The following is a 40459-nucleotide window of genomic DNA, read 5'->3' as shown; positions in this document are numbered from 1 at the left end:
GCTGCGATTCGCAGAGCGGGGGACGACCGCCTAGATCGATCCGCTCACCCGCGGATCGATCTAGGCGGTCGTCCCCCGCTCTGCGAATCGCAGCCGCCCTGGAAAGCCGACTGCGCCGAGCCCGGCAGGGACGGGCTCGGGGACGAGCACCGCGACCGCGCCGAGCCCGGCGGGGACGGGCTCGGTGTGAAACACCCCCGAGCCGAACGATCGATCCGCGTGCCAGCGGATCGATCTAGGCGATCGCTCCCCGCTCTGCGAAACGTGGCCACCCTCTCCGGCCGACCGCGCCGAGCCCGGCGGGGACGGGCTCGAAGGAAGATCAGCCGAGGCTCGCGACCCACTCCGAGCTGCCGTCGACGAAGGACTGCTCCTTCCAGATCGGCACCGACGCCTTGATGTCGTCGACCAGTGCCGCGCAGGCTTCGAAGGCCGCCGCTCGGTGGGCCGAGGCCACGGCGCAGGCGAGGGCGAGGTCGCCGACCACGAGGTCGCCGACCCGGTGCACGGCGGCGATCCGGACGTCGGGCCAGCGCTCGGCGATGCGGCGGGCGGAGGCGAGGAGTGCGGCGGGGGCGTCCGGGTGCGCCTCGTAGGACAGCCGGAGCACGCCGCGGCCCTCGTCGTGGTCGCGGACGACGCCCGCGAAGGTCACGACGGCGCCGTGCGTCGGGGAGTCGACCGCCTGCTCGCACTCGTCGACGGTGATGGCCTCGGCCGCGAGCCGGGCGAGGGCGACCGGCTCAGCGGGCATGGTCGCCGCCTCCGAGCTGGTCGAGCAGGTGCCCGATCACCGGGTCGAGCACGTCGATCCCGTCGCGGACGCCGCCGGGGGAACCGGGGAGGTTCACCACGACGGTGCGGCCGCTGACGCCGGCGAGCCCGCGGCTGAGCACGGCGGTCGGGACGTGGGCGGCGCCCTTGGCGCGCACCGCCTCGGCGAGGCCGGGCAGGGGCCGCTCCAGGAGGGGGGCGGTCTGCTCCGGGGTGACGTCGCTCGGGGCGACGCCCGTCCCGCCGGTGGTCACGACCACGTCGACTCCGCTGCCGATCGCGTCGGCGATCGCCTCGCCCACCGCGTCGCCGTCGGCCACGACGACCACCCGCGACTCCCAGCCGCGGGTGGTGAACCAGGCCTCCAGCGCCGGTCCCGTCCGGTCCTCGTACACGCCGGAGGCGGCACGGGTGGAGGCGACGACCGCCACCGCTCGCCGCGTCACGGGGTTCCTCCGCTCGTCCACGAGCCGCTCCTCCCGCCCGCCTTCGCGAGCACACGGATACCGGTGATCGCGGCACCGCGATCGACCGCCTTGATCATGTCGTAGACCGTGAGAGCGGCCACGCTGACCGCGGTCAGCGCCTCCATCTCGACCCCGGTGCGCCCGGTCGTGCGCACGCGTGCCTCGATCCGGACGCGGCCGTCCTGCGGCTCGAGGTTCACGTCGACGCCGTCCAGCGCCAGCGGGTGGCAGAGCGGGATGAGGGTCGAGGTCGCCTTCGCGCCGAGGATCCCGGCGATCCGCGCCACGCCGAGCGCTTCGCCCTTGGGCAGCTCGCCCTGCTCGAGGAGCCGCACCACCTCGGGTGAGGTCTCGACGTAGCCCTCGGCGACGGCGGTGCGCGCCGTGGCCTCCTTCGCGCTCACATCGACCATGTGCACGGCTCCGTCGACGCGCACATGGGTGAGCCGATCGCTCTCAGTCATCGATCCTCCAGATCTCGACCGTGTCGCCGGTCGCTGCGTGGTCCGTCCCGACGGGGACGTGGATGAGCACGGTGGAGCGGGCGTAGGACGCCAGCAGGTGCGAGCCGGGCCCGCCCACCGGGTGCACGAAGCCCTCGTCGTCGAGGACTCCGCGGCGGATCTGGTGCAGGTGCGCGGGCGAGTCGAGCGCCGTGCCGAGGCGCGCACGGAGCCGCGGCCGCTCGGCGGGCGTCCGTCCCGCGAGCGAGCGCAGCACGGGCCGGAGGAACACCTCGAACGAGACCAGGGCGCTCACCGGGTTCCCGGGAAGCGAGACGACCGGCAGGTGCAGCCCCTCGGCCACGCGCACGAGACCGAGGCCCTGCGGGCCGCCCGGCTGCATCTCGACGTGGCCGAACTCCGAGCCCGCCGGGCCGAGCGCGTCGCGGACGACCTCGTAGGCGCCCGCGCTGACACCGCCGACCGTGATCACCAGGTCGGCCGCGCCCGCGTGCGCCTCGAGCAGCGCCAGGAGGTCCTCGGCCCGATCGCTCGTGCAGGCGGCGACGACGGGCAGCGCGCCCGCCTCGCGGACGGCCTCGGCCAGCAGGGCGCCGTTCGCGTCGTGGATCTGCGCCTCCTCGAGGACGGCGCCTGCGGGACGGATCTCGTTGCCGGTGGGGACGACGAGCACCCGGAGTCGCGGCAGCACCTCCGCCTCGGTCAGCCCGAGGGAGGCGAGGAGTCCGTAGTGGGCCGCGCGGAGGACCGTGCCGGCCGGAAGGGCGAGCTCGCCGCGGCGGGCGTCGCTGCCCCGGGCTCGGACGAAGGTCGCCGGCACCACCGGGTGCGCGAAGGCGACGCTGCCCTCCGCGGGGAAGCGCGGAGGATCGACGCGCTCGACCGGGACGACGGCGTCGGCCCCCACCGGCAGCGGCGAGCCGGTCATGATCGGTGTCGCCGTGCCGGGCGCGTGCCGCGGCGCCCGGTCGCCCGCGGGGATCGGCGCCGAGACGGGCAGGGCGACGGGTTGCTCTGGCGCCGCCGCGTCGAGGTCGGCCGCCCGCACCGCGAAGCCGTCCATCTGCGAGTTGTCGAAGCGCGGCAGGTCGAGCGGGGAGTCGACGGAGCGGGCGAGGACCCGCCGGTCGTACGCGCCCGGATCGGCGGCGACGGCGGCCGGCTCCAGGCTCAGCGTCTCGCGGGCGCCCCGCGTGGCCAGCGGCGCGAGCAGCGCCCGCACCCGGGCGGCGTGCAGGTCGATCGAGGTCATCGTGTCCTCTCGCGAGCGGCGGAGCCCGACCGGCGGCGGGACCGAGTCCATCTTGCCGGGTCGCGCCCGGTTCCGCGGCGTAGTGTGAGCGGATGAGCACAGCACTGGGGATCCCGGGCTTCCGGCCCCGACAGCGCAGCGCGGTCCTCCCGGCCGACCGCCCCGCCACCCCGCTCCTCCTGGACACCTACGGGCGCGTCGCGGACGATCTGCGGATCTCGCTGACGGACAAGTGCAATCTGCGCTGCACCTACTGCATGCCGGCGGAGGGCCTGCCGTTCCAGCCGCCCGCGTCCCTGCTGAGCCGTGAGGAGATCCTCCGCCTCGCGCGCATCGCCGTGGAGCAGTTCGGCGTCCGCCAGATCCGCTTCACCGGCGGCGAGCCGCTCCTGCGCAAGGACCTCGTCGACATCATCCGCGACGTCGCCTCCCTCGACCCGCGCCCCGAGATCTCGCTCACCACGAACGCGATCGGCCTGTCGGGTCGGGCAGCGGCGCTCGCCGACGCCGGCCTGAACCGCGTCAACGTCTCGCTCGACTCGATCTGCGCCGAGACCTTCGCGAAGGTCACCCGTCGCCCGTTCCTCGACCGCGTGCTCGCGGGCATCGACGCGCTCGGTCCCGCCGGCCTGGACCAGACCAAGATCAACGCGGTGCTCCTGCCCGGGATCAACGACCACGAGGCCCCGGAGCTGCTCGCCTGGGCCCTCGCGGGAGGCCACCAGCTCCGCTTCATCGAGCAGATGGCGCTCGACGCCGACCACGGCTGGGACCGCGCGACCATGATCACCGCCGCGGACATCCGGGCGCTGCTCTCGGAGCGCTTCTCGCTCAGCCCGCACGCGGCCCCCCGTGACGGCGCCCCCGCCGAGCTCTTCGACGTCCGCGAGGCCGGGGGGTCCGAGGTGCTCGGCCAGGTGGGGATCATCGCGTCCGTCACCGAGAACTTCTGCGACGACTGCCGCCGCACCCGGCTCACGGCCGAGGGAGGTGTCCGCAGCTGCCTCTTCTCGAACGAGGAGACGGACCTGCTCGGCCCGATGCGCGCGGGCGCGGACGACCACGAGGTCGCCCAGCTCTGGCGCGGGGCGATGTGGGCCAAGCCCGCGGGACACGAGATGAACAGGGCGGGCTTCGTGCAGCCCGAGCGCACGATGAGCGCGATCGGCGGATGAGCATGCGGGTCCGCTACTTCGCGGCGGCCAAGGCCGCCCTCGGCCGTGGTTCCGACGAGCTCGACGAGGTGCCCGACCTGGGCGCTCTCGAGGAGAGACTCGTCGCCTCCGCGCCCTCGGCCGCCGACGTGCTCGCACGGTGCACCTACCTGGTCGACGGCGTGTCGACCGCGGACAGGGCCACGCCGCTGCGTCCCGATGCCGCGGTCGACGTCCTGCCGCCGTTCGCCGGCGGCTGACCCCGAAGAGCCCTCCGTGACGAGCCGTCCTCGACCGGACCGGTGCGTCCGCTCCGGGCGGTCCGCAGCAGGTGCGTCCGCGCTTCTGGAGGACGCTGCATCCCGAGGACGGACTGGTTCCTGTCCCGCCGCACAGGGACCCGTGGGACGCCTCCTCGGACCCGCGCGCGGCGGGGCAGGACCGGATCAGCGGCCGATTCCGTGCGTCACGGGCACAGGACGTTGGTCATCGTGTCGAGCACGTTGCGGTTCTGCACGTCGAGGAATCCGAACGCCGAGGAGACTCCGGTGGCGACCAGCACGCCGCTGACGAAGGCCCGGCCGTCCCGGGTCACGTAGGCGTCCGGCGCGAAGATGGTGGCGTCGGAGGGCACACCGGAGGCGACGCGGATCTGCGGCTGCGTCCTGTCCGCGAACGCGCCGTACCGGACGAGAGCGCCGTTCTGGATCACGTCCACGACGTCACGGTTCTGTCGATCGCGGTAGGCGTCGGCACTGGTCACCCCGGTGGCGACCAGGATGCTGCTGTTGAAGAGGCGCCCGTCCGGCGTCAGGTGGTACGAGGGCGCCAAGGCCGTCGATCCTGCCGGAACGTTCCTGGCGTAGACCTGGTTCTTCGTGGAGGAGATGTAGCGGACGAGCTCCGAGCCGACGATCACGTCGATGACGTCGTTGTTGCTCTGGTCGCGGAAGGAGTCCGCGCTCGTCACTCCGGTGGTCACGAGGGCTCCGCCGGCGCGCCGCAGCTCGCCGTTCGGTGTGACGTAGAAGGCGGGCGCATGGACCGTCGATCCGGCCGGCACGCCGCTCCCGATGGCCTTCGGCGCGGCCTCTCCGGTGACGAAGCGGTAGAAGACGCCGTCGACGACGAAGTCGGCGACGTCGCGGTTCTGCTCGTCGCGGAAGCCCTGGACGCTGGTGACGCCGCGCGCGATCCGCCCCCCGCCGTGATAGAGCTCGCCCGACTCCGTCAGGTAGTACCGGGGTCCGACGGTCTTGGCTCCCGAGGGCACGTTGCCGTTCGACTCCGTCGTCGTCCGTCCGCCGTCGGTGACGTACCGGACGGCGGTCCCCGTGGTCGCGGTGGTGCTCGCGGTCGCCGTCGCGCCCGCGGCGCCGGAGACGGCGGAGAGGGTGATGCCGTTCTGCGCCACGTTCCCGGCCGTGACCGGGATGCTCACGCGTCCGTCCGCGCCGGTCGTCGCCCTGACGGTCTGCGCGCCGCCGCTGGTCAGGCCGGCGGGGAGAGTGATGGTGACCGTGTCGCCGGCAGCGGGAGCGCCGTTGGTCGTGGCGAGGACGGAGACCGTTCTCGTGGTGCAGGCGGGGAAGGAGTACGCCGGGGCGTCGAAGGCGAGGGTGAGGCCGGTGGACGCGGCGGCCGCGGGGGTCGCGACCGCCGCGGCGACGACGGGGACGGACCAGGCCGCACCCGACATGATCGTCCGCCGGGCGGGCCCCCCGCCGGTCGAGTCGATCCGCGGTGGGAGGGAGCGCGAGTGCGCTGCCGTCGGGTCCAGGGCGTTGGTGTCCGTCATGGTGTTCCTTTTCTTTCTTTCGTGCGAGGGGTGGTGGACGCGCCGATCCTGCCGAACGTCCGGCCTCCGGTCGACGCGGAACGGGCCGCGACGAGGTTCCATGCCCGACCGTGGACGTTCCGTCGCGCCGCCGGACCGGGGGAGCCACTCAGGGCGCCTCCTCGCCGGGAGCCCGTCCGGCGCGGGGGACGCGGCGGCGCACGTCAGCCCGCGTCGTCGATCCGGCGGAGGGTCCGCTGCATGTGGATCCGCGAGCTGAAGCCGGCCGACCGCGCCACGCGGTCCAGGTCCGTCGCCGCCCGCGGGCCGAGCTCGTCGAGGAGGCGCTGCGCCTCGAAGGCCCGCGCGCGCTCGATCCGCTGACGAGGGGTGGTGCCGGCGGCCGAGAACGCCCGGTGCAGGTGGCTGACCGACACGCCGAGACTCTCCGCGAGCGTCTCCACCGTGAAGGAGCGGTCGCGGTAGTGCCGCTCGATCAGGCGCGTGCCGTTCGCATACACGGCGGCGGGGGACCGGTCCTCCCGGTCGGAGGAGGGCAGCAGCGCCGAGAAGGCCGAGGCCAGGAGGTGCTCGCTCGCGATCTCGAAGTGCTCGAAGGCCGCGTCCGAGGGCTCGACGCCGAAAGTGAGGACGGTGTTCGCCGCACCGGTGAGTGCGCGCCAGTAGGCCTCGGGGAGGGCGAGGACCCGGTCCGTGAGCGAGGCGAACTCGCTCGCGCGGAGCACCGAGGGGCGCAGCTGCCACTCGAAGCGCGCCCACGGACTGAGCGCCGCCGCGTACTGCACCGTCGAGGCGCGGGTCACGAGAGCGCTGCCGGCCGGGAGCCGGTGGTCGCGGCCCCGGGCGGAGAGGCGGCCGGTCCCGTCGAGGCTGAAGAGCACGCGGAGCCTTCCGGGATGGGGGAGGACCTCGAACTCCCCGGTCTGCAGCCAGGCGCGGCTGAGGCTGAGGCGCGGCGAGACGATCGCGTCGCAGACGGCACCTCGCGGCAGGGGGCGCCGCGGAATCCAGCCGAGCCGACGCAGCCGCCTCTCGGCGGGACTCCAGACCTCGGGCATCACGCCTCCGCGCCGGGGTCGAGCGGGTCGGGAGGATCGAGCAGCGCCGCCTGCCGCGCGGAGTGCGGTGAAGGCGTCGGCATGGGTGCTCTCCTCGGAACGGTGGCCGCGAGCACGCCACCGCCGATCAGCTTCGGACACTGCTCCGCCCTGATCCGCGGAGAAGGACGGATCCTCTCCGCTGCGAGCACCGAACATCCCGGGTCGCCGATCGGCAGGGCGCTGGGTGCGCCTCACCCCACCCGTTCCGCGGCGCACGCGGCCGCGGCACGGGTCACCGCTCCCGCCACGACGCCATCCCGCCGTCGAGCGAGTCGGACGCCACGCCCGCCGCCGCCGCGCGCTCCGCCGCGAGACGCGATCGGACCCCGGAGGCGCAGTGCAGCACGAGCGGACCGGCCGGCAGAGCGACGGGGTCGAAGCGCGACATCGGCATCCGCACGGCACCGGGCACCGCGACGGTCCGGTCCTCGTCGTCCTCGCGGAGATCGACGACGGTCGGGGGCGTCGGCCCGGCCAGCCGCTCCCGCAGCTCGGCCGCCGTGATCGAGCCCGCCGCGGCCCGCCGCTCCGGGACCGGCGGCACCCGCCGCTCGAGAGGGAGCTCGGCCCAGGAGGAGTCGAGGGCGTCGTGCACGAGGACGCGACCGAACAGCGGCTCGCCCGCCCCGGTCACGAGCTTCACGACCTCGGCCGCCATGGCCGAGCCGATCAGCGCGCAGAGCGCGCCCAGCACGCCCACCGTCGAGCAGCTGTCGCCCGCGTCCTCGGCCTCGGGGTGCAGCGCGCGCAGGGTCACCCCTCCGCCCGGAGCGCCGGCCCAGAAGGTCGAGAGCTGCCCGTCGAAGCCGAGCGCCGACCCCCACACGTGCGGGATCCCGGCGCGCGTCGTCGCGTCCGAGGCGAGGTAGCGCGCGCCGAAGGTGTCGAAGCCGTCGACCACGACGTCCCAGCCCGCCACCAGGGCGTCGACGTTGGCCGAGGTCAGCGACACCGGGAAGGCCCGTGCGTCGATGCCGGGGGAGAGCCGCCGCGCGGTCGCCGCCGCCGACTCCGCCTTCGACCGGCCCACCGAGGAGTCGTCGTGCGCCGTCTGCCGCGCCAGGTTCGAGAGCTCGACGACGTCGCCGTCCACGATGCCGAGCCGCCCGATCCCGGCCGCGGCGAGCGCCGTGATCACCGGCGAGCCGATGCCGCCCGCGCCGAGGATCAGCACGCGCGCGTTCCGGAGGCGCCGCTGTCCGAGCTCCCCGAGGGGCGCCAGGCGGATCTGCCGGGCGAACCGCTCGCGCTCGGCGGCGGTCAGCGGCGGTCCGGGCTCGACGAGCGGGGTCATGAGAGCTCCTTCCTCCACTGGCCCTCGTGGGCGACGGGGGTGAAGCCGACGGCCTCGTTCACGGCGAGCATCGGTCGGTTCTCCTCGGCGTTCCAGGTGTAGACGGCCCGGCAGTCCGGGGCAGTCCCCACCGCATCGCCGATCGTGGTCAGGGCGAGGAAGTCGCTCCAGCCGTCGGCGCCCACGGCCTCGGGGATCGCGAGCTCGCGGATCCGGAGCGCCGGGTCGGAGGTGCGGTTCACCACCCCAGTGTGCACGTCCCAGCGCCCGCGGCGGCCTCCTGCGCCTGTTCCGGTGCGGGATCGCGGTGGTCCGTCGGCCGGTCGGGGCTCCGCCTCCCGGCCCGGCCGCGGCCGTCGGCTACCGTGGAGGCGTTGTGGACGGGAGCGAGGCGGCCGGGTGTACCTGAAGAGCCTGACCCTCAAGGGCTTCAAGTCCTTCGCTCAGCCGACCACGTTCGCCTTCGAGCCGGGGGTCACCTGCGTCGTCGGCCCCAACGGCTCGGGCAAGAGCAACGTCGTCGACGCGCTCGCCTGGGTGATGGGGGAGCAGGGGGCGAAGACGCTCCGCGGCGGCAAGATGGAGGACGTCATCTTCGCGGGCACCTCCACCCGCGGACCCCTCGGCCGCGCCGAGGTCGCGCTCACCATCGACAACTCGGACGGCGCCCTGCCGATCGAGTACACCGAGGTGACGATCACCCGGACCCTCTTCCGCAACGGCGGCAGCGAGTACGCGATCAACGGACGCGGCTGCCGGCTGCTCGACGTGCAGGAGCTGCTGAGCGACTCCGGTCTCGGGCGCGAGATGCACGTCATCGTGGGGCAGGGACAGCTCGACGCCGTGCTGCACGCGACCCCCGAGGAGCGGCGCGGGTTCATCGAGGAGGCCGCCGGGATCCTCAAGCACCGCCGCCGCAAGGAGAAGACGCTCCGCAAGCTCGAGGCGATGCAGGCGAACCTGACCCGCCTCTCCGACCTCGCGGGCGAGATCCGGCGCCAGCTCAAGCCCCTCGGGCGCCAGGCCGAGGTCGCACGGCAGGCGCAGACGATCGCCGCCGTGGTGCGCGACGCCCGGGCGCGCCTGCTCGCCGACGACGTGGTCGCGCTCCGGACCGCCCTGGACGGCTTCGCCCGCACCGAGAGCGAGCGGCACAGCGAGCGGGTGGTCCTGCAGCAGCGGCTCGAGCAGGCGACGCTCCGGCGAGCGCGGATCGAGGCGGAGGCGGTCGGCGACGCGGTCGACGACGCCCGGCGCACCTCGTTCGAGCTGGAGTCGGTGCAGGAGCGGCTGCGCAACCTCTCGGCCCTCGCCGGGCAGCGGCTCGCGATGCTCGAGCTCGAGTCCGAGCAGCCGCAGATCCAGCCGCGCGTGACGCCGGCGCAGGTGGAGGAGGCGCGGGTCGAGTTGGAGCGCCTGCGGCAGGCCGTCCTCGACGCGGAGACGGCGTGGGTCCAGGCGCAGCGCACGACCGTCGCCGCCCGCTCCGCCCTCGACGCGGTCGACGAGGAGATCGCCGCGCAGGCGGCCCTCGTCTCGCGCTACGACCTCGAGCTCTCCACCCTCTCGGGGCAGGCCGACACCGCCGCCTCCCGTCTCGCGTCCGTCCGGGGCGAGGTCCTGCGCGCGCAGAACACCCTCGACGCGGCCGACCGGCGGAAGGAGGCGGCGCGGCGGGCGCTCGACGCTCTGGAGGCCGAGCTGGACGACGCGGGCCGTGGCCCCGACGGCGGCCTCGACGAGGGCTACGAGCTCGCCCAGTCCGCGGTCTCGGCCGCCGAGGCCGGAATCGAGCGGCTGCGCGAGGAGCTGCACGCCCTGGAGCGCGAGCGCGAGGCGCTGGCCGCCCGCACGGGTGCCCTGTCGCTGGCCCTCGACGTCTCGGACGGCTCGGCCGAGCTGATCGCCGCCCGGATCGAGGGGGTGCGCGGCCGGGTCGCCGAGCGGATCCAGGTGCGGCCGGGCTCCGAGGCCGCGATCGCCGCCGCCCTCGGCGCGGTCGCCGACGCCGTGCTGGTCGAGTCGACCACCCGGGCCGACACGGCTCTGGACGCCGCGCTGGAGCGCGACCTCGGACGCGTCGAGCTGCTGGTCGCCGACGCCGCCCGGCCGTACGTCGCTCTCACCGTTCCCGAGGGGGCGGAACGCGCGGGCGACCTCGTCTCGGCGCCGGCCGGGGTCCTCTCGCTCCTCGAGCGCGTGCTCGTGGTCGAGGACCTCGCCGCGGCGCGGCGCCTGAGGGAGCGCATCGATCCGGGCACCGTCCTGGTCACCCGCGACGGCGCGACCGTCTCCGACGCCGTGCAGAGCGCCGGCTCCGGCGGGCAGCGCAGCCGGATCGAGCTCGTCTCCGAGCGCGACTCCGCCGCCGCCCGGCTGGAGGAGGTCGAGGGCGGGATCGACCGGCTCCGCTTCGAACTCGCCGAGCAGACCGGAGCGCTCCGCGGCGCGAAGGAGCAGGCCGCGAGCGCGCTCTCGGCCCTCCGCGAGCACGACGCCGCCCGTGCCGCCCACACCGAGCGGCTCGGCGGCGTGCGCGCCCAGCTCGAGGCGGCCACCGCCGAGCACGGCCGGGGCTCGAGGGCGCTGGCCGTCGCCTCGGACCGGGTCGGCGACGCCGAGCGCGCGGCCCAGGAGGCGAGGTCGGCGCTCGACGCCGCGCGCGCCAGGCCCCGGCCGGTGCTCGACGCGAGCGCGCGCGACGGTCTGCAGCGCGACGTCGACACCGCACGCGAGCGCGAGATCGAGGCGCGGCTCGGCGTCGAGACCGCCAAGGAGCGGGTGCGGGCGGAGCAGTCCCGCGGGGAGGCGCTGGCCCGCCAGCTGGCCGCCGACCGCGCCGCCGCCGACGAGGCCGCGCGCCGCGCCGTGATCCGCCGTCGCCAGCGCGACGCGGCGGCCGAGGTGACCGCCGCGCTCCCCGCCGTCCTCGCCTCCGTCGACCGCTCCGTCCAGCAGGCCCGGGCCGAGCTCGTCGCGGCCGAGGCGGCGCGCTCGCAGCAGAACGCCGAGCTGCAGGGGCTCCGCCGCGAGGAGGGGAGCGTGCGCGACCGGCTCCAGTCCGTCACCGAGAGCGTCCACGGCCTCGAGCTGCAGATCTACGAGAAGAGGCTGCAGCTCACCGGTCTGCTCGAGCGCGCCGCGTCCGAGCTCGGGCTCACCGAGGACGTGCTGGTGGAGGAGTACGGTCCCGGAGTCGGCGTCCCCGACGAGACGGACGTGGAGCAGGAGCCGCGGCCCTACGTCCGCGAGGAGCAGCGCCGCCGCCTCGAGAAGGCCGAGAAGCAGCTCGGGCAGCTGGGCCGCGTCAATCCGCTCGCGCTGGAGGAGTTCGCCGCGCTGGAGCAGCGGCACGCGTTCCTGACCGAGCAGCTGGCCGACCTCACCGGGACCCGGCGCGACCTGCTCACCATCATCGAGGAGCTCGACGAGACGATGCAGACCGTGTTCGCCTCCGCGTTCGACGACACGCAGGCGGCGTTCGCGGACGTGTTCCCCGTCCTCTTCCCCGGCGGCACCGGCAGCATCCGCCTGACCGACCCGGAGAACCTGCTCACCACCGGCATCGAGGTCGCGGTGCGGCCGGCCGGCAAGAAGATCGAGCGGCTGTCGCTCCTCTCCGGAGGGGAGCGCTCGCTCGCGGCCGTGGCGTTCATGGTCGCCATCTTCAAGTCGCGGCCGAGCCCCTTCTACATCATGGACGAGGTGGAGGCCGCCCTCGACGACGCGAATCTCGGCCGACTGCTCAGCATCTTCGAGGACCTGCGCACCTCGAGCCAGCTGATCGTCATCACCCACCAGAAGCGGACCATGGAGATCGCGGACGCCCTCTACGGCGTCTCGATGCGGCAGGACGGCGTCTCGGCCGTCGTCGGCCAGCGCGTCGCCGCGCCCCCGGCCTGAACCCGCCTCCCCGACCGCTCGGAGGCGCGCCCGCCGGTAGCCTGGACCCATGGCAGAACGCACCTCCTGGTCGCTCGGCCGCGCACTGCGCGGCCTGTTCGAGAAGCGCACGATCGACGACCAGACCTGGGACGACCTCGAGACGGCGCTGATCACCGCCGACTTCGGCCCCGACATCACCGAGGAGATCGTCGACGACCTCCGCGCCAAGGTCGCCCGCTACTCCACCACCGACCCGCGCGACCTGCAGCGGATGCTCCGCGAGTCCCTCGAGGAGCGTCTGTCGAAGTACGACACGACCCTCAAGCTCAGCGAGCGCCCCGCCGTGATCCTCGTGGTCGGCGTGAACGGCGTCGGCAAGACCACGACCATCGGCAAGTTCGCCAAGTTCCTCCGCAACTACGGCCGGAGCGTCGTGGTCGGCGCGGCCGACACTTTCCGCGCCGCGGCGGTCGACCAGCTCGCCACCTGGGCGCAGCGCGCCGACGCCCAGATCGTCCGCCCGCAGCAGGAGCGCCAGGATCCGGCGTCCGTCGCCTTCCAGACCGTGCAGTTCGCGAAGGACACCGGCGTCGAGATGGTCATCATCGACACGGCCGGCCGCCTGCACACCAAGGGCGGGCTGATGGACGAGCTCACGAAGATCAAGCGCGTCATCGAGAAGCAGGCCCCGATCTCCGAGATCCTGCTCGTGCTCGACGCGACGACCGGTCAGAACGGGCTGAGCCAGGCCGAGGCGTTCATCGAGCACGCGGGCGTCACCGGCCTGGTCATCACCAAGCTCGACGGCTCCGCGAAGGGCGGCTTCGTCCTCGCGGTCCAGGAGCGCACCGGCATCCCGATCAAGCTCGTCGGCCAGGGCGAGGGCATCGGCGACCTCACCGGCTTCACCCCCCACGTCTTCGCCCAGCAGCTCGTCAGCTGAGCGGCCCCGCCCGGGACGACGCGCCGGCGCCGTCCCGGTGGCGGGCTACACGGCCTGCGAGAAGCCCAGTGCCGCGTCGGCGAGGTGGCGCAGGTGCTCCGGGACCGGCAGCCCCTTCGACTCCATCGAGCGCGCCCAGAGCCGGCCGGCCCGGTAGGAGGAGCGGACCAGGGGCCCCGCGAGGACGCCGAGGAAGCCGATGTCCTCGGCCTCCTCCTTGATCGCCACGAACTCCTCCGGGTGCACCCAGCGGTCCACCGGCAGATGCCGCGGCGTCGGGCGGAGGTACTGCGTGATGGTCACGATGTCGGTGCCGGCGTCGTAGAGGTCCTGCAGCGCCTGCGAGATCTCCTCCCGCTCCTCGCCCATGCCGAGGATGAGGTTCGACTTCGTGATCAGCCCCGCCTCCCGGCCCTGGGTGAGCACGTCGAGCGAGCGCTCGTAGCGGAACGCCGGCCGGATGCGCTTGAAGATCCGCGGCACCGTCTCGACGTTGTGGGCGAACACCTCCGGCTCCGCGTCGAACACCCGCTGCAGGTGCTCGGCGCGGCCGGTGAAGTCCGGGACCAGGATCTCGACCCCCGTGCCCGGAGCCTGGGCGTGGATCTGGCGGATGGTCTCGGCGTAGAGCCAGGAGCCCTCGTCCGGCAGGTCGTCGCGGGCGACTCCGGTGACGGTCGCGTAGCGGAGGTTCATCCGCGCCACGGACTCGCCGACGCGCCGGGGCTCGTCCGCGTCGTAGTCCGCAGGCTTCCCGGTGTCGATCTGGCAGAAGTCGCAGCGGCGGGTGCACTGGGCGCCCCCGATGAGGAAGGTCGCCTCTCGGTCCTCCCAGCACTCGAAGATGTTGGGGCAGCCCGCCTCCTGGCAGACGGTGTGCAGCTCCTCGCTCTTCACCAGCGACTGCAGCTGCCGGTACTCCGGGCCCATCGAGGCCTTCGTGCGGATCCACTCGGGCTTGCGCTCGATCGGCGTCTCGGCGTTGCGGATCTCCAGCCGCAGGAGCTTGCGGCCGCCGGCCTCGGCGCTCACGCGGCGACCTCCTCGATGCGGGCGGAGAAGGCGGGGGCCGCCTCCGAGAAGCGCGCCGCCACCCGCGCCCGCACCGCCTCCATGGGCGGAGCCTCGCCGCGCTCGCGCTCGAGCGTGGTCACTCCGGCATCGGCGATGCCGCAGGCGACGATGCGGGCGTAGGGCTCGAGGCTGTTCGAGACGTTGAGGGCGAAGCCGTGCATCGTCACGCCCGAGGCGACGCGGATGCCGATCGCGGCGATCTTGTCGGCGCCGCCGTCCCTCGGGATCCACACTCCCGAGCGCCCGTCGACGCGCCGCCCCTGCACGCCCAGGTCGTCGAGAGCGGCGATCAGCACGCCCTCCAGCGAGCGGACGTAGGCGACCACGTCGACGGGCTCGCCGAGCCGCACGATCGGGTAGCCGACGAGCTGGCCCGGGCCGTGCCAGGTGATCCGCCCTCCGCGGTCGACGTCGACCACGGGCGAGCCGTCGTCCGGGCGCTCGTGCGCCTCGGTGCGCTTGCCGGCGGTGTAGACGGAGGAGTGCTCGCAGAGCACGAGGGTGTCCGGCCTCGAGCCCGCCACCACCTCGGCGTGTAGGCGGCGCTGCAGCTCCCAGCCGTCGGAGTAGTCCAGGGGGTCCGCGGAGTCGCCCGCCACCAGTGTCTCGATCACCGGGCCACCCTAACCCTGTTCTTGGACCCGGACCAGTTAATCCGCTCCGCGGTGATCGCGTCGATCGCGAGCCGATCGGCGGCCGCGCCCGCCGACCCTCCGGGCCTCCGGTAGAATTCCGGGCATCATGGCTACTTTCGGCACCCTCTCCGATCGACTCGTCGAGACCTTCAAGAACCTCCGCACGAAGGGCAAGCTCTCCGCGTCGGACGTCGACGGCACCGTCCGCGAGATCCGGCGGGCCCTCCTCGACGCCGACGTGGCGCTGGAGGTCGTGAAGGAGTTCACCGGCAAGGTGCGCGAGCGCGCCCTCGGCGACGAGGTCAACAAGGCGCTCAACCCGGCCCAGCAGGTCGTCCAGATCGTCAACGAGGAGCTCGTCGCGATCCTCGGCGGACAGTCGCGCCGGCTCGAGTTCGCCAAGCGCCCGCCGACCGTCATCATGCTCGCCGGCCTCCAGGGCGCGGGCAAGACGACCCTCGCGGGCAAGCTCGGCAAGTACCTCGGCAAGGACGGCCACACCCCGCTGCTCGTCGCGGCCGACCTCCAGCGCCCCAACGCCGTTCAGCAGCTGCAGGTCGTCGGCGAGCAGGCCGGAGTCGCGGTCTATGCGCCGGAGCCGGGCAACGGCGTCGGCAACCCGGTCAAGGTCGCCCAGAACGCGATCCGCTTCGCGACCGACAAGCAGTACGACACGGTCATCATCGACACGGCCGGACGCCTCGGCGTCGACGCCGACATGATGAAGCAGGCCGCCGACATCCGCCGCGTCACGAACCCCGACGAGGTCCTGTTCGTCATCGACGCGATGATCGGCCAGGACGCGGTCGCGACCGCCAAGGCCTTCCAGGAGGGCGTCGACTTCACCGGCGTCGTCCTCTCCAAGCTCGACGGCGACGCCCGCGGAGGCGCGGCGCTCTCGGTCGCCTCGCTCACCGGCCGCCCGATCCTCTTCGCCTCCACGGGTGAGTCGCTCGACGACTTCGAGCAGTTCCACCCCGACCGCATGGCGAGCCGCATCCTCGACCTCGGCGACGTGCTGACGCTCATCGAGCAGGCCCAGTCCGCGTTCGACGAGGACGAGGCGCGCAAGATCGCCGAGAAGATCATGGGGGACACGTTCACCCTCGACGACTTCCTCGGCCAGATGCAGCAGCTGCGCAACATGGGCTCGATCAAGAAGATGATCGGCATGCTGCCCGGCGCGAAGGGCATGCGAGAGCAGCTCGACCAGTTCGACGAGCGCGAGATCGTGCGCACCGAGGCGATCATCCAGTCGATGACGAAGGCGGAGCGGGTCAACCCGAAGCTGCTCAACGGCTCGCGGCGCCTGCGCATCGCCCGCGGCTCCGGCATGACGGTCACGGACGTCAACCAGCTCGTCCAGCGCTTCGAGCAGGCCGCCAAGATGATGAAGACGGTCGCCAAGGGCGGCATGCCCTCGGTCCCCGGGATGGGCCCGGTGCCCGGCGCCGGCTACCAGGGCCGCCCGAAGCCGCAGAAGAAGAAGAGCAGCAAGTCCGGCAACCCCGCCAAGCGCGCGGCCGAGAACGCGGCGATCACCTCCGGGCCCCGCCCGGGCGACGCGGGCGGCTCCGGCTTCGGCCTGGGCGGCGGCGCCGGCAAGGGCGCCCAGCCCACGCCGGAGGAGCTCGAGCAGCTGCAGAAGCTCCTCGGGCGATGAGGCGGGTCGCGGCCGGACGCGCGGGCGGGATCCTCGTCCTCGCGGCCGTGCTCGGGCTCACCGGCTGCGCCGAGGGCTCCGGGGTCGACGCGATGACGGCGCCCTCCCCGGAGGACCTGGTCGGCCGCTGGGTGACGGGCGTCTCCTACGACGCGCCCGATGTGCCGTTCCTCCTGATCGCGGAGGACGGGACCTGGACGGGCTCCGACGGCTGCAACGGCGCGCAGGGCGAGTGGTCGATCGACCAGGCGGGCGCGCTCACCGTCTCGGCCGGGCCGAGCACGCTGATCGCCTGCGACGGCGTCGCGCTGCCGATGATCTTCTCGGAGGCGGCGATGGCCTCGCTCGACGGCGGACGGCTCCGCCTGTTCGACGACGAGGGGGCCACCGTCGTCAAGCTCGCCCGCTCCACGAGCGACGAGGCGCCCTCGGCGTCGCCGGACCCGGCGGGGGAGTAGCGCACCGTCCCTCCGCGGGCCGCAGCGGGGATCCCCGTGAGGCGCACCGCTCGCTAGCGTGAGGGCATGACAACCGCACACGCGCGCCCCGTCCGCATCGGCGTCCAGATCGCACCGCAGCACGTCCCCTACGAGGTCATCCGCGACACGCTCGCCGAGCTCGAGGACCTCGGCGTCGACATCGCCTTCAACTGGGACCACTTCTTCCCGCTCTCGGGAGAGCCGAACGGCCTGCACTTCGAGGGCTGGAGCATGCTCGCGGCCTGGGCCGAGCAGACCAGCCGCATCGAGTTCGGCCCGCTGGTCACCTGCAACAGCTACCGGAACCCCGACCTCCTCGCCGACATGGCGCGCACGGTCGACCACATCAGCGCCAAGGGCGCCGAGGGCCGTCTGATCTTCGGCATCGGCTCGGGCTGGTTCGAGCGCGACTACGAGGAGTACGGCTACGAGTTCGGCACTCCCGGCTCCCGCCTCGACGAGCTCTCCGAGGCGATGCCGCGCATCCGCCGCCGGTGGTCGATGCTCAACCCGGCGCCCACCCGCGACATCCCGGTGATGATCGGCGGCGGCGGCGAGAAGAAGACGCTGCGGATCGTCGCCGAGCACGCCGACATCTGGCACAGCTTCTCGGACGTCCCGACGCTCGAGCGCAAGCTCGGTGTGCTCTCGGAGTGGTGCGGCCGCGTCGACCGCGACCCGGCCGCGATCGAGATCTCGACCGGCGCGAGCGTGCGCGGCGGTGTCGGCGACGCCTCCTTCGACGTGCTCGACCAGCAGTACGACCTGGGCGCCCGCCTGTTCACGCTCGGCATCACCGGTCCGGACATCGACCTCGCGCCCGTGCGCGACCTGCTCGGCTGGCGCGACGGCCGGAACAGCACCGCGCGCTGACCCGGCGGGGCGCCGTCAGGGCGGCGCCCCGCGTCGGAGTCAGGCCGCCGGCGCGTCCGTCGCCTTCTGGCCGGTCGGCACCGCCCGGGCGAGGCCGGACTTCTCGGCCGCCACCTCGAAGGCGTCGGCCAGGGCGCGCTGGCCCTCGACGGTGGGATGCACGCCGTCCTCGCCGAGCAGCCCGTCCTCGCGGAGGGGGTCCGGGTACTCCAGCGCACCGCCGCCGGCGGCCGTCACGGCCTCGACCAGCGCCGCGTCGTACTCGTCGAGATCGGAGGGGCGCGGGTCGGGGCCCCAGACCGAGTCGAGCGCGATGAGCCGGGCCGAGGGCGAGGCGGACACGATCGCGTCCACCGCCGGCCCGATCGCGGCGTCCACGTCCTCCGGATCCCAGCCCAGGTCGTTGCTGCTGGCGATCAGCACGATCGCGTCGGGCCGAGTGTCGGCGATCTCCTCCGCGCGGTCGCCGATCGCGACGCCGCAGTCGCCCGGCTCGATGAAGCCGCCGCCGTCGCAGCCCAGGTTCGTGACCTCCCAGCCGAGGTCGTCGCCGACGAGTGCGGGCCAGGCCTGCTCCGGGTCGACCGTCAGACCGCGCACGATGCTGTCGCCGACGATCGTCACCCGGGAGCCGACGGGAAGAGAGCCGCCGATCGAGAGCGGCAGCGGATCGGCGGTGACGGTCGGGAGGGGAGTGGCGGTGCCGGCGGGGGACGCGGTCGCCGGGCCGGTCGTCGTCGAGGACGAGCAGCCGGCGAGACCGAGGGCCAGCGCGCCGATCGCGGCTGCGGCGAGGAGGGCGGGACGTGTCATGAGCGGGGATCCCGGAGCCCGTCGCGCAGCTCGCCCGCGAGCGCCCGGACCACCGCCTTGAGGTCGCCGTCGTTCGCCGCGGCCGTCCGCAGCTGGCGCTGATAGCTCGCTCCCGCGACCAGGATCAGCTCGACGTCGCCGAGCTCCTTCACGCAGTCGAGGCGCTCGGCGACCGGTGCGAGGGTGACGAGCAGGTCGCGGATGTCGTCGGTGACCAGCCGCTCCGCTCCGGCGGCGTCGAGGATGATCTCGGCGTCGAGTCCGTAACGGGCCGCGCGCCACTTGTTCTCGCGCACGTACCAGGGCTGCATCGTCGGAAGGTCCTCGCCCGCGTCCAGCCGCGACGAGAGGTGCTCGACGAGGCACTGGATCAGCGCGGCGACCGCTCCGATCTCCTCCGCGGAGGAGAGGCCGTCGCACGCGCGCATCTCGAGAGTGCCCCACTGCGGCGAGGGGCGGATGTCCCAGCGGACCTCCGTGTGATCGTCGATGACGCCGGTGCGCATCATGTCGTCGACGTACTCCTCGTAGTTCGCCCAGGCGCCGAACTGCGGAGGCAGGCCCGCCGTCGGCAGCTGCTGGAACATCAGCGCGCGGTTCGAGGCGTAGCCCGTGTCGACTCCGCCCCAGAACGGGCTCGACGCCGAGAGCGCCTGCAGGTGCGGGTAGTAGTCGAGCAGGGAGTTGAGGATCGGCAGCACCTTGTCGCGGTGCTCGATGCCGACGTGCACGTGGATGCCCCAGATCATCATGTTCCGGCCCCACCACTGGGTCCGGTCGATGAGGCGGTGGTACCGCTCCTTGTCCGTGATGGCCTGGTCGAACCACTGCGCGAACGGGTGCGTGCCCGAGCACACGAGGTCGAGTCCCATGGGGTCGGTGATCTCGCGCACCTGCCGCAGCTGGTCCTGCAGATCGGCGACCGCGTCGCGGACGGAGGTGTGCACGCCGGAGACCAGCTCGACCGTGTTGCGCAGGAGCTCGCCGGTGATGTGCGGGTGCAGGGCGCCGTCGTCGCTGCGGAGCGCCTCCAGCACCACATCGGCGACGTTGGCGAGATCGCCCGTCTGCCGGTCGACGATCGCGACCTCCCACTCGATCCCGAGCGTGGAGCGGTCTGATGCGGCGAAGCTGATCTCCATGGCGTGGTCCTCATCGGATCCGGGCGTCCGCCGATCGGGACGCGCCTCGCCATCCTGCCACCTGCGGCCGGGGCGGACGCCGAGCCCCGGCGGAGGCCTTCCCGGTCCCGCGCGGCCCGCTCCCGCGAGGGTGCCGCTGGTCGGCGGCGTGCCGGGCCCGCACCGGGGCGGTTTTTCTGGCAGAATGATCCGTCGGGTCCGAGGCGGTCGACCCTCTACTCACCGCCGACGAAACCCCCTCGAGCTTCCGCCGGGTGTGCCCCCACGCTCACGGCTCAGTTCATCCATCATCGACCGGACACCGGTCAACGACCACACAGGAGAATTGTGGCTGTCAAGATTCGTCTGAAGCGCCTCGGCAAGATCCGGGCGCCCTACTACCGCATCGTCGTCGCCGACTCGCGCACCAAGCGCGACGGCCGCGTGATCGAGGAGATCGGCAAGTACCACCCGACCGAGCAGCCCTCGTTCATCCAGGTCGACTCGGAGCGCGCGCAGTACTGGCTCGGAGTCGGCGCGCAGCCGACCGAGCAGGTCGCCGCGATCCTCAAGCTGACCGGCGACTGGGGCCGCTTCAAGGGCGACGCCGACGCCGTCAGCACCGTCCAGGTGAAGGAGCCCAAGGCTCCGTTCGTCGTCGACGCGAAGAAGAAGCCCGTCCTCAAGCCGAAGTCCGAGGCTCCGGCCAAGGCCGCCCCGGTCGAGGACACCGCCGACGAGACCTCCACCGAGGCGTAGTCAGTGCTCGCTCCCGCCGTCGAACACCTCGTCAAGGGGATCGTCGAGAACCCCGATGAGGTCAGTGTCGTGGCCACGAGCTCCCCGCGCGGAGAGGTCCTCGAGGTGCGCGTGCACCCCGAGGACCTCGGCCGCGTGATCGGACGCTCCGGTCGCACCGCCAAGGCCGTCCGCACTCTCGTCGCCGCGCTCGCCGACGGGCGCCGCGTGCGCGTCGACGTCGTCGACACCGACAAGTAGAGGTGTCGGTCACCGGACCGGGCACGACGCAGCTCCGCGTCGCCCGACTCACCAAGGCACACGGGCTCAAGGGCGCCATCAAGCTCGAGCTCTACACGGACGAGCCCGACAAGCGCTTCACCCCCGGATCCACGTTCACGCTGCAGGTCCCGCGCACCTCCGAGTGGCACGGCAAGAAGCTCGAGCTCGTCGAGCTTCGCTGGTACAACAGCCACCCCGTCGCATTCTTCCGAGGCGTCGACGACCGCAACGCCGCTGAGACCCTCCTGAAGGCGATCCTCTGGATCGACGAGGAGGTGCAGACCCAGCCGGGCGAGGACGACTCCTGGTACGACTACCAGCTGGTCGGCATGAAGGTCGTCCGCGACGGCGTCGAGGTCGGCACCGTCCGCCGCGTCGACCACTTCCCCGCGCAGGACCTGCTCATCGTCGGCACCCCCTCCGGCGAGGTGATGGTGCCGTTCGTGAACGCGATCGTCCCCTCCGTCGACGCCGCGGCCGGGATCGTCACGGTCACGCCTCCGATCGGCCTGTTCGAGGAGGCCCCCGAGGAGGAGCCCGCCGCGGTCGACCTCAGCGGTGTCGACCTCGCGGACCCGGCGCTGAGCGCGCCTGCGGACGCCGACGCGACGGACGCCTCCGATGACGCGGACTCCGCTGACGCGGACGCCGCTCTCGAGGAGCCCGCCGACGACGAGCCCCCGGCCGCCTCCGAGGAGGAGCCCCGGTCGTGAGGATCGACATCGTCACGATCTTCCCGGAGTTCTTCGGCGTGCTCGACATCAGCCTGCTCGGCCGTGCTCGGCAGAGCGGGCTGATCGAGCTCGGCGTGCACGACCTGCGGGACTTCACCCACGACCGCCACCGCACCGTCGACGACACGCCCTACGGCGGCGGCGCCGGCATGGTGATGCGACCGGAGCCGTGGGGCGAGGCGCTCGACACGATCCTCGACGGCGCGGACGACCCCGTCGTGATCTTCCCGTCGCCCGCGGGCGAGCTGTTCACCCAGGCGACCGCCCGCGAGCTCGCGGAGGAGTCCACCCTCGTCTTCGGCTGCGGCCGCTACGAGGGCATCGACCAGCGCGTCGTGGACCACACCGCCGAGCGCGCGCGGGTCCGGCTGATCAGCCTCGGCGACTACGTCCTCAACGGAGGAGAGGTCGCCGTGATGGCGATGATCGAGGCCGTCGGACGCCTGGTCCCGGGCGTCGTCGGCAACCCGGCGAGCCTGGTCGAGGAGAGCCACTCCGACGGGCTGCTCGAGTACCCGAGCTACACCAAGCCGGCCTCGTGGCGGGGCCTCGACGTCCCTCCGGTGCTCCTCAGCGGCAACCACGGGGCGATCGCCGCCTGGCGCCACGAGCAGAGCGTCGAGCGCACGCGCCGCGTCCGCCCCGAACTGCTTCCCTAGCCCCGAGCCGCACGGTCACCGGGCCGCGAGGGCCAGGTGCCGGTCGCGGAGGGCGAGGAAGAGGGGGAACGCGAACGCGAGGGCGACCAGCGGCGCGAGCAGCACCAGGATCCACACGCGGCGCATCCCGATCCGGCGGCCCTCCACCACCATGAATGCGACGGCCGCGATCGCGACGACCAGCAGGTCGGTCGAGAACGACGACACCCACGGCCCGCCTGCGGCGAGGCCGGCGAGCAGGTCCGCGCCCTCCTGCATAGCCCTCACGTTCCAGGTCCAGGTCCCGATCAGCCCGGCGAGGGCGAGGACGAGGTAGACGATCCCGAGCGGCGTCCAGCCGCGGTGCAGCCGGCTCATGCGCGGGCCTCCGTTCGTGCGAGGGTGAGGATCGTCCCTCCGGCGAGGGCGACCACGGCCACAGTAGCGACGGCGAGGGTCAGCGCGTCCGGTGCGGTCAGCGCCTGACCGCGCAGCGCCTGCCAGCAGGTGAGGGCGACCGCGGCCGCCCAGCCCGCCGAGGCCAGTGCGACGAGCCGCAGCCGGGTGGATCCGGGGCGCAGGACGGGGATCCGGGCTGCCAGCCGTCCGAGCAGCAGCGCGAGCAGCGGGAGCCCCTGCAGAGCGTGCATCCCGACGAAGTGCGGGATGCGCAGATCGCCCCCCGTGGTGCTCCAGCCCAGGAGGGGGAGGCCGGGTCCGCCGTCCGCGACTCCGACGGCGTGCGCACCGACGACGCCCTGGTAGTCGCTGATCTGGCCGGGCGAGGGCCCCGTCATCAGGAACGCGAGGGCCATCCCGACGAGCCCGATCACGAGTCCGGCGCGGACGGCGAGCGTCAGCGCAGGGTCGCCGAGCGGCACCCGCGCCAGGAGGGCGGCGAGGACCAGCGTCGCCAGCCAGACCACCATGATCGAGACGGCCATCGAGGCCCAGAGCGCGGCGTGCAGGGGAGTGGAGACGTCGAAGTGGCTGCGCTCGCCGACCAGGGCGGCGCCTCCGATCACGACCATCTCGACCGCCAGACCGACCGCCGCGACCGTGCCCAGCGCTCGGGCGAGGCGGCGCCGGCGGGGCACGAGCCCGATCAGCCAGGCGAGCGTCACGGCGTACAGCGCGATCGAGAGGCAGAACTTCAGCGGCTTGCCCCAGAGCGGCTGTCCGCCGAGCTCGCGGGGATCGACGACCAGCGCGATCGCGCAGAGGAGGGCGCCGACCGCCATCGCGCCAGCGAGCACCAGGAGCGGCCGGTGCGGAGCAGCTGAGGCCGTGCGCGCGGGCGTCTCGGTCGCGGCGCTCATCGGGGCACCTCCGTCGAGCCGAAGCGGCTCTGCGTCTCGCGCGCCTGAGCGACGCGCCGGAGCGACTGCAGCACCACGTCTCCGAGCGCGGTGCCGACGGCGGCGACGGCAGCCTGCTCGCTCACGCTCTCACGGGCCTGCAGTTCGTCGAGGTCGGCGGAGGCGACGAGGGCGGCGGCGCGGGCGTAGGCCTCGAGCCAGCCGGCGCTCATCGGTCCGGTGGAGAGCTCGAGCGCGTCGAGCGCCCGTGCCGCCGTCGCGACGGCAGGGTGGCCGCAGTGGTCGGAGCCCGCGGCCTCGGCGATCCGCCGCGTCGACGCCTCGGTGGCGGACGCGGTCGAGTCGGTGCTCACGGAGACCACGTCCTGTGCCACCTCGAACGCTGCTGTCGGACCGACGCCCGCGTCGAGCGCGGCCGTGATCCGCTTCGCGCCGGCGATGCCGACGCCGCCGCTCTCGATGAGCGCCCGGAGCAGCGTCAGGCGGGCGACATGGGCGTCCCCGTACTCCGCCCGCTGGGGGCCGGCGGCGTCGCCCGGCGGCAGCAGCCCCTCCCGGATGTAGTACTTGATCGTGGGCAGGCTGACGCCGCTGCTGCGGCTGAGCTCCGAGATTCGCACGTGGACAGTATCGCTATCCGATAGCGGTACTGTCCATCTTTAGTCAGTCCCGCGCGGAGAGGACGATGTTCCCCGTCTCGGTGATGGCGATCGTGTGCTCCATGTGGGCGCCGCGCGAGCCGTCGCGGCTGCGGAGGGTCCAGCCGTCCTTGTCCGTGTAGATCTCGTCGGTCGTCTGCAGGAACCACGGCTCGATCGCGACGACGAGGCCCGGGCGGAGCGGGTAGCCGCGGCCGGCGCGTCCGTCGTTGGGGATGTGCGGATCGCCGTGCATCGTGCGGCCGACGCCGTGGCCGCCGAAGTCGGTGTTGATGGACAGGCCCTCGGCGTGTGCGACGGCCGCGATGGCCGCGGAGATGTCGCCGATCTTCTTCCCGGGCTGCGCAGCGGCGATGCCGGCCTCGAGCGCGCGTGTGGTGGTGTCGATGAGGGCGAGGTCCTCCTCGCGCGGCGTCCCGACCACGACGCTGATGGCCGAGTCGGCGACCCAGCCGTTCACGGAGGCGGCGAAGTCGAGGGTGAGCAGGTCGCCGTCCTTCAGCCGGTAGTCGAAGGGCAGGCCGTGCAGCACCGCGTCGTTGACGGAGGTGCAGATGACCTTGCCGAAGGGGCTCGCGCCGAAGGAGGGGTGGTAGTCGATGTAGCAGGACTCGGCGCCGGCCGTGCGGATCATGTCGTGGGCGAGCCGGTCGAGCTCCAGCAGGTTCACGCCGACCGCGGCGGCAGCGGAGGTGGCCTTCAGTACCTCGCCGACGAAGCGGCCGGCGGGACGCATCTCCTCGATCTCGGCGGGGGTGCGTAGCTCGATCATCCTGATCCTCTCGGGGTCCGCTGAGCCGTCACTCAGCGGTGGTGGGTACGGTCGGTGCATGCGCACGCGACGGGCATTCGGTTCCTGGCAGTTCCCGGCGGCGATCGTGCTGCCCTTGTGGATCCTCCTCGGCTACGGGGTCTTCGGAGGATCGAGCGGCTGGACCGTGCTCGGCCTGGTGATCGCCCTCCCCATTCTGGCGGTCGCGCTGGCGGCTGTGGCCGCGATCGTCGCATTCCGGGTGACCGTTCGGCCCACGCGCACTCCCGCGTGGGGCGACGTTGCCGTGGTCGGTGCCTGGCACCTCTCCCTGATCGCCTTCGGCTTCTTCCCGCCCGGCGCCTGGGCGCTGGGCCTGCTCTCGGTGGTCCTCGGAGTGGCGGCCTTCTGGCACTCGGGGTGGCGGTTCCTCGCCGACGCGAGGGCCACTCTCCTCGCCTTCTCGGAGGCGGCGTCCGTGCAGGCCGAGGGCGCTCACCGCCCGGTCGCCGGCGAGGGCTTCGATCCGGAGCGCCCGCAGGACGGGCAGACCATCGTCCTCTGAGGGGTCGGGCGTCCCGCGAGGCGCTGTTCCACTGCGAGGCCCCGCCCTGTTCCACGGCTCGGCCCTCTCGACGGATCCGCCCGCTGCGCGGCTCTGCCTCCGGGTGACCCTGCCCTGCTCATGACCCTGCTTTGACTCGGATCGACGCGGCATGGCAGAATGAGCGCTTGTGCCTCGCGCAGGCTCTGCCACAGGGGAGCCGCGACGACGTGGGCACGACCGACTTCCATCAACGAAACGGTGTTCGACCTGTGGCGGGCACGGAGAGCGATACAGCATGCACATCCTCGATTCCGTCGATGCGGCGTCCCTCCGCAGCGATGTCCCGGACTTCCGCGCCGGCGACACCGTCAAGGTCCACGTCAACATCGTCGAGGGCTCCCGCTCGCGCATCCAGGTCTTCCAGGGCGTCGTCATCGGCCGCTCCAACGAGGGCGTCCGCGAGACCTTCACCGTCCGTAAGGTGAGCTTCCAGGTCGGCGTCGAGCGCACGTTCCCCGTGCACTCGCCGGTCATCGACCACATCGAGGTCGTCACCCGCGGTGACGTCCGTCGCGCGAAGCTCTACTACCTGCGCAACCTGCGCGGCAAGAAGGCCAAGATCAAGGAGAAGCGCGACGCCTGAGCGGCATCCGCACGACTTCTCGGGAACCCCGGTCCACCTATGATGGACCGGGGTTCCTCCCTTTCTCGGGGGCGATCCGTCCGGGGAGTCCACCCGGTGATGCACAGTAGGGGCGACGGCGAGCGATGACAGACAGCACGGCCCCGGTCCGCCTCCCCGGAGGCGAGGACCACGCCCGCCACTCGGCGGATCCGTCCGAGAAGCGCCCGCGCAAGCGCCGGGGAATCCTGCTCTTCCTCCGCGACGTGCTGATCATCTTCGTGGTCGCGGTGCTCGTCTCCTTCCTCGTGAAGACCTTCCTGATCCGCTCGTTCTACATCCCCTCCTCCTCCATGGAGCAGACGCTCGTCGAGAACGACCGGATCCTCGTGAACGAGCTCGTACCCGGAGTGGTGAAGATCTCGCGCGGCGACGTCGTCGTCTTCCGCGATCCCGGCGGATGGCTCTCGCCGAGCTCCGAGCCCAACGTGCCGCCGTTCCAGGCCGCGGTCGACTCCGCCCTCGCACTTGTCGGCCTCACCGCTCCCGACAGCAACGACCACCTCATCAAGCGCGTCATCGGCCTGCCCGGCGATCACGTGACCTGCTGCACGCCGCTCGGCCAAGTCGAGATCAACGGCAACCCGATCGACGAGCCCTACGTGAAGCTGCCCGACGGGGTGCAGGCCGTCTCGGCCACCCCCTTCGACGTCGTCGTGCCCGAGGGCTCGCTCTGGGTGATGGGCGACAACCGCTACAACTCCGCCGACTCCCGCTACAACACCGACAAGCCGGGCGGCGGCTTCGTGCCGATCGACAACGTCGTGGGCCGCGCGATCCTCGTGACCTGGCCCGTGCAGCAGTGGGCGTGGCTCGACGACTACCCGTCGGTGTTCCGCGGAGTCGACACCGAGGCCTCCGAGGAGGGCTCGGACGACGCGCAGAGCGGGCAGGGCTAGGTGGTCGTCGCCGAGCCGACGCTGACGCAGGAGCGGAGCCTCTTCCGGCAGGGCTACGAGACGGTCATCGGCTGCGACGAGGTCGGCCGCGGCGCGATCGCCGGCCCGGTGTCGGTCGGTGTCGTGTCGATCGGCAGCCGTTGCGGGCGCTTCCCCGAGGGGCTCCGCGACTCCAAGATGCTCGCTCCCGCCCGCCGCGAGGCGCTCCTGCCGGGAGTCGCGAAGTGGGTCTCGGCCTGGGCGATCGGCGAGTCCTCGGCGGACGAGATCGACGAGACCGGGATCATCGCGGGCCTCGGCCGCGCTGCGTCGAGGGGCATCGAGCGCCTCGCCGACCAGGGCGTCGACCTCGCCACCGCCGTCGTCCTCCTCGACGGCGCCCACGACTGGCTGACGCCCGCGCTGGGCGAGTGGGCGGCCGAGCTGACGATCGTCACCCGCGTGAAGGCCGACCGCGACTGCGCCGCCGTCTCCGCCGCCTCCGTGCTCGCGAAGGTGGGCCGGGACGGTCAGATGGTGCGCCACCACGACGACTTCGCCGACTACGCCTGGGACAGCAACAAGGGCTACGGCAGCGCCGCGCACTGGGCGGGCATCGAGCGGGTCGGCCCGTCCCCGCTCCACCGGGTGACCTGGCTGTCGAAGTCGCGGGAGAGCGTCGAGGAGCCGCTCCCGGCGCTCGGGCCCGTCGGCTCGGCGTAGGATTGTCCAACGATGGATGAGGACGAATTCGAGGACTACGACCGCGAGGTCGAGCTGGCACTGTACCGGGAGTACCGCGACGTCGTCTCGCAGTTCTCGTACGTCGTCGAGACCGAGCGCCGGTTCTACCTGGCGAACGAGGTCGACCTGGTCCGCCGCGACACCGAGCACGACTTCTACTTCGAGCTGACCATGCGCGACGTGTGGGTCTGGGACGTCTACCGCTCCGACCGCTTCGTGAAGTCGGTGCGCGTGCTGACCTTCAAGGACGTCAACGTCGAGGAGCTCTCCCGCAAGGAGTTCGAGCTCCCCAAGGAGCTCGCGCTCGACGAGTAGGGCGCTGTCGCGGCAGGCTCCGGACCCCCTGCTGGTCGCGTAGCCGCCTCCGCCGGCGCATCGAGACCCGGTGCCCGGAGCCCCACCCTGCTCCGGAGCTCTCTCGGATGCGCGGCTCCGCGGGTCTCGTCTTCAGGCGGCGCGGATACATCAGCTGGTCGCGTAGCCGCACCCGGCGGCGTATCGAGACCCCGGCCCGACGTCCCTCCCCACCCGCCACCTCGGCCCTCTTCTCCCCGGATCCCCTCCCGGCCGTACAGCGCTTGTTCCTGCTCCGGCACGCTTCCGGCAGGAGGACGCATGGACAAGGACGAACTGGGGCGGCGCGGCGAGGAGATCGCGGCGGCGCACCTGAGAGACAACGGATTCGAGATCCTCGACCGTAACTGGCGGGTCCGCGAGGGCGAGCTCGACATCGTGGCCCGCGACGGGTCGGCACTGGTCGTGGTGGAGGTGAAGACGCGCTCGTCGACGCGCTTCGGATTGCCGGTCGAGGCCATCACGCGGGCCAAGGCGCAGCGCCTGCGGCGACTCGCCTACGCCTGGGCCGACGAGCACCACGAGCGCTCCCGCCACCTGCGGATCGACGCGGTCGGCATCGTCGCGCCCGGGGGAGTCCCGTCGCAGATCCGGCACCTGCGGGCGGTGGCCTGATGGGCCTGGGAAGGACCTCGGCGGTCGGTCTCGTCGGCTTCGCGGGAGCCGTGGTCGGGGTGGAGGCGCACTCGGCCGACGGCACCCCTGGCATGGTGATCATCGGCCTGCCCGACGCCGCGCTCGCGCAGGCGAAGGAGCGGGTGCGCTCGGCGGCGATCAACTCCGGCAGCACCATCGCCGAGTACAAGATCACCGTGAACCTCTCGCCGGCCGCGATGCCCAAGCACGGCTCCGCCTTCGATCTCGCCATCGGGCTGGCCGCGCTCGCGTCGCTCCGCGAGGTCGATGCGGAGTCGGTCGCCGCGGTCGTCCACATCGGGGAGCTCGGCCTGGACGGCCGGCTGCGCTCCGTCCCGGGCGTGCTGCCCGCGGTGCTCGCGGCCGCCCGCGAGGGCAGGCGCCGCGTGATGGTCCCCGTCGAGGACCGGCTCGAGGCGGAGCTGGTCGACGGCGTCGAGGTGATCGCGGTCTCCTCGCTGGCGGCGGCCGCCGTCTGGCACGGAGCCGAGTGGGAAGTGCCGGTGCTCCCCGAGGCCGCGCCGCCGTCTGAGACGGTGTCCGAGCCGGAGGCCCGCCTCGACCTCTCCGACGTGGTGGGGAACGAGGAGGCGGCCGAGGCGATGGTCGTCGCGGCGGCGGGCGGGCACCACGTGTTCCTGCTCGGGCCTCCCGGCGCCGGGAAGACGATGCTCGCCTCGCGCTTGCCGGGCATCCTCCCCGACCTCGACGACGATGCAGCGCTCGAGGCCACCTGCATGCGCTCGCTCGTCGGAGCGCCGACCGGTGGCGCGCTGGTGCGCAGACCGCCGTTCGAGAGTCCGCACCACTCCGCCTCGTCCGCAGCGATCGTCGGCGGGGGCAGCGGCCGCATCCGGCCCGGCGCGGTCGCCCGCGCCACCCGGGGAGTGCTGTTCCTCGACGAGGCCCCCGAGTTCTCGTCCGTCGCCCTCGATGCGTTGCGCCAGCCGCTCGAATCCGGCGTGATCCGCATCCACCGCGCGAACGCCGTCGCCGAGTTCCCCGCGCGGGTGCAGCTCGTCCTCGCGGCGAACCCGTGCCCGTGCGGCCGCTTCGGCATCCCCGGAGAGACCTGCACCTGTGCTCCCTCGGTCCGCCGCCGCTACCTCGCGCGGCTCAGCGGACCGCTGCTCGACCGCGTCGACATCCGCCTGACGGTCCGCCGCATCAGCGCGGCTCAGCTGGCCGCACGTCGAGACACGTCCGGAATGTCGACGGCGCAGGCCCGCGCCCGTGTCGCCGCGGCGCGGTCCCTGGCAGCGGCTCGCCTCGCCTCCACTCCGTGGACGCTCAACTCGGAGGTCTCCGGCGCCTGGCTGCGCTCGGACGCGGTGCGCCCGACCAGTGCCGAGTCCCGCACGCTCGACCGGGCTCTGGAGCGAGGTCTGGTGACCATGCGCGGCTACGACCGGGTCCTGCGCCTGGCCTGGACGCTCGCGGACCTCGACGCAGCCGACCGGCCGTCAGCAGCCCACCTCGCGCGCGCGCTCGTCCTTCGAGGAGGTGCCGCGTGATCCGGCCCGACGCGCTCTTCGACGGAGCGGAGCTCGACGCTGTTCGCCGACTGCTGCCGAGCGGTGCAGCCGAGCCGGACTCGGCTGCCGACGGCGAGCCTTCGGGTGAGTCCGGCTGCGCTCGGAGCGCACTCGTCGACGCTGCTGCCCGGTGCGGCTGGAACTCTCTGACCGAGCCCGGCGACTCCGTCGCCGCCCTCCTCATCGAGAGGGTCGGCGCGGCCGAGGCCTTCGCCCACGTCGTGTCCTCGTCGTCCGCGGAGGAGATCCTCGCGCCCCCGCATCGCGCTCCCTCCGACGAAGGAGGCGCGGCGCTCGCGCCCCTCGACTCCGAGGTCGCCGCGCTCCAGTCGGGGCTGGCGCGCTGGCGACCGCGCCTGGACCGCAGGCTCCTGTTCCGACGTCTCGAGATCGCCGAGCGACTCGGCGCCCGGCTGCTCCTGCCCGGGGCTCCCGTGTGGCCCGAGTCGCTCGACGACCTCGGGCCGCACGCGCCACTCCTGCTCTGGCTGCGCGGTGATCCCGCCGCCTTCGATCCGCCGCACCGCCTCGCCCTCGTCGGCGCCCGCGCTGCCACCGGCTACGGCGAGCACGTCGCCGCCGAGCTCGCCGCGGGCGTCGCGGCGCGAGGCGTCTCCGTCGTCTCGGGCGGTGCCTTCGGGATCGACGCGGTCGCCCACCGCGCCGCCCTCGGCTCCGGAGGCCGGACGGTCGCCTTCCTCGCCGGGGGAGCGGACCGCCTCTACCCGACGGCTCACGCCGACCTCCTCCACCGCATCATCGCCACCCCCGGCTGCGCCGTCGCGACGGAGGTCCCGCCGGGCACCACGCCCACCCGCTGGCGATTCCTGCAGCGCAACCGCCTCATCGCCGCCTCCACCGTGGGCACCGTCGTCGTCGAGGCCGGCGCCCGCTCCGGATCCCTCAACACCGCCGGCCACGCGGCTGCCCTGGGCCGCCCCCTCGGTGCGGTCCCGGGCCCGGTCACCAGTGCCTCCTCCGCCGGCTGCCACCGGCTCCTCCGCGAGTACGCGGCGACCTGCGTCACCTCGCCGGCGGATGTGCTCGAACTGCTCGCTGTCGGCGACGCCGACGGATCGTGCCGAGCGCTGACCGCGGCTGAGGCGCGAGTCCTGGCCGTCGTCGAATCCGAAGGAGGCTGTGACGCCGCAACCGTCGCCGGGCTCTCCGGGGAATCGCTCGATTCGGCACTGTCGGCGCTGGGTGCGCTCCTCGCCGACGGACACGTCCGCCGTTCCGAGGACGGGGACTGGGAGCGTGCACCCGGGTGAGCGGCCCCGCCGCCGCGGCGCTGTCGGCGGTCCGCCCTACGCTGAAGGGGCATCGGCGAGGGGAGCGGCATGGACGCCACGGCAGCAGGACACGGCGGGGAGCGCCCGCGGCTCGGGCACTTCCGCGCCGCCGACAGGGTCATCGCGCATCTGAGCGACACGCACCTGCTGGCCGACGGCGCTCCGCTCTACGGGAAGGTCGACACGGCCGCCCGCCTCGCGCAGGCGGTCGGCCGGCTGGCCGAGCGCGGCGGACGCCTGGACGCGATCGTCGTCACCGGGGACGTCGCGGACCGCGGCGAGGAGGACGCCTACCGGCGCGTGCGCGAGCAGCTCGACCCCGTGGGCGAGCGGTTCGGCTGCCCGATCGTCTGGGTGATGGGCAACCACGACGAGCGCGGAGCCTTCCGGCGGGTGCTCCTCGAGCAGGACCCGGCGGGCGCGGGACCCGTGGACCAGGTCGTCGACCTCGGCGGGCTCCGGCTCATCGCGCTCGACAGCGCGGTGCCCGGCTTCCACCACGGCGACCTCACCGACGCCCAGCTGGCCTGGCTGAAGGACGAGCTCGCCGCACCGGCCCCGCTGGGGACGATCCTCGCCCTGCACCACCCTCCGCTGCCCACGCCGCTCGGCGCGATGACCGTGCTCGAGCTGCGGGGGATCGACCGCCTCGAGGAGGTGGTGCGCGGTACCGACGTCCGCGCGATCCTCGGCGGCCACCTGCACTACCCCACGGCAGCGACCTTCGCGGGCGTGCCCGTGCTCGTGGCCGGTGCCACCAGCTACACGATGGATCTCGGAGCGCCCGAGCGTGAGCTCGCCGGCATCGACGGAGCGCAGAGCCTCTCGCTCGTCCACGTCCACCCGGAGACGGTGGCCGCCTCGTTCGTGCCGACGGCGCCGGCCCCGATCGCGACGCGGTTCGGCACCGACCTGATCGAACGGCTCGAGGGGCTCGACGAGCAGGGGCGCATCGACCTCTGGTCGCGGATGCCAGACGGATCATGACCGGCGAGACGCTCGCCGACTCGGTCGAGCACTTCCTCCGCTACGTCCTCGACGAGCGGTCCCTCTCGCCCGCCACCGCGAAGGGCTACCGCTCCGACCTCGCGCGCCTGATCGCCCACACGGAGGAGAAGGGGCGGCTCCTCACCGCCGAGCTCGACCTCGAGCTGCTGCGCGACTGGCTCTGGCGCGAGTCGGAGTCGGGCATCGCTCGCGCGACCCTCGCCCGGCGCACCGCAGCCGTCCGCTCCTTCTCCTCCTGGGCGCAGCGGACCGAGCGGCTTCCCCTCGACGTCGCCGCGCGCCTCAAGACGCCCAAGTCGGGACGGACACTGCCGCGGGTCCTGACGCTCCCGCAGGCGGAACAGGTGCTCGACACGGTCGCGGCGCGAGGCGCGACCGAGGACCCGGTGGCGCTGCGGGACCTCGCGATCGTCGAGCTGCTCTACGCCTCCGGCATCCGCGTCTCGGAGCTGGTCGCCGTCGACCTGGGCGACGTCGATCTCGGCCGGCTCACCGTGCTCGTCACGGGCAAGGGCGCGAAGCAGCGGGTCGTGCCGTTCGGCGTACCCGCGAAGGAGGCGCTCGTCGCCTACCTCGACCGCGCCCGTCCCGCTCTCGCCACCGGTGACGGAGGCCGCGCGCTCCTGCTCGGCCGACGGGGGGCGAGGCTCACCCCGCGCACCGTCTACGGCGTCGTGGCGAGGCTCCTCGACGGCGGGCAGGGCTCCGGACCGTCCGGTCCGCACACCCTCCGCCACACCGCGGCGACCCATCTGCTCGACGGCGGAGCCGACCTCCGCGCCGTCCAGGAGATGCTCGGCCACGCGAGCCTGGGCACCACGCAGATCTACACCCACGTCTCGACCGAGCGGATCCGCGACGCCTACCGCCTCGCCCACCCCCGCGCCTGACCGGACGCGCGAGTCGCTGGACGCACCCTTCCGCGCCACTCGCTGAACACCCTGCGCCACGTCGTCCATCGGCAGGAGCACCGCCCGGGGGATCCCGCCGAAGAACCGCATCGGCGAGACGTAGTCGCCACCCTCGCGGACGCCGAGGTGCACGCACCTCCCGTCGCAGTGGCCGCCCGCACCCACTGCTCCGACGGGCTGGCCCGCGGTGAGGACCTGCCCGGCCGTCACCGATCCGTCGACCGGCTCGACCGTCGAGACCAGACCGTCCGCGTGCACGATGCTCACCACGGACCGGTCGACCACCCTGCCCGAGAACGACACGGTGCCCGCCGCGACGGCGACCACGGGCTGCCCGGCCGCTGCCGCGAGGTCGATCCCGCGGTGCCCGGGGGCGTAGCGGTGGGCCGGCGCGCCCCACGGCTCCACGACGGAGAAGCCCGCGACGGGGGAGATCCACCGCGGGTCGGACCGGCCGGGGGACGAGGTGGCGGCGGGCGAGGCGCCGAGAGGCGCCCCGACGAGCAGAGCGGCGAGGGCGAACACGCCCGGGCGCAGGAGTCGGGATCGGAGCATGCGGCCACCCTCCTGGAGCCGGTCCGGGACCGGTGGTCGGCCGAGCGGATCAGGGGAGGAGAGCGCGTCGGGCCCGGCTGTGGAGGGAGGACATCGGCCGGGGGAGAGCGCAACCCGTCCCGGCGGTGCCGCGGCGAGGAGTAACGTGCCGGTGATCCGGCTCGGGAGCGGCACCCCGCCCCCACCGGCGGCGAGAATCGGAGACGACCATGACCAGCGGACGATCTGACACGACCAGCGGGAGAGCGGACATCCCGAACCCCTCGGCGGCGAAGCTGAAGAGGAAGGTGATCGGCCTCGCGATCGCGGCGGCGGTCGGCGGCTTCCTCTTCGGCTTCGACTCGTCGGTGGTGAACGGTGCCGTGGAGGCGGTGCAGGGCGAGTTCCAGCTCTCGGCCGCGCTGATCGGCTTCGCCGTCGCCTCCGCGCTGCTCGGCTGCGCGCTCGGCGCGTACCTCGCGGGCCGCCTCGCCGACCGCTGGGGCCGCATCAAGGTCATGCTGCTCGGCGCCGGGCTCTTCTTCATCTCCTCCATCGGCGCCGGCGCGGCGTTCGCGGTCTGGGACCTCGTGCTCTGGCGCGTGGTCGGCGGCCTCGGCATCGGCATCGCCTCCGTGATCGCTCCGACCTACATCTCGGAGATCGCGCCCAAGGCCATCCGCGGAGCCCTCGCGTCGCTGCAGCAGCTGGCGATCACGCTCGGCATCTTCGCCGCCCTGCTCTCGGACACCCTCATCGCGAACGGCGCGGACGGCGCCTCCGAGCCCTTCTGGTTCGGCGTCGCCGCGTGGCGCTGGATGTTCATCGCCTGTGCCGTGCCTGCCGTCATCTACGGCCTCCTGGCCCTGACCCTGCCGGAGTCGCCCCGCTACCTCGCGACCCGCGGCCGCTCCGAGGACGCCCGCGCGGTGCTCGCGACGGTCACGCCGCGCGACGAGGTCGACGAGGCGCTCGCGGACATCCAGAAGAAGATCGACGAGGACTCCGAGAACGCGAAGCGCTCCAGCCTCCGCGGCCCCGCCCTCGGCCTGCTCCCGGTGGTCTGGGTCGGCATCCTGCTGTCGGTGTTCCAGCAGTTCGTGGGCATCAACGTGATCTTCTACTACTCCACCTCGCTCTGGAGCGCGGTCGGATTCGACGAGTCCAACTCCTTCGCGATCTCGGTCTTCACCTCGGTCGTGAACGTCGTCGTCACCTTCGTGGCGATCTTCCTGGTCGACAAGGTCGGCCGGAAGCCGCTGCTGCTGGTCGGCTCGGCCGGCATGGCCGTCTCGCTCGCGCTGATGGCCATCGCCTTCAGCCAGTCGACGATCAGCGGAGAGGACGTCTCGCTGCCCGGCGCGTGGGGACCGATCGCCCTCGTCTCGGCGAACGCGTTCGTCGTCTTCTTCGGCGCGACCTGGGGCCCGCTGGTGTGGGTCCTCCTCGGCGAGATCTTCCCGAACCGGATCCGGGCGGCCGCGCTCGGCCTGGCGGCCTCGGCCCAGTGGATCGCGAACTTCGCCATCACGGTGACCTTCCCGATCCTCTCGCAGGACGTGTCGCTCACCCTGGCCTACGGCCTCTACGCCGCCTTCGCGGCGATCTCGTTCGTCTTCGTCTTCATGTTCGTGCCCGAGACCAAGGGCCGCTCGCTGGAGGAGATGGACACCCTGCACATCCGCACCGTGATGAAGTCGGCGCGCAAGTAGCACCGGCCTCCCGCGCCTCGACGGCCGCCCTCCCGCAGCAGCGGGGGAGGCGGCCGTCCTGGTGCTAGACTCCACGGAGCACCTCGCTCGTCGGGGTGACTACGCGCGCCCATTCGGCCTCCGCTCCCCACGGTCCCTCTCCGCTCACGCGGCCGGGGCGGGAGTGCGCCGGGCGCCAGGGCGACGTGCCGACCGGCCGTCGCAGACAACCGAACGGGAGTTCGGCGCCGTCGTGCGCCCGGGCCCCGAGACAAGGAGAACGACTCATGGCAGTCGTCACCATGCGCCAGCTGCTCGACAGCGGCGTCCACTTCGGGCACCAGACCCGTCGCTGGAACCCGAAGATGAAGCGCTTCATCCTGACCGAGCGCTCGGGCAGCTACATCATCGACCTCCAGCAGTCGCTGGCCTACATCGACAAGACCTACGACTTCGTCAAGGAGACGGTCGCCCACGGCGGCACCATCCTCTTCGTCGGCACCAAGAAGCAGGCGCAGAACGCGATCTCGGAGCAGGCGACCCGCGTCGGCCAGCCCTACGTGAACCAGCGCTGGCTCGGCGGCCTCCTGACCAACTTCCAGACGGTCTCGAAGCGCCTCGCCCGCATGAAGGAGCTGGAGGAGCTCGACTTCGACGACACGTCGAAGAGCGGCTTCACCAAGAAGGAGCTCCTCATCAAGAAGCGCGAGCTCGACAAGCTGCACAAGTCGCTCGGCGGCATCCGCAACCTCTCGAAGACGCCGTCGGCCCTCTGGGTCGTCGACACCAAGAAGGAGCACCTCGCGATCGACGAGGCCAAGAAGCTGGGCATCCCGGTCATCGGCATCCTCGACACGAACTGCGACCCGGACGAGGTCCAGTACCCGATCCCGGGCAACGACGACGCGATCCGCTCGGTGAGCCTGCTCACCCGCATCGTCGCCGACGCCGCGGCCGAGGGCCTCATCCAGCGCCACCAGAAGCCCGAGGCCGAGGGCAACGTCTCCGCCGTCGAGCCGCTGGCCGAGTGGGAGCAGGAGCTGCTCTCCACCGGTGCGCCCGCCGCCGACGTGCAGGAGCCGAACGAGCAGGCCGGCGCGGAGACCGAGAAGGTCGCCGACGCCGAGGCCGAGACCGCCGACGAGGCCGTCGTCGAGGCCGAGACCCCCGCCGCGGAGGAGGCCCCCGAGGCCGACGCCGCCGCGACCTCGACCGACGAGACCTCGACCGACGAGACCGCCACCGCCTGACACCCCGTTCCGTGACGGGGGTCGGACGCCGCACCCGCGGTCGTCCGGCCCCCGCTCGGTCGGTGCACGTTCACCACGAGTAAGAACCGCCGTCACCTCGGCGTGCTGGGCTCCTCCCGTGAGCCCGCCGCCGCGAGTGACGGCGCCACAGGGTTTCCGAACCAAGAGGAGTTCCGAGAACATGGCAAATTTCAGCCTCGCTGACGTCAAGACGCTGCGCGAGCAGCTCGGTACCGGCATGGTCGACACGAAGAACGCGCTCGTCGAGGCCGACGGCGACCTGGACAAGGCGGTCGAGATCCTCCGCCTCAAGGGTGCCAAGGGCAACGCGAAGCGCGCCGACCGCTCCACGAGCGAGGGCCTCGTCGCCGCCGCCGAGAAGGACGGCGTCGCCACGATGATCGAGCTCGCGTGCGAGACCGACTTCGTCGCCAAGGGCACGAAGTTCATCGCCCTCGCCGACGCCGTGCTCGCCGCGGTCGTCGCCGCCGGCTCCACCACGGTCGAGGAGGCCCTCGCGGCCCCCGCCGACGGCAAGACCGTCGCCGACCTGATCAACGACGAGGCCGCGATCCTCGGCGAGAAGGTGGAGCTGCGCCGCGTGGCCTCCGTCTCGGGCGAGCACTTCGCGATCTACCTCCACAAGACGAACAAGGACCTGCCCCCGCAGGTCGGCGTGGTCGTCGGCTACGCGGGTGAGGACGCCGAGACCGCGCGCTCCGTCGCCCAGCACATCTCGTTCGCGAACCCGTCCTACCTCTCGCGCGAGGACGTGCCGCAGTCCGAGGTCGACAACGAGCGCCGCATCGTCGAGGAGATCTCGCGCGGCGAGGGCAAGCCCGAGGCCGCCCTGCCGAAGATCATCGAGGGACGCGTGAACGCGTACTTCAAGCAGGTCGCCCTGCTCGACCAGGACTACGCGAAGGACAACAAGCTGTCCGTCAGCAAGGTCCTGAGCGACGCGGGCCTGACCGTGTCGGGCTTCGCCCGCTTCAAGGTCGGCGCCTAACAGCACTGCAGGAGGGAGTCCGGGTCGTTCAGTCGACCCGGGCTCCCTTCGCTCTGCCCGGGGCGGTCCCGGGCGTGGTCGCGGGGCCCGCTCCGCGCGGGATAGGTTTGTACGGGTCTACGGGAGGAAACGTCCATGACGGAGACGGATGCGATGACGACGGGCAAGCGCCGCAGGGTGCTTCTGAAGCTGTCGGGGGAGGCGTTCGGAGCCGGCACGCTCGGCGTGAACCCTGACGTGATCAGCGCCCTGGCGCGCGAGATCGCCGATGCCGCGACCGAGGTGGAGATCTCGGTGGTCGTCGGCGGCGGCAACTTCTTCCGCGGAGCCGAGCTCTCGCAGCGCGGCATGGACCGCGGCCGGGCCGACTACATGGGCATGCTGGGCACGGTGATGAACGCCCTCGCTCTCCAGGACTTCCTCGAGCAGGCGGGCGCCGAGACGCGCGTGCAGTCCGCGATCGCGATGACGCAGGTCGCGGAGCCCTACATCCCCCGCCGGGCGATCCGGCACATGGAGAAGGGCCGCGTCGTCATCTTCGGCGCCGGCGCCGGACTCCCGTACTTCTCGACCGACACGGTCGCCGCGCAGCGCGCGCTCGAGACGCACGCCGACGTGGTCCTCGTCGCCAAGAACGGCGTGGACGGCGTGTACGACGCCGACCCGCGGACGAACCCCGACGCGAAGAAGCTCGACGCGCTGACCTACCAGGAGGCGCTCCAGCGGGGCCTCAAGGTGGTCGACTCCACCGCGTTCAGCCTCTGCATGGACAACGGCATGCCGATGCAGGTCTTCGGCATGGAGCCCTCGGGCAACGTCGCGAAGGCCATCCGCGGCGCCGAGCTCGGCACGCTCGTCTCGAACTAGACTGACCACTTCCCTCTCTTAAGGAGCTCCCTGTGATCTCGGATGTACTGGCCGATGCGAAGACCAAGATGGGCAAGGCCGTCGAGGTCGCCAAGGAGGACTTCTCCACGGTCCGCACCGGACGCGCGAACCCCGGCATGTTCCAGAAGGTGCTGGTGAGCTACTACGGCACCCCGACGCCGCTGTCGCAGCTCGCCTCGATGCAGAACCAGGAGGCCCGCACGCTCGTCCTGACGCCCTACGACAAGGGCTCGCTGCGCGACATCGAGCAGGCCATCCGGGACATGCCGAACCTCGGCGCGAACCCGACCAACGACGGCACGATCATCCGCGTGACCCTGCCGGAGCTCACCGCCGAGCGCCGCAAGGAGTTCGTCAAGATCGTCCGCACCAAGGCCGAGGACGCCAAGATCGCGGTGCGCAACATCCGCCGCAAGGGCAAGGACGACCTCGACGCGCTGAAGGGCGACATCGGCGACGACGAGCTCTCCCGCGGTGAGAAGGAGCTCGAGGCGCTCACGAAGCAGCACGTCGACGCGATCGACGAGGCGCTCAAGCGCAAGGAATCCGAACTGCTCGAGGTGTAGCGGTGCCCGAGATCCCCGAAGGACCCGAGGGCGGCGAGAAGAGACCGTCTCCGCACGTCCCGGGTGCCCGGGGATCCAGGATGGTCACCCGCGACGCGCTGCGTGCGCGCGCCCAGCAGGGCCGGGCCGACGTCGAGCGCCAGCTCGAGGCGACCCGCGCCCAGCTCGAGGCGACGAACGACCGCCTGACCGCGCGCTCGGGCCGGAACCTCGTGTCGGCGACCGCGATCGGACTCCTCGGCGGCGGTGCGATGGTCGTCAGCCTCCTCCTGGTCAAGGAGCTCTTCATGGTGCTCGCGGGGGTGGTGGTGCTGCTCGCGGCGCTGGAGCTCTCGAACGCCCTGCGCCACGCCGGTCGCGACATCCCGCGCATCCCGACCGGGATCGTGGCGGTCGTCGCCGTGCCGGCCGCCTACTACGGCGGCCTCGGCGCCGCGTGGGCCACGGTCCTCGGCGGATCCGTCCTCGTCGGCCTCTGGCGGCTGGGGGAGCAGCTCTTCCGGCGCACCGCCTCCAGCCGGAGGGACCTCGCCCTCGACATCGGCCTCGGCGCGTTCGTCCAGGGCTACACGACCTTCCTCGGCGCCTTCGCGATCCGTCTCGTCGCCGAGCCCGGCGGCCAGCTCTGGGCGTTCGCGTTCCTGGTGCTCGTGATCGTCGTCGACACCGGCGCCTACGTGAGCGGACTCACCTGGGGCAAGCACCCGATGGCACCGCGGATCAGCCCGAAGAAGACCTGGGAGGGCTTCGCCGGTGCTGCCGTCGCGGGGATCGGCGTCGGTGTCCTGCTCGCCCTGCTGATGCTCGGCCAGCCCTGGTGGGTCGGCGCGGTGTTCGGGGCGGTGGTGCTGCTCACCGCGACGCTCGGCGACCTCGCCGAGTCGCTGATCAAGCGCGATATCGGCATCAAGGACATGAGTTCCTGGCTGCCCGGCCACGGGGGAGTCCTCGACCGGCTGGACTCGATCCTGCCGTCGGCCGCAGCTGCCTACGTGCTGTACTTCCTCTTCGCCCACTGAGCGCA

At 72.7% G+C, this 40459-nt stretch carries 43 protein-coding genes and 1 pseudogene; 27 read left to right on the top strand and 17 right to left on the bottom strand.

Translation table 11 applies throughout. From position 1 onward, the window contains the following. Window positions 1-322: 322 nt before the first annotated feature. From C5C35_RS07295 to glp, 4 genes are read right to left on the bottom strand one after another with little or no spacing between them, the layout of a single operon-like run. Entirely contained in the window at window positions 323-754 is a 432-nt protein-coding gene (locus C5C35_RS07295; RefSeq protein WP_104226891.1) for a molybdenum cofactor biosynthesis protein MoaE, read from the bottom strand. Further along, window positions 744-1241, bottom strand: coding sequence for a molybdenum cofactor biosynthesis protein B (locus C5C35_RS07290; RefSeq protein WP_244229433.1), 498 nt, complete (start codon window positions 1239-1241; stop codon window positions 744-746). The genes C5C35_RS07295 and C5C35_RS07290 overlap by 11 nt, the downstream gene beginning before the upstream one ends. Continuing rightward, on the bottom strand, window positions 1217-1705 hold the full coding sequence (gene moaC / locus C5C35_RS07285) for a cyclic pyranopterin monophosphate synthase MoaC (protein ID WP_104226890.1): 489 nt from the start codon (window positions 1703-1705) through the stop codon (window positions 1217-1219). Before moaC ends, C5C35_RS07290 begins: the two co-directional genes overlap by 25 nt. After that, entirely contained in the window at window positions 1698-2957 is a 1260-nt protein-coding gene (glp, locus tag C5C35_RS07280; protein ID WP_104226894.1) for a gephyrin-like molybdotransferase Glp, read from the bottom strand. The genes moaC and glp overlap by 8 nt, the downstream gene beginning before the upstream one ends. 92 nt (window positions 2958-3049) lie before the next feature. Between glp and moaA the strand changes: the two genes are divergently transcribed. Continuing rightward, window positions 3050-4132 carry a GTP 3',8-cyclase MoaA gene (moaA, locus tag C5C35_RS07275; protein ID WP_104226889.1) on the top strand — a complete coding sequence of 361 codons (1083 nt, stop codon included), beginning with the start codon at window positions 3050-3052 and terminating at the stop codon, window positions 4130-4132. Then, window positions 4129-4371, top strand: coding sequence for a MoaD/ThiS family protein (locus tag C5C35_RS07270; RefSeq protein ID WP_104223924.1), 243 nt, complete (start codon window positions 4129-4131; stop codon window positions 4369-4371). Before moaA ends, C5C35_RS07270 begins: the two co-directional genes overlap by 4 nt. Before the next feature lie 206 nt (window positions 4372-4577). Here C5C35_RS07270 and C5C35_RS07265 read toward each other — a convergent pair whose 3' ends face one another. The 4 genes from C5C35_RS07265 to C5C35_RS17365 all read right to left on the bottom strand — a co-directional run bounded on the left by C5C35_RS07265 (window position 4578) and on the right by C5C35_RS17365 (window position 8545). Next, window positions 4578-5909: a hypothetical protein gene (locus C5C35_RS07265; RefSeq protein ID WP_104226888.1), complete on the bottom strand. Its 1332-nt coding sequence runs from the start codon at window positions 5907-5909 to the stop codon at window positions 4578-4580. Between the two features lie 203 nt (window positions 5910-6112). Beyond that, window positions 6113-6967, bottom strand: coding sequence for an AraC family transcriptional regulator (locus C5C35_RS07260; RefSeq protein ID WP_104226887.1), 855 nt, complete (start codon window positions 6965-6967; stop codon window positions 6113-6115). A 274-nt stretch (window positions 6968-7241) separates the two neighbouring features. Next, window positions 7242-8303 carry a ThiF family adenylyltransferase gene (locus C5C35_RS07255; RefSeq protein ID WP_104226886.1) on the bottom strand — a complete coding sequence of 354 codons (1062 nt, stop codon included), beginning with the start codon at window positions 8301-8303 and terminating at the stop codon, window positions 7242-7244. Continuing rightward, window positions 8300-8545 carry a hypothetical protein gene (locus tag C5C35_RS17365; RefSeq protein ID WP_181134121.1) on the bottom strand — a complete coding sequence of 82 codons (246 nt, stop codon included), beginning with the start codon at window positions 8543-8545 and terminating at the stop codon, window positions 8300-8302. Before C5C35_RS17365 ends, C5C35_RS07255 begins: the two co-directional genes overlap by 4 nt. Window positions 8546-8702: 157 nt before the next feature. Between C5C35_RS17365 and smc the strand changes: the two genes are divergently transcribed. Then, window positions 8703-12206, top strand: a complete 3504-nt coding sequence (smc, locus tag C5C35_RS07245) for a chromosome segregation protein SMC (RefSeq protein ID WP_104226885.1) — start codon at window positions 8703-8705, stop codon at window positions 12204-12206. Window positions 12207-12255: 49 nt separating this feature from the next. Next, window positions 12256-13131, top strand: coding sequence for a signal recognition particle-docking protein FtsY (ftsY, locus tag C5C35_RS07240; protein ID WP_104223920.1), 876 nt, complete (start codon window positions 12256-12258; stop codon window positions 13129-13131). A gap of 45 nt (window positions 13132-13176) precedes the next feature. On the opposite strand, the gene lipA is transcribed toward ftsY, so the two are convergent. Both lipA and lipB read right to left on the bottom strand, forming a co-directional pair. After that, a complete protein-coding gene (gene lipA, locus C5C35_RS07235; protein WP_104226884.1) occupies window positions 13177-14163 on the bottom strand; it encodes a lipoyl synthase in 987 nt (328 codons plus the stop codon). Continuing rightward, window positions 14160-14819, bottom strand: a complete 660-nt coding sequence (gene lipB / locus C5C35_RS07230) for a lipoyl(octanoyl) transferase LipB (protein WP_104226883.1) — start codon at window positions 14817-14819, stop codon at window positions 14160-14162. The genes lipA and lipB overlap by 4 nt, the downstream gene beginning before the upstream one ends. Window positions 14820-14946: 127 nt before the next feature. On the opposite strand from lipB, the gene ffh reads away from it, so the two are divergent. The 3 genes from ffh to C5C35_RS07215 all read left to right on the top strand — a co-directional run bounded on the left by ffh (window position 14947) and on the right by C5C35_RS07215 (window position 17855). Beyond that, window positions 14947-16503 carry a signal recognition particle protein gene (gene ffh, locus C5C35_RS07225; protein ID WP_104226882.1) on the top strand — a complete coding sequence of 519 codons (1557 nt, stop codon included), beginning with the start codon at window positions 14947-14949 and terminating at the stop codon, window positions 16501-16503. Then, a complete protein-coding gene (locus tag C5C35_RS07220; protein ID WP_104223916.1) occupies window positions 16500-16961 on the top strand; it encodes an META domain-containing protein in 462 nt (153 codons plus the stop codon). The genes ffh and C5C35_RS07220 overlap by 4 nt, the downstream gene beginning before the upstream one ends. A 66-nt stretch (window positions 16962-17027) precedes the next feature. Next, entirely contained in the window at window positions 17028-17855 is an 828-nt protein-coding gene (locus C5C35_RS07215; RefSeq protein ID WP_104262843.1) for an LLM class F420-dependent oxidoreductase, read from the top strand. A 39-nt stretch (window positions 17856-17894) separates the two neighbouring features. Here the strand turns inward: C5C35_RS07215 and C5C35_RS07210 are convergent, their stop codons facing one another. Together C5C35_RS07210 and C5C35_RS07205 are read right to left on the bottom strand one after the other, a co-directional pair. Continuing rightward, window positions 17895-18668 (bottom strand): SGNH/GDSL hydrolase family protein, encoded by a 774-nt coding sequence (locus C5C35_RS07210; RefSeq protein ID WP_104226879.1) that lies wholly within the window; start codon window positions 18666-18668, stop codon window positions 17895-17897. Beyond that, the gene (locus C5C35_RS07205) at window positions 18665-19810 is read right to left on the bottom strand and encodes a glutamate--cysteine ligase (protein ID WP_104226878.1); all 1146 of its coding nucleotides are present in this window, start codon (window positions 19808-19810) and stop codon (window positions 18665-18667) included. The genes C5C35_RS07210 and C5C35_RS07205 overlap by 4 nt, the downstream gene beginning before the upstream one ends. A gap of 327 nt (window positions 19811-20137) precedes the next feature. On the opposite strand from C5C35_RS07205, the gene rpsP reads away from it, so the two are divergent. Genes rpsP through trmD form a run of 4 tightly spaced genes read left to right on the top strand, consistent with a single transcriptional unit; the run spans window position 20138 to window position 22202 of the window. Next, complete coding sequence (gene rpsP, locus C5C35_RS07200) at window positions 20138-20548, top strand: 30S ribosomal protein S16 (protein ID WP_104223912.1); 411 nt, start codon at window positions 20138-20140, stop codon at window positions 20546-20548. Between the two features lie 3 nt (window positions 20549-20551). Continuing rightward, the gene (locus C5C35_RS07195; RefSeq protein WP_068210678.1) at window positions 20552-20788 is read left to right on the top strand and encodes an RNA-binding protein; all 237 of its coding nucleotides are present in this window, start codon (window positions 20552-20554) and stop codon (window positions 20786-20788) included. A 2-nt stretch (window positions 20789-20790) separates the two neighbouring features. Beyond that, complete coding sequence (gene rimM, locus C5C35_RS07190; protein ID WP_104260575.1) at window positions 20791-21522, top strand: ribosome maturation factor RimM; 732 nt, start codon at window positions 20791-20793, stop codon at window positions 21520-21522. Next, window positions 21519-22202 (top strand): tRNA (guanosine(37)-N1)-methyltransferase TrmD, encoded by a 684-nt coding sequence (trmD, locus tag C5C35_RS07185; protein WP_104226875.1) that lies wholly within the window; start codon window positions 21519-21521, stop codon window positions 22200-22202. The genes rimM and trmD overlap by 4 nt, the downstream gene beginning before the upstream one ends. Before the next feature lie 15 nt (window positions 22203-22217). On the opposite strand, the gene C5C35_RS07180 is transcribed toward trmD, so the two are convergent. The 4 genes from C5C35_RS07180 to map are packed head-to-tail and all read right to left on the bottom strand — an operon-like array spanning window position 22218 to window position 24931. After that, a complete protein-coding gene (locus tag C5C35_RS07180) occupies window positions 22218-22559 on the bottom strand; it encodes a DUF2834 domain-containing protein (protein WP_104223909.1) in 342 nt (113 codons plus the stop codon). Then, complete coding sequence (locus C5C35_RS07175) at window positions 22556-23500, bottom strand: hypothetical protein (protein WP_104262842.1); 945 nt, start codon at window positions 23498-23500, stop codon at window positions 22556-22558. Before C5C35_RS07175 ends, C5C35_RS07180 begins: the two co-directional genes overlap by 4 nt. Continuing rightward, window positions 23497-24120: a MerR family transcriptional regulator gene (locus tag C5C35_RS07170; RefSeq protein WP_104262841.1), complete on the bottom strand. Its 624-nt coding sequence runs from the start codon at window positions 24118-24120 to the stop codon at window positions 23497-23499. Before C5C35_RS07170 ends, C5C35_RS07175 begins: the two co-directional genes overlap by 4 nt. A gap of 43 nt (window positions 24121-24163) precedes the next feature. Beyond that, a complete protein-coding gene (gene map / locus C5C35_RS07165; RefSeq protein ID WP_104223906.1) occupies window positions 24164-24931 on the bottom strand; it encodes a type I methionyl aminopeptidase in 768 nt (255 codons plus the stop codon). Between the two features lie 58 nt (window positions 24932-24989). On the opposite strand from map, the gene C5C35_RS07160 reads away from it, so the two are divergent. The 10 genes from C5C35_RS07160 (at window position 24990) to C5C35_RS07115 (ending at window position 33476) form a co-directional block, all read left to right on the top strand. Further along, window positions 24990-25475, top strand: coding sequence for a hypothetical protein (locus C5C35_RS07160; RefSeq protein WP_104247628.1), 486 nt, complete (start codon window positions 24990-24992; stop codon window positions 25473-25475). A gap of 277 nt (window positions 25476-25752) precedes the next feature. Further along, on the top strand, window positions 25753-26100 hold the full coding sequence (gene rplS, locus C5C35_RS07155) for a 50S ribosomal protein L19 (RefSeq protein ID WP_104223904.1): 348 nt from the start codon (window positions 25753-25755) through the stop codon (window positions 26098-26100). 125 nt (window positions 26101-26225) lie between these two features. Beyond that, on the top strand, window positions 26226-27038 hold the full coding sequence (gene lepB, locus C5C35_RS07150) for a signal peptidase I (RefSeq protein ID WP_104262840.1): 813 nt from the start codon (window positions 26226-26228) through the stop codon (window positions 27036-27038). Continuing rightward, window positions 27039-27740, top strand: coding sequence for a ribonuclease HII (locus C5C35_RS07145; protein WP_104262839.1), 702 nt, complete (start codon window positions 27039-27041; stop codon window positions 27738-27740). It begins immediately after the preceding gene. Between the two features lie 12 nt (window positions 27741-27752). Continuing rightward, window positions 27753-28076: a DUF2469 domain-containing protein gene (locus C5C35_RS07140; RefSeq protein WP_055792576.1), complete on the top strand. Its 324-nt coding sequence runs from the start codon at window positions 27753-27755 to the stop codon at window positions 28074-28076. 300 nt (window positions 28077-28376) lie between these two features. Continuing rightward, the gene (locus C5C35_RS07135) at window positions 28377-28730 is read left to right on the top strand and encodes a YraN family protein (protein WP_104223901.1); all 354 of its coding nucleotides are present in this window, start codon (window positions 28377-28379) and stop codon (window positions 28728-28730) included. Next, on the top strand, window positions 28730-30265 hold the full coding sequence (locus tag C5C35_RS07130; RefSeq protein ID WP_104223900.1) for a YifB family Mg chelatase-like AAA ATPase: 1536 nt from the start codon (window positions 28730-28732) through the stop codon (window positions 30263-30265). The genes C5C35_RS07135 and C5C35_RS07130 overlap by 1 nt, the downstream gene beginning before the upstream one ends. Continuing rightward, window positions 30262-31557: a DNA-processing protein DprA gene (gene dprA, locus C5C35_RS07125; protein ID WP_258066385.1), complete on the top strand. Its 1296-nt coding sequence runs from the start codon at window positions 30262-30264 to the stop codon at window positions 31555-31557. Before C5C35_RS07130 ends, dprA begins: the two co-directional genes overlap by 4 nt. A 69-nt stretch (window positions 31558-31626) precedes the next feature. Continuing rightward, a complete protein-coding gene (locus tag C5C35_RS07120) occupies window positions 31627-32565 on the top strand; it encodes a phosphodiesterase (protein WP_104262838.1) in 939 nt (312 codons plus the stop codon). Next, window positions 32562-33476 carry a tyrosine recombinase XerC gene (locus tag C5C35_RS07115; protein ID WP_104262837.1) on the top strand — a complete coding sequence of 305 codons (915 nt, stop codon included), beginning with the start codon at window positions 32562-32564 and terminating at the stop codon, window positions 33474-33476. The genes C5C35_RS07120 and C5C35_RS07115 overlap by 4 nt, the downstream gene beginning before the upstream one ends. Window positions 33477-33599: 123 nt before the next feature. Here C5C35_RS07115 and C5C35_RS07110 read toward each other — a convergent pair. After that, a pseudogene (locus C5C35_RS07110) lies at window positions 33600-34052 on the bottom strand (murein hydrolase activator EnvC family protein); the annotation flags it as partial. Window positions 34053-34261: 209 nt separating this feature from the next. Between C5C35_RS07110 and C5C35_RS07105 the strand changes: the two are divergent. From C5C35_RS07105 to C5C35_RS07080, 6 genes are all read left to right on the top strand, one after another. Further along, window positions 34262-35743, top strand: coding sequence for a sugar porter family MFS transporter (locus C5C35_RS07105; RefSeq protein WP_104223897.1), 1482 nt, complete (start codon window positions 34262-34264; stop codon window positions 35741-35743). A 266-nt stretch (window positions 35744-36009) separates the two neighbouring features. Further along, window positions 36010-36972 (top strand): 30S ribosomal protein S2, encoded by a 963-nt coding sequence (gene rpsB / locus C5C35_RS07100; RefSeq protein ID WP_104232498.1) that lies wholly within the window; start codon window positions 36010-36012, stop codon window positions 36970-36972. A gap of 181 nt (window positions 36973-37153) precedes the next feature. Continuing rightward, the gene (gene tsf, locus C5C35_RS07095) at window positions 37154-37981 is read left to right on the top strand and encodes a translation elongation factor Ts (protein ID WP_104223895.1); all 828 of its coding nucleotides are present in this window, start codon (window positions 37154-37156) and stop codon (window positions 37979-37981) included. Between the two features lie 153 nt (window positions 37982-38134). After that, window positions 38135-38848, top strand: a complete 714-nt coding sequence (pyrH, locus tag C5C35_RS07090; protein WP_374952923.1) for a UMP kinase — start codon at window positions 38135-38137, stop codon at window positions 38846-38848. A 32-nt stretch (window positions 38849-38880) separates the two neighbouring features. Next, window positions 38881-39435, top strand: a complete 555-nt coding sequence (frr, locus tag C5C35_RS07085) for a ribosome recycling factor (RefSeq protein WP_104223893.1) — start codon at window positions 38881-38883, stop codon at window positions 39433-39435. A gap of 80 nt (window positions 39436-39515) precedes the next feature. Further along, window positions 39516-40454 (top strand): phosphatidate cytidylyltransferase, encoded by a 939-nt coding sequence (locus C5C35_RS07080; RefSeq protein WP_104257363.1) that lies wholly within the window; start codon window positions 39516-39518, stop codon window positions 40452-40454. Window positions 40455-40459: the final 5 nt, after the last annotated feature.

This window comes from Rathayibacter sp. AY1F8 (genome assembly GCF_002932165.1).
Taxonomy (GTDB): Bacteria; Actinomycetota; Actinomycetes; order Actinomycetales; family Microbacteriaceae; genus Rathayibacter.
The sequence above is the reverse complement of the archived record's forward strand: the minus strand, read 5'-3'. Positions and strand labels throughout refer to the sequence as shown.

What these genes read in the sequence shown, in the direction of transcription:
- pyrH (WP_374952923.1), top strand. Translation starts at nt 38,135, where the DNA reads ATGACGACGGGCAAGCGCCGCAGGGTGCTTCTGAAGCTGTCGGGGGAG.
- map (WP_104223906.1), bottom strand. Translation starts at nt 24,931, where the DNA reads ATGATCGAGCTACGCACCCCCGCCGAGATCGAGGAGATGCGTCCCGCC.
- ffh (WP_104226882.1), top strand. Translation starts at nt 14,947, where the DNA reads ATGGCTACTTTCGGCACCCTCTCCGATCGACTCGTCGAGACCTTCAAG.
- C5C35_RS07260 (WP_104226887.1), bottom strand. Translation starts at nt 6,967, where the DNA reads ATGCCCGAGGTCTGGAGTCCCGCCGAGAGGCGGCTGCGTCGGCTCGGC.
- tsf (WP_104223895.1), top strand. Translation starts at nt 37,154, where the DNA reads ATGGCAAATTTCAGCCTCGCTGACGTCAAGACGCTGCGCGAGCAGCTC.
- C5C35_RS07215 (WP_104262843.1), top strand. Translation starts at nt 17,028, where the DNA reads ATGACAACCGCACACGCGCGCCCCGTCCGCATCGGCGTCCAGATCGCA.
- ftsY (WP_104223920.1), top strand. Translation starts at nt 12,256, where the DNA reads ATGGCAGAACGCACCTCCTGGTCGCTCGGCCGCGCACTGCGCGGCCTG.
- C5C35_RS07220 (WP_104223916.1), top strand. Translation starts at nt 16,500, where the DNA reads ATGAGGCGGGTCGCGGCCGGACGCGCGGGCGGGATCCTCGTCCTCGCG.
- C5C35_RS07120 (WP_104262838.1), top strand. Translation starts at nt 31,627, where the DNA reads ATGGACGCCACGGCAGCAGGACACGGCGGGGAGCGCCCGCGGCTCGGG.
- C5C35_RS07265 (WP_104226888.1), bottom strand. Translation starts at nt 5,909, where the DNA reads ATGACGGACACCAACGCCCTGGACCCGACGGCAGCGCACTCGCGCTCC.
- C5C35_RS07175 (WP_104262842.1), bottom strand. Translation starts at nt 23,500, where the DNA reads ATGAGCGCCGCGACCGAGACGCCCGCGCGCACGGCCTCAGCTGCTCCG.
- C5C35_RS07255 (WP_104226886.1), bottom strand. Translation starts at nt 8,303, where the DNA reads ATGACCCCGCTCGTCGAGCCCGGACCGCCGCTGACCGCCGCCGAGCGC.
- lepB (WP_104262840.1), top strand. Translation starts at nt 26,226, where the DNA reads ATGACAGACAGCACGGCCCCGGTCCGCCTCCCCGGAGGCGAGGACCAC.
- C5C35_RS07135 (WP_104223901.1), top strand. Translation starts at nt 28,377, where the DNA reads ATGGACAAGGACGAACTGGGGCGGCGCGGCGAGGAGATCGCGGCGGCG.
- C5C35_RS07115 (WP_104262837.1), top strand. Translation starts at nt 32,562, where the DNA reads ATGACCGGCGAGACGCTCGCCGACTCGGTCGAGCACTTCCTCCGCTAC.
- rpsB (WP_104232498.1), top strand. Translation starts at nt 36,010, where the DNA reads ATGGCAGTCGTCACCATGCGCCAGCTGCTCGACAGCGGCGTCCACTTC.
- glp (WP_104226894.1), bottom strand. Translation starts at nt 2,957, where the DNA reads ATGACCTCGATCGACCTGCACGCCGCCCGGGTGCGGGCGCTGCTCGCG.
- C5C35_RS07180 (WP_104223909.1), bottom strand. Translation starts at nt 22,559, where the DNA reads ATGAGCCGGCTGCACCGCGGCTGGACGCCGCTCGGGATCGTCTACCTC.
- C5C35_RS07105 (WP_104223897.1), top strand. Translation starts at nt 34,262, where the DNA reads ATGACCAGCGGACGATCTGACACGACCAGCGGGAGAGCGGACATCCCG.
- rplS (WP_104223904.1), top strand. Translation starts at nt 25,753, where the DNA reads ATGCACATCCTCGATTCCGTCGATGCGGCGTCCCTCCGCAGCGATGTC.
- C5C35_RS07140 (WP_055792576.1), top strand. Translation starts at nt 27,753, where the DNA reads ATGGATGAGGACGAATTCGAGGACTACGACCGCGAGGTCGAGCTGGCA.
- C5C35_RS07270 (WP_104223924.1), top strand. Translation starts at nt 4,129, where the DNA reads ATGAGCATGCGGGTCCGCTACTTCGCGGCGGCCAAGGCCGCCCTCGGC.
- C5C35_RS07205 (WP_104226878.1), bottom strand. Translation starts at nt 19,810, where the DNA reads ATGGAGATCAGCTTCGCCGCATCAGACCGCTCCACGCTCGGGATCGAG.
- C5C35_RS07080 (WP_104257363.1), top strand. Translation starts at nt 39,516, where the DNA reads ATGGTCACCCGCGACGCGCTGCGTGCGCGCGCCCAGCAGGGCCGGGCC.
- C5C35_RS07210 (WP_104226879.1), bottom strand. Translation starts at nt 18,668, where the DNA reads ATGACACGTCCCGCCCTCCTCGCCGCAGCCGCGATCGGCGCGCTGGCC.
- C5C35_RS07160 (WP_104247628.1), top strand. Translation starts at nt 24,990, where the DNA reads ATGCGCACGCGACGGGCATTCGGTTCCTGGCAGTTCCCGGCGGCGATC.
- moaC (WP_104226890.1), bottom strand. Translation starts at nt 1,705, where the DNA reads ATGACTGAGAGCGATCGGCTCACCCATGTGCGCGTCGACGGAGCCGTG.
- moaA (WP_104226889.1), top strand. Translation starts at nt 3,050, where the DNA reads ATGAGCACAGCACTGGGGATCCCGGGCTTCCGGCCCCGACAGCGCAGC.
- C5C35_RS07130 (WP_104223900.1), top strand. Translation starts at nt 28,730, where the DNA reads ATGGGCCTGGGAAGGACCTCGGCGGTCGGTCTCGTCGGCTTCGCGGGA.
- C5C35_RS07295 (WP_104226891.1), bottom strand. Translation starts at nt 754, where the DNA reads ATGCCCGCTGAGCCGGTCGCCCTCGCCCGGCTCGCGGCCGAGGCCATC.